General features: G+C 67.1%; 60 protein-coding genes, 3 pseudogenes and 1 other annotated feature (2 of these 64 only partly in view). Of the genes and pseudogenes, 39 read left to right on the forward strand and 24 right to left on the reverse strand.

The window, feature by feature from the left end; all coding sequences use genetic code 11:
• Window positions 1-69 carry the final stretch of a transglutaminase-like domain-containing protein gene (locus HUN07_RS15020; RefSeq protein WP_174910628.1) on the forward strand. Its footprint begins 669 nt before the window's first position, so 69 of the gene's 738 nt are visible here — the last part of the coding sequence; its start codon lies off the left edge, out of view; it ends in the stop codon at window positions 67-69.
• Window positions 70-77: 8 nt separating this feature from the next.
• Here HUN07_RS15020 and HUN07_RS15025 read toward each other — a convergent pair whose 3' ends face one another.
• A complete protein-coding gene (locus tag HUN07_RS15025) occupies window positions 78-257 on the reverse strand; it encodes a tautomerase family protein (RefSeq protein ID WP_114722808.1) in 180 nt (59 codons plus the stop codon).
• Between the two features lie 57 nt (window positions 258-314).
• Between HUN07_RS15025 and HUN07_RS15030 the strand changes: the two genes are divergently transcribed.
• From HUN07_RS15030 to HUN07_RS15035, 3 genes and pseudogenes are all read left to right on the forward strand, one after another.
• Window positions 315-464: a hypothetical protein gene (locus tag HUN07_RS15030; protein WP_174910631.1), complete on the forward strand. Its 150-nt coding sequence runs from the start codon at window positions 315-317 to the stop codon at window positions 462-464.
• Window positions 465-496: 32 nt separating this feature from the next.
• Window positions 497-748, forward strand: a pseudogene (locus tag HUN07_RS27630) (NAD-dependent epimerase/dehydratase family protein); the annotation flags it as partial.
• A 40-nt stretch (window positions 749-788) separates the two neighbouring features.
• On the forward strand, window positions 789-1469 hold the full coding sequence (locus HUN07_RS15035; protein WP_254623062.1) for a hypothetical protein: 681 nt from the start codon (window positions 789-791) through the stop codon (window positions 1467-1469).
• Between the two features lie 369 nt (window positions 1470-1838).
• Here the strand turns inward: HUN07_RS15035 and HUN07_RS15040 are convergent, their stop codons facing one another.
• From HUN07_RS15040 to HUN07_RS27635, 3 genes are all read right to left on the reverse strand, one after another.
• Window positions 1839-2318 carry a DUF6098 family protein gene (locus HUN07_RS15040; RefSeq protein WP_254622522.1) on the reverse strand — a complete coding sequence of 160 codons (480 nt, stop codon included), beginning with the start codon at window positions 2316-2318 and terminating at the stop codon, window positions 1839-1841.
• A gap of 513 nt (window positions 2319-2831) precedes the next feature.
• Window positions 2832-3308: a DUF4383 domain-containing protein gene (locus HUN07_RS15045; protein WP_174910632.1), complete on the reverse strand. Its 477-nt coding sequence runs from the start codon at window positions 3306-3308 to the stop codon at window positions 2832-2834.
• Between the two features lie 630 nt (window positions 3309-3938).
• Window positions 3939-4208: a hypothetical protein gene (locus HUN07_RS27635; protein WP_441346774.1), complete on the reverse strand. Its 270-nt coding sequence runs from the start codon at window positions 4206-4208 to the stop codon at window positions 3939-3941.
• 145 nt (window positions 4209-4353) lie between these two features.
• On the opposite strand from HUN07_RS27635, the pseudogene HUN07_RS15055 reads away from it, so the two are divergent.
• Window positions 4354-4963 (forward strand): annotated as a pseudogene (locus tag HUN07_RS15055) (flavodoxin family protein).
• 433 nt (window positions 4964-5396) lie between these two features.
• Here HUN07_RS15055 and HUN07_RS15060 read toward each other — a convergent pair.
• Entirely contained in the window at window positions 5397-5657 is a 261-nt protein-coding gene (locus HUN07_RS15060; RefSeq protein WP_147283540.1) for a DUF6480 family protein, read from the reverse strand.
• A gap of 162 nt (window positions 5658-5819) precedes the next feature.
• Here HUN07_RS15060 and HUN07_RS15065 point away from each other — a divergent pair, with 162 nt between their 5' ends.
• The 12 genes from HUN07_RS15065 (at window position 5820) to HUN07_RS15120 (ending at window position 12922) form a co-directional block, all read left to right on the forward strand.
• A complete protein-coding gene (locus HUN07_RS15065; protein ID WP_174910635.1) occupies window positions 5820-6578 on the forward strand; it encodes a hypothetical protein in 759 nt (252 codons plus the stop codon).
• Window positions 6579-6721: 143 nt separating this feature from the next.
• Window positions 6722-7546, forward strand: coding sequence for an SRPBCC family protein (locus tag HUN07_RS15070; RefSeq protein ID WP_368077015.1), 825 nt, complete (start codon window positions 6722-6724; stop codon window positions 7544-7546).
• A 7-nt stretch (window positions 7547-7553) separates the two neighbouring features.
• A complete protein-coding gene (gvpJ, locus tag HUN07_RS15075) occupies window positions 7554-7952 on the forward strand; it encodes a gas vesicle protein GvpJ (RefSeq protein WP_114722803.1) in 399 nt (132 codons plus the stop codon).
• Window positions 7949-8731, forward strand: coding sequence for a GvpL/GvpF family gas vesicle protein (locus HUN07_RS15080; RefSeq protein ID WP_114722802.1), 783 nt, complete (start codon window positions 7949-7951; stop codon window positions 8729-8731). The genes gvpJ (HUN07_RS15075) and HUN07_RS15080 overlap by 4 nt, the downstream gene beginning before the upstream one ends.
• Before the next feature lies 1 nt (window position 8732).
• A complete protein-coding gene (locus tag HUN07_RS15085; RefSeq protein ID WP_114722801.1) occupies window positions 8733-8993 on the forward strand; it encodes a gas vesicle protein GvpG in 261 nt (86 codons plus the stop codon).
• On the forward strand, window positions 8990-9289 hold the full coding sequence (gene gvpO / locus HUN07_RS15090; RefSeq protein ID WP_114722800.1) for a gas vesicle protein GvpO: 300 nt from the start codon (window positions 8990-8992) through the stop codon (window positions 9287-9289). The genes HUN07_RS15085 and gvpO overlap by 4 nt, the downstream gene beginning before the upstream one ends.
• The gene (locus tag HUN07_RS15095) at window positions 9286-9702 is read left to right on the forward strand and encodes a gas vesicle protein (RefSeq protein WP_174910639.1); all 417 of its coding nucleotides are present in this window, start codon (window positions 9286-9288) and stop codon (window positions 9700-9702) included. The genes gvpO and HUN07_RS15095 overlap by 4 nt, the downstream gene beginning before the upstream one ends.
• On the forward strand, window positions 9692-10471 hold the full coding sequence (locus HUN07_RS15100) for a GvpL/GvpF family gas vesicle protein (RefSeq protein ID WP_174910642.1): 780 nt from the start codon (window positions 9692-9694) through the stop codon (window positions 10469-10471). Before HUN07_RS15095 ends, HUN07_RS15100 begins: the two co-directional genes overlap by 11 nt.
• Window positions 10468-10665, forward strand: coding sequence for a gas vesicle protein GvpJ (gene gvpJ, locus HUN07_RS15105; protein WP_114722797.1), 198 nt, complete (start codon window positions 10468-10470; stop codon window positions 10663-10665). Before HUN07_RS15100 ends, gvpJ (HUN07_RS15105) begins: the two co-directional genes overlap by 4 nt.
• 62 nt (window positions 10666-10727) lie before the next feature.
• Complete coding sequence (locus HUN07_RS15110) at window positions 10728-11003, forward strand: gas vesicle protein K (protein ID WP_254623001.1); 276 nt, start codon at window positions 10728-10730, stop codon at window positions 11001-11003.
• Between the two features lie 702 nt (window positions 11004-11705).
• The gene (locus HUN07_RS15115; protein ID WP_174910644.1) at window positions 11706-12146 is read left to right on the forward strand and encodes an ATP-binding protein; all 441 of its coding nucleotides are present in this window, start codon (window positions 11706-11708) and stop codon (window positions 12144-12146) included.
• Window positions 12147-12193: 47 nt separating this feature from the next.
• Window positions 12194-12922 (forward strand): SigB/SigF/SigG family RNA polymerase sigma factor, encoded by a 729-nt coding sequence (locus tag HUN07_RS15120; protein WP_174914750.1) that lies wholly within the window; start codon window positions 12194-12196, stop codon window positions 12920-12922.
• 26 nt (window positions 12923-12948) lie between these two features.
• Here the strand turns inward: HUN07_RS15120 and HUN07_RS15125 are convergent, their stop codons facing one another.
• Window positions 12949-13215: a hypothetical protein gene (locus tag HUN07_RS15125; protein WP_397484731.1), complete on the reverse strand. Its 267-nt coding sequence runs from the start codon at window positions 13213-13215 to the stop codon at window positions 12949-12951.
• Between the two features lie 250 nt (window positions 13216-13465).
• On the opposite strand from HUN07_RS15125, the gene HUN07_RS15130 reads away from it, so the two are divergent.
• The 6 genes and pseudogenes from HUN07_RS15130 to HUN07_RS27480 all read left to right on the forward strand — a co-directional run bounded on the left by HUN07_RS15130 (window position 13466) and on the right by HUN07_RS27480 (window position 18080).
• Window positions 13466-13897: an STAS domain-containing protein gene (locus tag HUN07_RS15130; RefSeq protein WP_114722792.1), complete on the forward strand. Its 432-nt coding sequence runs from the start codon at window positions 13466-13468 to the stop codon at window positions 13895-13897.
• A 571-nt stretch (window positions 13898-14468) separates the two neighbouring features.
• Complete coding sequence (locus tag HUN07_RS15135; protein WP_174910647.1) at window positions 14469-14948, forward strand: CinA family protein; 480 nt, start codon at window positions 14469-14471, stop codon at window positions 14946-14948.
• 195 nt (window positions 14949-15143) lie between these two features.
• Window positions 15144-15365 (forward strand): annotated as a pseudogene (locus HUN07_RS27025) (hypothetical protein); the annotation flags it as partial.
• A gap of 12 nt (window positions 15366-15377) precedes the next feature.
• The gene (gene mbp1 / locus HUN07_RS15140; RefSeq protein ID WP_114722790.1) at window positions 15378-15623 is read left to right on the forward strand and encodes a microaggregate-binding protein 1; all 246 of its coding nucleotides are present in this window, start codon (window positions 15378-15380) and stop codon (window positions 15621-15623) included.
• 212 nt (window positions 15624-15835) lie between these two features.
• Entirely contained in the window at window positions 15836-16825 is a 990-nt protein-coding gene (locus HUN07_RS27475; RefSeq protein ID WP_368077016.1) for an FAD-binding oxidoreductase, read from the forward strand.
• Window positions 16722-18080: a (Fe-S)-binding protein gene (locus HUN07_RS27480; protein WP_368077017.1), complete on the forward strand. Its 1359-nt coding sequence runs from the start codon at window positions 16722-16724 to the stop codon at window positions 18078-18080. Before HUN07_RS27475 ends, HUN07_RS27480 begins: the two co-directional genes overlap by 104 nt.
• A 61-nt stretch (window positions 18081-18141) precedes the next feature.
• Here HUN07_RS27480 and hisI read toward each other — a convergent pair whose 3' ends face one another.
• From hisI to hisD, 11 genes are all read right to left on the reverse strand, one after another.
• Window positions 18142-18489, reverse strand: a complete 348-nt coding sequence (hisI, locus tag HUN07_RS15150; protein ID WP_114722789.1) for a phosphoribosyl-AMP cyclohydrolase — start codon at window positions 18487-18489, stop codon at window positions 18142-18144.
• Window positions 18486-19259, reverse strand: coding sequence for an imidazole glycerol phosphate synthase subunit HisF (hisF, locus tag HUN07_RS15155; RefSeq protein ID WP_114722788.1), 774 nt, complete (start codon window positions 19257-19259; stop codon window positions 18486-18488). The genes hisI and hisF overlap by 4 nt, the downstream gene beginning before the upstream one ends.
• Entirely contained in the window at window positions 19256-20089 is an 834-nt protein-coding gene (locus HUN07_RS15160) for an inositol monophosphatase family protein (RefSeq protein ID WP_174910650.1), read from the reverse strand. Before HUN07_RS15160 ends, hisF begins: the two co-directional genes overlap by 4 nt.
• A gap of 14 nt (window positions 20090-20103) precedes the next feature.
• A complete protein-coding gene (priA, locus tag HUN07_RS15165; RefSeq protein WP_114722786.1) occupies window positions 20104-20838 on the reverse strand; it encodes a bifunctional 1-(5-phosphoribosyl)-5-((5-phosphoribosylamino)methylideneamino)imidazole-4-carboxamide isomerase/phosphoribosylanthranilate isomerase PriA in 735 nt (244 codons plus the stop codon).
• A gap of 61 nt (window positions 20839-20899) precedes the next feature.
• A complete protein-coding gene (locus tag HUN07_RS15170; RefSeq protein WP_174910652.1) occupies window positions 20900-21157 on the reverse strand; it encodes a hypothetical protein in 258 nt (85 codons plus the stop codon).
• Window positions 21154-21789 (reverse strand): imidazole glycerol phosphate synthase subunit HisH, encoded by a 636-nt coding sequence (gene hisH, locus HUN07_RS15175; RefSeq protein WP_114722784.1) that lies wholly within the window; start codon window positions 21787-21789, stop codon window positions 21154-21156. Before hisH ends, HUN07_RS15170 begins: the two co-directional genes overlap by 4 nt.
• Complete coding sequence (locus tag HUN07_RS15180) at window positions 21786-22940, reverse strand: MFS transporter (protein WP_174910655.1); 1155 nt, start codon at window positions 22938-22940, stop codon at window positions 21786-21788. Before HUN07_RS15180 ends, hisH begins: the two co-directional genes overlap by 4 nt.
• A complete protein-coding gene (locus HUN07_RS15185; protein WP_174910659.1) occupies window positions 22940-23092 on the reverse strand; it encodes a hypothetical protein in 153 nt (50 codons plus the stop codon). The genes HUN07_RS15180 and HUN07_RS15185 overlap by 1 nt, the downstream gene beginning before the upstream one ends.
• Window positions 23093-23096: 4 nt before the next feature.
• A complete protein-coding gene (gene hisB, locus HUN07_RS15190) occupies window positions 23097-23711 on the reverse strand; it encodes an imidazoleglycerol-phosphate dehydratase HisB (protein ID WP_114722782.1) in 615 nt (204 codons plus the stop codon).
• On the reverse strand, window positions 23708-24856 hold the full coding sequence (locus HUN07_RS15195; protein WP_174910662.1) for a histidinol-phosphate transaminase: 1149 nt from the start codon (window positions 24854-24856) through the stop codon (window positions 23708-23710). The genes hisB and HUN07_RS15195 overlap by 4 nt, the downstream gene beginning before the upstream one ends.
• Window positions 24853-26175 carry a histidinol dehydrogenase gene (hisD, locus tag HUN07_RS15200; RefSeq protein ID WP_174910665.1) on the reverse strand — a complete coding sequence of 441 codons (1323 nt, stop codon included), beginning with the start codon at window positions 26173-26175 and terminating at the stop codon, window positions 24853-24855. Before hisD ends, HUN07_RS15195 begins: the two co-directional genes overlap by 4 nt.
• A 264-nt stretch (window positions 26176-26439) precedes the next feature.
• On the opposite strand from hisD, the gene HUN07_RS15205 reads away from it, so the two are divergent.
• From HUN07_RS15205 to HUN07_RS15220, 4 genes are all read left to right on the forward strand, one after another.
• The gene (locus HUN07_RS15205; protein WP_441346775.1) at window positions 26440-28017 is read left to right on the forward strand and encodes a GMC oxidoreductase; all 1578 of its coding nucleotides are present in this window, start codon (window positions 26440-26442) and stop codon (window positions 28015-28017) included.
• An 11-nt stretch (window positions 28018-28028) separates the two neighbouring features.
• Window positions 28029-29342 (forward strand): glycoside hydrolase family 1 protein, encoded by a 1314-nt coding sequence (locus tag HUN07_RS15210; RefSeq protein ID WP_114722778.1) that lies wholly within the window; start codon window positions 28029-28031, stop codon window positions 29340-29342.
• Between the two features lie 49 nt (window positions 29343-29391).
• The gene (locus HUN07_RS15215) at window positions 29392-30009 is read left to right on the forward strand and encodes a LysE family transporter (protein WP_174910671.1); all 618 of its coding nucleotides are present in this window, start codon (window positions 29392-29394) and stop codon (window positions 30007-30009) included.
• 111 nt (window positions 30010-30120) lie between these two features.
• On the forward strand, window positions 30121-30807 hold the full coding sequence (locus HUN07_RS15220) for a hypothetical protein (protein WP_174910674.1): 687 nt from the start codon (window positions 30121-30123) through the stop codon (window positions 30805-30807).
• 1 nt (window position 30808) lies between these two features.
• Here the strand turns inward: HUN07_RS15220 and HUN07_RS15225 are convergent, their stop codons facing one another.
• Complete coding sequence (locus tag HUN07_RS15225; RefSeq protein ID WP_174910677.1) at window positions 30809-31279, reverse strand: SRPBCC family protein; 471 nt, start codon at window positions 31277-31279, stop codon at window positions 30809-30811.
• A 257-nt stretch (window positions 31280-31536) separates the two neighbouring features.
• Here HUN07_RS15225 and HUN07_RS15230 point away from each other — a divergent pair, with 257 nt between their 5' ends.
• The 6 genes from HUN07_RS15230 to HUN07_RS15255 all read left to right on the forward strand — a co-directional run bounded on the left by HUN07_RS15230 (window position 31537) and on the right by HUN07_RS15255 (window position 40120).
• Window positions 31537-32184 carry a hypothetical protein gene (locus HUN07_RS15230; protein WP_114722774.1) on the forward strand — a complete coding sequence of 216 codons (648 nt, stop codon included), beginning with the start codon at window positions 31537-31539 and terminating at the stop codon, window positions 32182-32184.
• Window positions 32185-32412: 228 nt separating this feature from the next.
• Window positions 32413-33693, forward strand: a complete 1281-nt coding sequence (locus HUN07_RS15235; protein ID WP_114722773.1) for a metal-dependent hydrolase family protein — start codon at window positions 32413-32415, stop codon at window positions 33691-33693.
• A 167-nt stretch (window positions 33694-33860) separates the two neighbouring features.
• Complete coding sequence (locus HUN07_RS15240; protein ID WP_114722876.1) at window positions 33861-34541, forward strand: hypothetical protein; 681 nt, start codon at window positions 33861-33863, stop codon at window positions 34539-34541.
• Between the two features lie 3 nt (window positions 34542-34544).
• The gene (locus HUN07_RS15245; RefSeq protein ID WP_114722772.1) at window positions 34545-36530 is read left to right on the forward strand and encodes a YhgE/Pip domain-containing protein; all 1986 of its coding nucleotides are present in this window, start codon (window positions 34545-34547) and stop codon (window positions 36528-36530) included.
• An 84-nt stretch (window positions 36531-36614) separates the two neighbouring features.
• Window positions 36615-37991, forward strand: a complete 1377-nt coding sequence (locus tag HUN07_RS15250) for a glutamate decarboxylase (RefSeq protein WP_174910679.1) — start codon at window positions 36615-36617, stop codon at window positions 37989-37991.
• Window positions 37992-38056: 65 nt separating this feature from the next.
• Window positions 38057-40120: an FUSC family protein gene (locus HUN07_RS15255; RefSeq protein ID WP_174910682.1), complete on the forward strand. Its 2064-nt coding sequence runs from the start codon at window positions 38057-38059 to the stop codon at window positions 40118-40120.
• A 21-nt stretch (window positions 40121-40141) separates the two neighbouring features.
• Here HUN07_RS15255 and HUN07_RS15260 read toward each other — a convergent pair whose 3' ends face one another.
• From HUN07_RS15260 to nadA, 4 genes are all read right to left on the reverse strand, one after another.
• Complete coding sequence (locus HUN07_RS15260) at window positions 40142-42703, reverse strand: LuxR C-terminal-related transcriptional regulator (RefSeq protein WP_254622524.1); 2562 nt, start codon at window positions 42701-42703, stop codon at window positions 40142-40144.
• 352 nt (window positions 42704-43055) lie between these two features.
• Window positions 43056-43916: a carboxylating nicotinate-nucleotide diphosphorylase gene (nadC, locus tag HUN07_RS15265; protein WP_114722768.1), complete on the reverse strand. Its 861-nt coding sequence runs from the start codon at window positions 43914-43916 to the stop codon at window positions 43056-43058.
• On the reverse strand, window positions 43913-45490 hold the full coding sequence (locus HUN07_RS15270; protein ID WP_174910685.1) for an L-aspartate oxidase: 1578 nt from the start codon (window positions 45488-45490) through the stop codon (window positions 43913-43915). The genes nadC and HUN07_RS15270 overlap by 4 nt, the downstream gene beginning before the upstream one ends.
• On the reverse strand, window positions 45490-46533 hold the full coding sequence (gene nadA, locus HUN07_RS15275; protein WP_114722766.1) for a quinolinate synthase NadA: 1044 nt from the start codon (window positions 46531-46533) through the stop codon (window positions 45490-45492). Before nadA ends, HUN07_RS15270 begins: the two co-directional genes overlap by 1 nt.
• Window positions 46534-46636: 103 nt before the next feature.
• Here nadA and HUN07_RS15280 point away from each other — a divergent pair, with 103 nt between their 5' ends.
• Window positions 46637-47371: an NUDIX hydrolase gene (locus HUN07_RS15280; protein ID WP_114722765.1), complete on the forward strand. Its 735-nt coding sequence runs from the start codon at window positions 46637-46639 to the stop codon at window positions 47369-47371.
• A 189-nt stretch (window positions 47372-47560) separates the two neighbouring features.
• Here HUN07_RS15280 and HUN07_RS15285 read toward each other — a convergent pair whose 3' ends face one another.
• Entirely contained in the window at window positions 47561-48391 is an 831-nt protein-coding gene (locus tag HUN07_RS15285) for an alpha/beta fold hydrolase (RefSeq protein WP_254622525.1), read from the reverse strand.
• A 413-nt stretch (window positions 48392-48804) separates the two neighbouring features.
• Here HUN07_RS15285 and HUN07_RS15290 point away from each other — a divergent pair.
• The 3 genes from HUN07_RS15290 (at window position 48805) to HUN07_RS15300 (ending at window position 52489) form a co-directional block, all read left to right on the forward strand.
• Window positions 48805-50057 (forward strand): IS3 family transposase gene (locus tag HUN07_RS15290; protein ID WP_254622526.1). Its coding sequence is split into 2 segments (ribosomal slippage): window positions 48805-49087 and window positions 49087-50057, totalling 1254 coding nucleotides; the frame shifts between segments, so codons are not numbered across the junction.
• Window positions 49086-49214, forward strand: a sequence feature (AL1L pseudoknot). It overlaps the preceding gene by 129 nt.
• 370 nt (window positions 50058-50427) lie before the next feature.
• Window positions 50428-50859 (forward strand): AMIN-like domain-containing (lipo)protein, encoded by a 432-nt coding sequence (locus HUN07_RS27030; protein ID WP_441346823.1) that lies wholly within the window; start codon window positions 50428-50430, stop codon window positions 50857-50859.
• Between the two features lie 235 nt (window positions 50860-51094).
• Window positions 51095-52489, forward strand: a complete 1395-nt coding sequence (locus tag HUN07_RS15300; protein WP_174910688.1) for an IS1380 family transposase — start codon at window positions 51095-51097, stop codon at window positions 52487-52489.
• Window positions 52490-52784: 295 nt separating this feature from the next.
• Here the strand turns inward: HUN07_RS15300 and HUN07_RS15305 are convergent, their stop codons facing one another.
• Window positions 52785-53204: a hypothetical protein gene (locus HUN07_RS15305; RefSeq protein ID WP_174910691.1), complete on the reverse strand. Its 420-nt coding sequence runs from the start codon at window positions 53202-53204 to the stop codon at window positions 52785-52787.
• Between the two features lie 515 nt (window positions 53205-53719).
• On the opposite strand from HUN07_RS15305, the gene HUN07_RS15310 reads away from it, so the two are divergent.
• Window positions 53720-54337 (forward strand): cutinase family protein, encoded by a 618-nt coding sequence (locus HUN07_RS15310; RefSeq protein WP_254622528.1) that lies wholly within the window; start codon window positions 53720-53722, stop codon window positions 54335-54337.
• A 1435-nt stretch (window positions 54338-55772) separates the two neighbouring features.
• Window positions 55773-56380 carry the 5' portion of a hypothetical protein gene (locus HUN07_RS15315; RefSeq protein WP_174910696.1) on the forward strand. The gene runs 181 nt beyond the window's last position, so the window shows 608 of its 789 coding nt (coding positions 1-608); its start codon is at window positions 55773-55775; the stop codon falls past the right edge of the window.

Below are 56380 nucleotides of genomic sequence, written 5' to 3' on the forward strand. Positions count from 1 at the left end.
AGGGTCGCTTCGCTCCGCGGTTGCGCCTCTCTCCCGAGAAGCGAGGCGTCGGCGCCTGACGGGTCCTGAGCGCGAGATCAGCCCAGCGGTTCGCCTCCGACGCCCCAGTGCTCGCGCGGCACCTCAGTGATGGTGACCCACACCGAGGAGGCGTTCTTGCCGGTCGCCTCGGCATACGCCTCGGTGACGGCGGCGATGGTCTCGCGCTTCTGCTCGGCGGTGAGTCCCGGCGTCTGGCTGATCTGAATCAACGGCATGCCGGAGATTGTGTCAAACGCCGGGCACGCAGAAGCAGGCGCGACCGCGAATGTTTGGTGCTGCACGCCGTGCTGGCGGGCGACGAGGACAGCTGGGGATTCATCGTCCAGGGGATCAAGGCGAAAGCTCAGGAGTTCCTTCCCCATCGGGACCAGTACACCCTCTCCCGACCGATCCGCTCCGGGTGCAACGTCGTCGGCGCATGATTACCGACGACGGAAACGGGTAATTCCCGACCATGGATACCGATCGGGCTCTACGGGTGGTCGTCATCGGCGCGACGGGAAACGTCGGCACCAGCGTCGTCGAAGCGCTGAGCACTGCCGGGCACATCGGGGAGATCGTCGGCGCCGCCCGGCGTCCGACCGAGTTGGCCTACCCGAAAACGAGATTCGTGGTGGCCGATACCACCACCGACGACATCCGCGGCCTCGTTCGCGGCGCCGACGTCGTCATCCATCTCGCGTGGCTCTTTCAGCCCACTCACAGGCCCGAAGTCACCTGGAACAACAACGTCCTCGGCGCCATCCGTGTATGCAGAGGACTGGCCCACGCACGGCTGGCCGGGCGCCGCATACCCCATGGAGAAGGCCTACCTCGAGCGTTGGCTCGACGCGGAGGAACTCCGCCATCCGGAGACGCGAGTGGTCCGGATTCGCCCGTGCTTCTTGTTCAAGCGGCGGTCGGCCACCGAGCAGCGCCGATTGTTCGCCGGGCCTCTGGTACCGGGCAGTCTGGTTCGCCGCGGCCTGGTTCCCGCAGTCCCGCTGGTCGATGGGCTGAACGCCCAGGTCCTGCACACGAGCGACGCCGCGGCGGCGATCGTCCGGGCGGCACTTCGCCCGGTCCGGGGCGCCTTCAACCTGGCGTCGATGCCGGCTGTCGACGGTCGGTACCTCGCGGAACTTCTCGGCGCTCGCCCGGTTCCGATACCGCGCCGCGCGCTGCGACTCGCGACGTCACTGGCGTGGCACCTTCGGGTGCTCCCCGCCTCCCCCGGACTGCTCGACACCGTCCTCCAGCTGCCACTGTTGGACAGCACGCGGGCCGAAACCGGCCTCGACTGGCAGCCGCGGTTCACTCCGCGTGAGACTCTCGAGACCTTCCTCGGCGGACTCCGGTCGGGTGCGGGCCTTCCGACTCCCCCATTGGCCGGCGATTCCGTCTCACGCCGACTGCACGAACCTTCTCGGCCACCTGCTCTTCACTGATTCCGTTGGCGAGGTCGTTGCACGATGCGATGACGATGTTCTCGATGCTGTCGTCGTCGCGGTCCTCCGAGAGATCCGAGTAGCCGGTTCGGAACGCGACCACGAACGCATCGAGCTTCGCCTGATCGAAGGTCCCCAATTGTTCGGTCGATGTGACCGACGTGGGGGCGGATTCGTCGGTCTCGTTCTCCCGTGGTCACCGGCATCTCCATCGACGTCTGCATCGTCGTGTCGGTGCTGTCGTCGTTGTCGTCTCCGCACGCCCGTCAGCGTGAGTACGGCGCCCGCACCTACCAGTGCGGTGGCGATGATCTTCTTCATCGGAATTGCCTTCCAACTCGGGGACTGCGTATGGGATCCGGCCGAGTCCTACTGCTCGGATCGAGTGGACGGGAAGAACTGCTGCTCGTACAGGCGGGCCGCCTCCTCGAGTACCGCGGGGTGGATTCGCGCCAAGGGACGGAAATGCGTGACGAGTGGTTCCAGATCCAGACTGTGACCGATGACGGTGCCGGTCAGCAGCCAGGCAAAGCAGTCCGACTCCGGGCTCTGTCGACCGCGAGCCTGTTCGCCGAGACCACAACAGCGGTGGAGGCGTCGTGCCATCCACTCCTCGGCCGACCCGGGCCACCACGGTTCGGGCGCAAGGGGTGTCACGACCAGTCCCGGCATGTCGATTCCCGATTCCCGGTCCCGGCTCCGGCAGTCGGCGGCATCGCGGGCGGGACCGGTCGAGTAGCGCAGGAAGATGCCGTGGGTCGACGCCGTGAGGGCGACCAGTTCGGCCAATGTCGTGATGGCGACGAGCGGCGCCCCCGGCGGCTCCCGATTCGAAACCGCGCCGCTCACGACGGTGCCCTCCGAACCCGCACCTGCACGAAGACCTCCCGATACTCTTCCGTCGACGACGGCCACGGTCCGTATACCCGGACGGACGCGCGCCCAACCATCTATCCCGTCGGTCTCCCGGACCCGGCAGTCCCGCACGGCGCCCTGTCGGCGACTCGCGCACGTTTCACTTCCGAGCGCCTCGGGAATGCACCGTCAATTGCATTCGCTCGGCGATGCACCGAGCATCTCGCCTCGTGGGCGATGACACGACGCACACGGTGGGCGTCGCGGCACCCGAGCCGGCCGAGCAGCTCAGGCTTCCATTCACTAAGGCGTACTCGGTCGCCCACCTGGCGTGGGGCTTCCAGCCGACGCATCGGCGTCGAGCAGTCCACGTGTCCTCGACTTGGCCGAGGGGATGGTCGACCGCGCCGGCACCGGCAGCGCCGTTCTCGCGGACCGGTCGGTATTCGAGCGTTGACGTCAGCGCTCAGGCGGGTCCCCGTCGGGCTCAGGAAGCCGACCTGATGGTCAGTCCACGCGCCTCGACGCCGGTTCCGCGTTCCGGGTCTCCAACGGTGGGAGAAACCCGCCGATGAGGATCATCACCACAGCGAGGCCCAGGTGGAGCCAGTTGTCGGCGTCGTTGACCGGAAGGAAATTGGCGGCGTCGTCTCGGTTGATCGAAACGCCGTAAATCCACACAGCGAAGTAGACGACTCCGCCGCCGATCAGATAGACCCGGGCGAGCCCGATGCTGCGTGCCATCAGGATTCCGGCCACACCGAAAGCGAGATGTACGACGTTGTGCAGTACCGATACCTCGAAGATTCCTAGCAGTTTCGCATCCGAGTGATGACCCGCCCACGTCATCGTGTCGTAGTCGGTCGTGATTCCGGGAATGAAGCCCAGGATTCCGACGACGAGGAACACGACGCCGAACACCAGAGCCACCACCTCCGTCGCCGAGCGCTTCCGAGCAGATGTCCGCCGAGGATCGCTGGGCATGTCCCACACCTTCCGTTTCGAGTCGGTCACTTGCCGAATACCCGCGATCGCCGAAGGTCAACCGCGGCCACGCCCGAGACATCCGTGTGTCGCGAGTCCGGCGAATGGGTACTCGACATGCACGAGGAACTCCGCCGCCCGACGGATATCGAGGAGGCAGTCATGACGCAGCGACCGGGCGAACATCTGGGCGAGGAACCACAGTCCGAACGAGGAGCCCCGGGTTCACGCGACACCGGAGCCGACGACCCCAGCGCAGGCAAGCATCGACGCGAGGGCGCCTTCGAGGACGAATCCACGATCTCGTCGGGTGAACCGGGCTGGCAGGCGTCCCCGGATGCCGGGGGGCACGGATCGTCTTCCGACGAGGCCGCCGTGCCCCGTACGACGATCGCCAGAGGGAGGCGAAGTCCGCCGAGCACATGCGTGCACGCGCCGGAGATCCCGACGGCAGCGGTGAGGCACAGCGAAGCGGCGTGGAACACGAACAGCCGTCCACGTCCGACGAAGGGGTGGGACCGGCGCATCAGGCGGGTACCCGACGTGGAGAGGATCACCCGCCAGAAACAACTCACCCTGAGAAGTAGCCCTCCGGAGCGAAGGCACGACGACTCGTGAGCGACTCGGCCATTACCATCGTCCGATTCCCCGGTAGGAGAATCCGCACGCAGCCATTGCGGCGGCGTCGAGAGTTTCGCGCGTCGATGAGGCGGCCATCACGGCGGTCACCTCCGGCACGTCGGCGCCCATCGCGGTGCACAGGTCGGCGAGTTCGTTCGTGCGGGACGCCTTCACCGCCATGAAACCGTTGCACGCGTACTTCGACAGTTCGGCGCTCGCCCAGTCGGTACGGAAGACGGGAACGGAAACCGAGCTGTACAGGGATAGGCAGAGAACCACGACGTCACCATCGGCAAGGACGTCGAGTCCGGTGTCGAATTGAGCTGTCCCGTAACGTAATCCCGTACTGCGAAACGCCGTCAACACCGACCTTGCGGATTCCCTGCCGCATGCATGAGATCGCCGAACAGGGGTATTCGTGGTCATGACAGAACCGACCGCACTCGCCCTCGTCTGTACGCTCAAACCCTCCCCCGGACCGTCGAGCAGCGATCTGATCGCCCGTCAGGTCCTGGGGGAACTCGAGAAGAACGGCATCTCGGGCCGAACGATCCGGGTCGTGGACCACCACGTCGCTCCCGGGGTCGAGAAGGACAGTGGGAGGGGGCGACGAGTGGCCGGCCCTGCGGCGCGCGGTCCTCGAATCCGACATCGTGCTGATCTCGACGCCCACGTGGCTGGGGCAGATGTCGAGCGTCGCGAAGCGGGTTCTCGAGCGCCTCGACGCCGAACTCTCGGAAACGGACGACGACGGACGTCCCGTCCTGTTCGACAAGGTCGCAACCGCTGCCGTCGTCGGGAATGAGGACGGCGCGCACGCCATCGTCGCTAGCCTGTTCCCGGCACTGAACGACATCGGCTTCTCCGTGCCCGCCCAGGGGTGCACGTACTGGAACGGTGAGGCGATGACTCCCGGGGACTACAACGATCTGGACGAGGTGCCCGACGCAGTGGCCTCGACGAACTCGACTCTGGCCGCCAACGCGGCACACCTCGCGCGAGCGCTGCGGGAGAAACGGTATCCGGCGACGTGAGCGAGTCGGTCGAACTGCCCCGCAGCAGCGCCGACGAGCCGGGCACCTGCAGGCGTGCGGCAAGGCGCGGCGCCGCCAGGAGTGACCGCCCGGGCTGGTGCCGGTCGCTCGGTCGATAGGGCGGGGCCGACCCTGGGAGGATCGCTTCCTCGCGGACCGGGACACAGACAGATGGCACGACCTGCGAGCGAACGACGTCGGCGAGCGCTTCCACGAATCTCGGCGACCAGTTCACCCCCCAAAAAAGAAGACCTGCGCACGTCACGCCGAGGCACAGGCCATGCGGGCGGTCGCGACCGAACTCGGCAATACTCCGGCGGTGGCCCGCGCGTCGTACGTCGACCCGTGGAGCTACTCGGTTCGTGCGAGGAACAGGCTGCATCCTGACGCGCTCGTACTCTTCCGACCCCGGGTCACGCCGCGTCGTCACGCGTCACCAGACGCCGGTGGCCATCAGGATCAGTGCGATCGCCACCGCAACGAAGACCACCACGATGAGAGCGACCACGATGATCGTGGCCGTGCCGGTCACCGGGAATCCGTGGCGCGTGTCGGGTTCGTGCTCCCACACCCCCGAGGTTCCGCCCGACGCGGGCGGCGTCGACCCAGCGGGCACACCTCCTCCGCCCGACTCCAGGTCCGGTGTGTTGCGGGGGTCGGGGTCGGGTCCGTCGGCTGCACGTGGATCGGTCATCTCGCCCTCCTGGTCGCTTCTCATGCGAGTACCCGCTGGGGCCGCAAGTCATTCGCCGCGACCCGGTACAGGTACGCGATTTCGCGATCCGTGTTTGCGCGGGTGCCGAAGCGGCTATCCGATCACGTGGAGCGTGTCGATCCGGGCCGGTGGGGTCCGGGCATGTCCCTCCCCTGTACGAAGGAACCGGTCATGAAAGGTGGCATGCGAGTCGCCCTCGGTGTCGCGGTCGGCTATTTCCTCGGCCGAACCCGCAAGATGAAGGTCGCGCTGATGCTCGCCGGCGCGGGAGCGACGGGGCGTCTGCCCAGTAATTCTCGCGAATTGGTTCGCGAGGGAATCAAACGGCTCGGCGACTCGGCGGAGGTCGGGAAACTCACCGAGAGCGTCCGCGGCGAACTCACGGATGCGGCGAAACGCGCGGCGGTTGCCGCCGCGAGCAACCGGATCGAGGCCCTCACCAATCGCATCGAGGGCGTCGAATCAGGCGTGGGCGAGGGCGTCGGCAAGGTGGGCGGGGACGTCCGCGACACCGTCGGCAAGGTCGGCGAGGGACTCCTCGGCGGCGAGGAAGCGCGCGGCGACGAGGAAGAGGAGCACGGAGAGCCGGACGAGAAGGACGAGAAGGACGAGAAGGACACCGAAGCATCCCAATCCGCGGCGTCGAAGTCCCGGTCCGAGCGACCGCCCGCCCCTCGGCAGCGCAGGAAGCGCACAGAGCCCGAGGACGACACGGGCAGCGACGACCAGGGCGAGGGGCGGGAGGACGCAGAGTCTCGTCGCCGATCCGCCGCCTCACGGACCTCGCCTTCGCGGCGCAGCACGCCGCGCACGCGTAAGGACTCCGAGCCCAAGTCGCGTACACGTGCACGGTCCACGACGTCCGCCGACGACGCACCCGTGCGACGTACCGGGAGGTGAGAGCTATGACTGCAACCAAAGAGGGGACTGACGAGCAGGGGCCCGCGGTCGGCGCGGAGCAACTCAAGTCGTCCCTGCAGCATCTCGTCGGCGCCGTCGCCCAGAAGGGGGTCAAGTCGCTGACCGATACCGTCTCTTCGACGGTGGGGAACCTCGACCAGTTCAGCGAGAGCGGTGGCAGTGGAGGTCTCGCGTCCGCCGTGACGGGGCTCGCCCAGGGAGAATCCCCCGCAAAAGTGGCGCTCAAGGCGGGCATGTCGTCCGTGACGGGGAAGATCAAGGATAAGGGACGCGACCTCAAGGAAGCCCTCACGGGAGGCGGCAAAGGAAAAGGCAAGGGCAAGAAGGACAAGATCACCAACATCGTCGAACAGATCGACATCGGAGCACCCGTCGACCTGGTGTACGACCAGTGGACGCAGTTCGCCGACTTCCCCCGGTTCATGAAGAAGCTCGAACAGGTGGAACAGATCTCCGACGAGAAGCTGAGATGGAAGGCTCAGGTCTTCTGGTCCCACCGGTCGTGGGAGTCCACCATCCTCGAACAGGTCCAGGACGAACGAATCGTCTGGCGCTCGAAAGGCGACAAGGGGTACCTGGACGGCGCGGTCACCTTCCACGAACTCACCCCCGACCTCACCAGGGTGCTGGTCGTGATCGAGTACCACCCGCAAGGCTTCTTCGAGAAGACCGGAAACATCTGGCGCGCCCAGGGACGCCGAATCCGATTGGAACTCAAACACTTCCGACGCCAGGTCATGATACAGACACTCCTTCATCCGGAGGAGATCGAGGGCTGGCACGGGGAGATCCACGACGGCGAGGTGGTACCGGAAGAGGACCTCGAGGAGGGCCCCGAAGACGACGTAGAGGAACCCGACGAGAGCGAGGACGAGGAGCCGGACGACGGCGAGGACGAGGAGCCGGACGACGGCGAGGAAGCGGAATCCGGGTCCCGGGAGGAGTGATCGGAAGATGACCATGGTTCAAGGAGGCGGTGGCGCGGGCGGCCCGAGTTCCCAGAGCCTCGCGGACGTCGTGGACACGATCCTCGACAAGGGCCTCGTAATCGACGCCTACGTTCGACTATCCCTCGTGGGCATCGAACTCGTCACCATCGATGCACGCGTCGTGGTCGCCAGTGTCGACACGTACCTACGGTTCGCGGAGGCAGTCAATCGTCTGGAGATCTCGGAGACCCAGCCGAAGGGCCTGCCAGACATGGTGCAGGACATGACCACGGGCGTGGCGGAAGGGAAGACGAAGGGTGCCATCGAGGCGGCCGGCGAGAAGGTACTCGACTTTCTCGGCGGTTCCCAGGACGAGCGCGAGCAGCAGCATCGCGGACACTCCGGCGGAGGCAAGGAGCGATGAACGAAGAACAATCCGCGCCGGAAGAACGGCGCCCGGTGGTGTACGTGTACGGCTTGGTGCCCGCGGACGTGGAAGTGAAAGAGGACGCCACCGGCATCGGCTCGCCACCCCGGCCACTGAAGATCGTGACGCACGACGACGTCGCCGCACTGGTCAGCGAGATCGATCCGAATTCACCGTTGGGCAGCTCCGACGATCTTCGAGCCCACGCGGCTGTACTCGACGCCACGGTCACGGCGGCACCGGTGCTGCCGTTGCGCTTCGGTGCGGTGCTCACCGATACCGATGCAGTGGTTTCCGAGCTTCTCGAACAGTATCGAGACGAGTTCCACGACGCGCTCGAGCAACTCGAGGGAATGGTTCAGTTCGTCGTCAAGGGCAGGTACGTCGAGGACGCGATCCTGCGGGAGATCTTGTCGGATGACCCCGAGGCCGGACGCCTGCGCGAGGCCATACGCGACCAGACGGAGGACGTGACCCGCGACGAGCGCCTCGCGCTCGGTGAGCTGATCAGCCGGGCGCTCACCGGCAAACGTGAGCAGGACACCCAACGCATCGTCGAGGCGGTCGAACCGGTCGCCGCGGCCGTGTCGGCGCGCGAGCCGACCGACGACGAGGAGGCCGGTTCCGTAGCCGTGCTGATCCCCGCGGACCGGACGGACGAGTTGGAAGAAGCGGTGGCTCCGCTGATCGACGAATGGCAGGGAAGGATCGACGTTACGGTGACCGGTCCGTTGGCCGCATACGACTTCGTGAAGACACGGGCACCGGGAACCTGACATGGGCCTCTTCTCAGCCATCTTCGGGCTCCCACTGGCCCCGGTCCGGGGCGTGGTGTGGATCGGGGAAGTCGTACGCCGTCAGGTCGAGGAGGAGACGACGAGCCCCGCCGCGATGCGCCGCGACCTCGAGGTGATCGAGGAGGGCCGGCGTTCGGGGCAGATGTCGGAGGACGAAGCCGCCCGTGCCGAGGACGAGATCCTTCACCGGGTCACGCGCCCCAGGGACGTCGACGCCCGTGGCGGGGGGAGTGAACGATGACCGGGCCGCGAGATCCGGACGACCACACCGACTTGACCGCACCGGAGGCGGCCGCCGAGGCCGCTCGGCAGATCGCCGCACTCACCGGTCGGACCCCGATCGGAGCGGTGTCCGTCGCGCCGAGCGACGAAGGGTGGTCCGTCGAGGTGGAGGTCGTCGAGGATCGCCGTATCCCGTCGTCCTCCGACGTCCTGGCCATCTACGTCGTCGTCCTCGACATGGACGGAATGCTGCTGTCCTACCGGAGGAGCCGGCAGTACACGCGCGGTCGCTCCGAGAAGGGTGCTCAACAGTGACGAGGTCGAGCGGCGGATCGAACTACCCGCAGCAGTACAGCCAGGGTCTCGGCGGCGCGGGCCACGAGCCGGCCAACCTCGGCGACATCCTCGAACGGGTCCTGGACAAGGGCATCGTGATCGCCGGCGATATTCGGGTCAATCTCCTCGACATCGAACTGCTGACCATCAAGCTGCGCCTGGTGATCGCGTCGCTCGAAACTGCGCGCGAGGTCGGAATCGACTGGTGGGAACACGATCCGTGGCTGTCGGGAGGCAATCGCGACCTGGAACTCGAGAACGAGCGTCTGCGCTCGCGCATCGCGGCTCTCGAGTCCGGCGAGGGGCGGATCGCGGATGTGACGACCGGCCCGCAACAGGCGGTGGAACCGGCCGAATCCCCCGCCGAGGAGGAGCACGACGATGACCCCTGACGACGGCGTGTGGGTATACGCGGTGACCACGGAGGGGCCGTTTCCCGGCGGAATCTCCGGCATCCGCGGCGTGGCCGGCGAGGAACTGCGCACGGTCACCGAGTCGGGCTTCGCGGCTGTCGTCGGCACAGTGCGACTCGACACGTTCGGCGAGGAGGCGCTGCGCCGCAATCTGGAAGACCTCGACTGGCTTGCCGAGACGGCACGTCGTCACGATGCGGTCGTCGCCGCGATCTGCGCCGGTGGCGCCACCGTGCCGCTGCGCCTGGCGACGGTGTACTTCGACGACGACCGGGTGCGAACGATGTTGCGCGACAACGCCCAGCAGCTCGGTGAGGCATTGGAGCAGATCACCGATCGCTCCGAATGGGGCGTGCGGTCCTATCTCGATCGCGCCCGCACCGAACCGCGGGACGCACGTGAGAAGACCGGCAGACCTTCCGGGACGGCGTATCTGATGCAGCGGCGCGCGCAGGCGGCCGCCCGGGAGGAAGCCGAATCCGCCGCCGGCCGGCGCGCGGACGAGATCTTCGCCGAGCTGTCGCGGTGGGCGGTGGCCGGCGCCCGACAGCCACCCTCTCCCCCGGATCTGTCCTCGCGCCGCTCCCAGGAAATCCTCAATGCATCGTTCCTGGTCGACAACGAGCACCACCGCGAGTTCGTCACTGCCGTCGAGCAACTCGACACTCGGTTCGACGACGTGGAACTGGTGCTCACCGGTCCCTGGCCGCCGTACTCCTTCACCTCCGTGGAGGCGAGCGCCCGATGAGCACCGCCCCGGACCGTCGGATAGCGCTGGTCGATCTCCTGGACCGCGTCCTCGGCGGAGGCGTCGTGGTCGCGGGCGAGATCACCCTCTCGATCGCCGACGTCGACATGGTGCACATCTCGCTCCGCACGCTCGTGTCGTCGGTCAGTGCGCTGACGCCGCCGCCCGCCGGGACGCCGGAGAGCCGACGGTGAACGCATCGCCCGATGGTCCGGATTCGAGCGAGGCCGCCACGTCGCGTCCTCGCCAGCCGTCGATCCGCCAGCGGATCGACGCCGACCCCGAGTCGGTCGAGCGCGGGCTCGTCGCTCTGGTCCTCACGCTCGTCGAACTGCTGCGGCAACTCATGGAACGGCAGGCGCTGCGCCGGGTGGACGCCGGCGATCTCTCCGACGACCAGATCGAACGCATCGGCACCACTCTGATGATGCTCGAGGAGAAGATGGAGGAGCTGCGTGAGCATTTCGGCCTCGAACCGGAGGATCTCAACATCGATCTGGGCCCTCTTGGTCCGCTACTGGCAGACGACTGATCTGCCGCAGAGTTTCCCGACGTCACCGTCCTGCGGTTGCCGCGGAAGTGGCGTTCTGCGACGGCGACACGGTGTGGCAGCCCGGGGCTCTCGCCATCCGCCGCGGACGTCCTCGATCGGTACCCAGGACTGGACACGGTCACCGGCCGGCGCCTCGTGGAGCCGACACTCGCGGAGGACCCACTGACACCGGAACTGCGCAGTTCTCCTGTTGTCGGCCCCGAGTCGATGCCCGGCCCGCCGCTCCTGGGCATCATGCCGGGCCTGACGATGATGGCCGCCGTGCCATTCCTGGAGGTCGGTCGGTTGCTGGCGCGAGGACGTCACCCTCCACCACCGGCCCCTCGACGGCGCGGATAAGTCCCGTGGGGTGGGAATCGGTGAGATGTCCCGCATTTGCCTATCCGTAGAGTTTGAGATCCCGGTCGAACGATGGAGGCCGTACGGTGGTCCGGCCGTCGTACTGGGTGATCAGCACGCGCCCTGCCGGGATTCGCGCGCGCGTCGGTGCGGCCTCGCCGCGCATCCGTGTCTGGACACGGTCGAGCCGCATGACGTGTGCAGTGCCGTGGATTCCCTGTGTGACTCCTCCCTGGATTTCTTCCAGTGCCCCGGAGTTTGGAATCGACGCACCGCGGGAATCCTCCGATCGAAGCCGCCTACCGGATCCACCTGTCACGCCCAGTTTCGAAGCGAGGCGTCATGAGCGAAGCGTGTCTCTCCACGAGACGAAGCGAGGACTCCGCGCCTGTCATCGAGTTACGCACCGCGGCCGACGCCTACCAACTGGCCGCGATTCGGCGCGTATCCACGTCGTTGGCAGCGCAATGCGACATGACACTCGACCAACTCGCCGATCTGCGGCTTGCTGTCGACGAGGCCTGCAGCATCCTGCTGCGAATCGCACTTCCCGACAGCGTCATCGTCTGCACGTTTCGCGTGAGTGCCGATTCGTTCGACTTCGCCGGTTGCGTCCCCACCACCGGCGCTGAACTGGAAGGGCAGTACGAGCAGACGTTCGGTTGGCATGTCCTTCGTACGCTCACCAACGAACTGGCTCTCGATCGGCATCCCGGCACTGGAGACGGCCGGTCCCCCACCATCACCATCTCGTTCGCGATGCGGTGCGGGGAGAGCGTGTGACACCCCGAACAACCGATCGGCCGGACGAGTACGACGACGTGAAGCCGATGTTCATGTTGTTGGAATCGCTGGGCGAATCGGACCCAGCACGCGCAGAACTGCGGCAGAGGATCATTACGCGCTGCCTTCCGCTTGCCGAGCACATCGCCCGGCGTTTCGACCGACGGGGTGAGCCCCTCGAGGACCTGGTGCAGGTCGCCAGCATCGGCCTCGTCAACGCCGTGGACCGCTACGACGTCACTCGTGGCTCGGACTTCCTCGCCTTTGCAGTGCCCACGATCATGGGGGAGGTCCGACGTCACTTCCGTGACACCGGCTGGGCCGTGCGGGTGCCCCGGCGACTGAAGGAGCTTCATCTCGACCTGATCAAGGTGTCGTCGAGTCTGTCCCAGCGGCTAGGGCGCTCGCCGACGACCCGCGAGATGGCCGAAGAACTCGGGATCGGGATCGACGATGTCGCTCAGGGCCTGCAGGCCGCCAACGGTTATCAAGCCCTTTCTGTCGACGGGACCGCTGGTGGCAGTCTCAAATCAGGATCGACGCTGGCTGATCTGTTGGGCGACACCGATTCGTACCTCGCCGCGGTCGAGGATCACGAAACGCTGCGGGTCATCCTCGAAGGGTTACCGGACCGGGAACGCACGGTGCTGTTGCTCCGGTTCTTCGGCGATCAGACGCAGTCGCAGATCGCGGCCCGCGTGGGTGTCTCCCAGATGCACGTCTCCAGGATCCTCTCCGATACGCTGGCCAGACTACGTGCACAGGTGGAGCTATAGTGCCGTCAGTCAGATAGTGCCGTCAGTCAGCCACCGGACAGTCTGCTGGCCAGCAACTCCTTGCTCTGCTCGGCACCTTTCCTGCTCTCACTCTGGGCGCGGCGGAAGAACTCCGCCAGTTCTCCGTCACCGTCGCGTTCGGCATCGGCGATGTAGTTCTCGAGCCGGAGGGCGTTGTTCATGCAGGTCTCGGCGAACCAGATCAGATCGTAGGTCTTGTCGACGGTCCCGGTGACGCCTCCGGTCTCCGATGAATGCGACATCTGCTCGTCTCCTCGTTCGATGTTCCTCATGGCACGGCGTACCCACTTCACGACGCCGGAAACCTGATGCCGGCAGTCCCGACGCGATGCGCCAGGCTGTACACGAGGACGAGTCGGTGTTAGAAACAAGAGAGGTTGAACACCCAGCCTGTCCAGCAACGGTGACGGACATTTCTGGCCGTCATGGAACGGACGTCTCGACCGAGTTCCACACGAGGCGCCATCCAACACGTTTGCACCGGATGGAGGCAACGACGTGTCTGATCTTCCAACTTCGGCAATGGTCATCCTTCGCGCATCGGCAAGGAGATACGAGACCGCTTCGGATAGCGTCACGGCATCGGATCCGACGGCCCTGCTGGTCGAACTCTTGGTCGACTTGGACCTCAGCACGGTAGACCGCTTCCGGCGGTCGTTCAAATCTTTGCTTCACGAAGCGTCAGGAGCCAGACCGGCGATCGGCGATCTGATCGTGCTCGACCTCTCCCGGGTCGACTTCATCGGAGTCGACGGCGCTTCGGCTCTGGTCGACGCGAAGGAGTTGGCCGCCGGATACGGTCTCGAGCTCGCGCTCGTCACTGCGACGCGGGGCGTCGAGCATGCTCTCGCTGCAACCGGGGTGAGCCAGATCTTCACGTGTCACGGGACTGTCGCGTCGGCCCTGGCGTTCGGGTCGAGCCATCTCGGCGCGCTGACCGACTTGGCGTACTGATCGCGCGGGTGGATGGAGACATCCAGATGCAAGACGACACCGTTCGCCCCACTGCGTGAGCGTTTCGCGGACATCCCGGATCGTGCCCAGAGCAGCGGACACCGCCTGCCGGTATGACGCTGATGGCACTGGCGCTTTCCGGCCGGACCCACCAAGAGGCGAGCGTCGAACTCAAAGTCGTTAGTCGGCAGCTTCTGGACAAGACCGTGCCCGTCAGGGTGGTTGAGTGCGACGGCCACAAGTACAACCAATACTGTTACACGACAAGCACTTCCAGATACCCCGGCAGAAGCGGTGGTACGACGGGAACACTCCGGGACCACCCGAGAAGCCGCGGAGTGACTGGGGCTCGTCGTCGAGTCGTGCACCTGCGCCCGACCGGGGACGCCGTCGGTGGCGCAGACCAGGGAGATCAGCGCGGACGACGGGACCTTCCGTATTGGCTGCTTGTTAGCCCGCCAAGGAGGCTCCGTCGAATCTCGAGAGTCGGCGTCGGCGTCGGCGAGAACATCATGGGACCTTGTTCGCAGGGACGCCCACTACCGTCCCAGCAAGGAGGTATAACCGAGCAATGGCGATCCCTCATAACGACGGCGGCGCGCTGGCAGATGAAGTCTCCGACCTCGCACAGAAGGCCGGGCGAACGGTCGGCACTGGCGAATCTCTGACCGGGGGACACATTTCGTGCCTCCTCGCCGCCGCTCCAAGCTCGTCCGCCTGGTTCCGCGGCACCATCGTCGCCTACTCGAGTGCCGTCAAGCACGATCTGCTCGAGGTGCCGACTGGACCGGTCGTCTCGGAACGCGCGGCACGCAGCATGGCGGTGGCTACCGCAAAGCTCCTGAACGCCGACACCGTGGTCGCGGTGACGGGCGCCGCCGGCCCCGACGGGCAGGACGGCCAGGAACCCGGGACTGTGTGGTTCGGGCTCTTCGACCGCGGATCCGTCAGCGCACTGCAGAAATCCTTCACGGGCAATCCGACCGACGTCGTCGAGTTGACCGCTCACCACGCACTCGAATTGCTCGTGAACTGCCTTCGTGCCGGATGAGGATTATTGGAGCGCCCGCCTCCATCAGTGCCGACCCCCGCGGGTCGCCGTCGGTGAGGAGCGGGAGGATGTCCTCGCCCCAGCGATTCACGCTGGATTGACCCATCCTGAACTGGATCGGCTCGACACTGTGCCGCCACGTCGCGCCTGCTGCACCAGCTTCGCACCCGGTGCCCCGTGGGCCTCCAGGTCGCGCTGGGCCTCACCCTGGTCGCTGCCGGCTACGGCTTCGCAGGCTGGGCATGGATCGCCGGAATCATTTGTGGTGGCGCTCTGCTGGTGGGGACGGCACTCGTGCTCGCTGAGCATCGACGCGTCAAGCGACTGGACAACGCCTCACTCACCAATCAAGGGCCACTGATCGATGTTTGCCCGCGGACCCGACCGGGTAAATGCTGGGCGAATCGTATCCGTTGAAAGGAGATCGTCATGTCGGACAAGGAAAAGTCGGGTCCTGCAGAGGCAGTCAAAGGCACTGTCGAGGGCGTGAAAGGCAAGGCCAAGGAAGCCGCCGGCGCCGTGACGGGTCAGGACGACCTTGTGCGGGAAGGAAAAGCGCAGCAGGACAAGGCCGCCGCCCAACGGGAAGCGGCCGAAAAGGAAGCTGAGGCGGAGAAGGCGCGCGGAAAGGCTGCGGCTCAGGAGGCACACCAGCGCACCGAACAGGATAAGTAGCGCGATGACGTCGGACGTGACATCGCGCGGAACGGGTGAGCCGATCCGTCCGCGCAAGCCGACCCCCGCAGGTTCTGGCGTCTGTCCGGCGTCTATCCGTCACAGTCCGATACCCACCTTCTCGCACGCACGTTGCTCGCAGAAGCGATCGAACCCGGTACCCGCGTTCTCGATATCGGCGCGGGCTCCGGGTATCTCTCGGTTGCGACGACGTGCGGGCCCGCTACCCCGACATTCCGCGCCGGGTGTCGGGGTACAACCTCGATTCACTGTTGCCGGAGAACAGATTCCACGTGGCGAAGGCACTCGTGGGCAGCGAGAGCACGCTGGTGACAGTGGTCCGCGTCGAGCTGCAACTGGTCCGGCGGCCACCGGCGAACGCGCTCGTCGTGCTCGGCTTCGACGACATCACGGTGGCAGCGGATGCGGTCCCCGCCGTCCTCCGCCACCAGCCGTCCGCGCTCGAGGGCATCGACCACCGTCTCGTCCAACTCGAGCACGGCCGGCACCTGGCCGAGAAGGCGTTGCGCGAGTTACCGGACGGGAACTCGTGGCTGCTGATCCAGGTGGACGGCGACACCCAGGACGAGGCGGACGGGAAGGCGCGCGACCTCGTCGAGGACGCCGTGCGGAACCTGACCGACCGCACCAGGATCCTCGACGACCCCGCCCACAAGAAGCAGGTGTGGGAGGCGCGGGAGGCCGGGTTGGGCGCCACCGCGTACCCGCCGCACGAACCCGAGACCCACGAGGGCTGGGAGGACGCCGCGGTCCCGCCCGACCGACTCGGCGACTACCTCCGCGACTTCCGCGACCTCCTGGATCGGTACGACTACGGAACCGCTTCGCTGTATGGGCATTTCGGCCAGGGGTGCGTGCACACCCGGATCCCGTTCGACCTCCGCACCGCCGACGGGGTGGACCGCTACCGCCGGTTCGCCGAGGAAAGCGCCCGCCTGGTGGTCCGCTACGGCGGCTCGCTCTCCGGCGAACACGGTGACGGCCAGTCCCGCGGCGAACTCCTGCCGATCATGTTCGGCGAGCGACTCGTTCGCGCCTTCGGCGAGATGAAGGCCCCTGTTCGATCCGGGCAATCGGATGAACCCGGGCAAGGTCGTTCATCCCGATGCGCTCGACGCACACCTGCGGCAGGGCTCGGCCTACCGACCGTGGGAACCGGCGACGCGGTTCACCTACGGTGAGGACGACCACCGCTTCAGCCGGGCCGCGGCGCGGTGCGTCGGTGTCGGTAAGTGCCGGGGCCACGAATCCGGCGTGATGTGCCCCAGCTACCGGGCCACCGGCGAGGAGGAGCACTCCACCCGCGGCCGGGCACGGCTTCTGTTCGAGATGGTCGAGGGGGACGTCATCACCGACGGCTGGCGCTCGGCCACGGTCCGCGACGCCCTGGATCTGTGCCTGGCCTGCAAGGGATGCAAACGGGACTGCCCCGTCAGCGTCGACATGGCCACCTACAAGGCCGAGTTCCTCTACCACCACTACCGGAACCGGCCGCGTCCGCTGTCCCACTACTCGATGGGATGGCTGCCGCTGTGGTCCCGTGCGGCCGCCGCGGCGCCGCGCGCGGTGAATGCGCTCGCCCACGCGCCGGGCCTCTCCCGGGTCGCCGCCCGCGCCGCCGGTGTCGACCCCCGGCGCCCCCTCCCCTCGTTCGCGCCGTCCCGCTTCACCGAGGCATATCGTCCCGAACCCACCGGTGGCTGCCGCGGGCGAGTCGTGCTGTGGCCCGACACCTTCGACAACAACTTCGACCCGCACATCGCGCATGCCGCCGCCGCGGTGCTGCACGCCGCGGGATTCGATGTCGAGGTCCCCGACCGGACGGTGTGCTGCGGCTTGACCTGGATATCGACCGGTCAGCTCGGCGTCGCCGTTCGGGTCCTGCACCGCACCCTCGACGTGCTCGGCCCGCATTTACGGGTCGGTACCCCGGTCGTCGTGCTCGAACCGAGCTGCGCGGCCGTGTTCCGCTCGGACCTCACCGACCTGCTGCCGGGCGACGAGGACGCCCGCCGGCTCGCGCAGCAGACGCACACGCTCGGCGAAGTGCTGGCCCGGCATGCGCCCGACTGGCGGCCACCGCAGCTGCCCCGCGCAGCGCTCGTCCAACAGCACTGCCACCAGCACGCCGTGCTCGGCTACACCCATGACCGCGACGCGCTGGTCACCGCCGGCGTGGACGTCGAGGTCCTCGACGCGGGCTGCTGCGGGCTGGCCGGCAACTTCGGGTTCGAGGCCGGGCACTACGACGTCTCCGTCGCGTGCGCGGAGGACAAACTGATGCCCGCGGTCCGGCAGGCCGACCCGGGCACGCTGGTCGTCGCCGACGGTTTCAGCTGTCGCACCCAGATCCGGGATCTCGAACCCGGAGCGCGCCCCCTGCACAGTGCGGAAGTGCTCGCGGCCGCGCTGCGCGGCGGTAACGGGCTACCGTGACGCCGCAGACGGATCGATGCGCCGGCCGGAACGTCCCGACGGTGAGAGCCCCGTCGGGCGGTCAGGCCTCGGCAGCGAGAAGCACGTCGGTGTCGAAGCAGGTGTGCGTGCCGGTGTGGCACGCCGCGCCCTCCTGATCGACGATCAGCAGCACGGAGTCGCCGTCGCAGTCCAGGCGTACCTCGTGCACGTACTGCGTGTGGCCGGACGTCTCGCCCTTGACCCAGTACTGCTGGCGCGACCGCGAGTAGTAGGTGCCCTTGCGGGTCTCCAGGGTGCGCGCGAGGGCCTCGTCGTCCATCCACGCGACCATCAGGACGTCGCCGGTCGACTTCTCCTGGGCGACAGCACTGAACAGGCCGGCCTCGTTGCGCTTGAGGCGGGCGGCGATCGACGGATCGAGACTCATCGGACGGTGATCCCTTCTGCACGCATGGACGCCTTGACGTCCCCGATCGTCATGTCTCCGAAGTGGAACACGCTGGCCGCGAGGACCGCGTCGGCGCCGGCCTCGACGGCGGGCGCGAAGTGTTCGACGGCGCCCGCGCCACCGCTGGCGATCACCGGCACGTGTACCGCCGCGCGGACGGCGCGGATCATCTTCAGGTCGAAGCCGGCCTTGGTGCCGTCGGCGTCCATCGAGTTGAGCAGGATCTCCCCCACGCCCAGCTCGGCGCCGCGGATCGCCCACTCGACGGCGTCGATGCCGGTGCCGCGCTTGCCGCCGTGAGTGGTGACCTCCCAGCCCGACGGCGTCGGCTCCTGCCCCACCGGGACCGTACGGGCGTCGACCGACAGCACGATGCACTGCGAGCCGAACCGCTCCGACATCTCCCGCAGCACCTCCGGGCGGGCGATCGCGGCGGTGTTGACGCTGACCTTGTCGGCGCCGGCGCGCAGCAGGCGGTCGACGTCCTCGACGGTGCGCACGCCGCCACCGACGGTGAGCGGGATGAACACCTGCTCGGCAGTGCGAGTGACGACGTCGAGCATGGTGCCCCGGTCGCCGCTGGACGCGGTGACGTCGAGGAACGTCAACTCGTCGGCGCCCTGCGCGTCGTAGGTCGCCGCGAGCTCGACGGGATCGCCTGCGTCACGCAGGTTCTCGAAGTTCACGCCCTTCACGACACGGCCCGCGTCGACATCGAGGCAGGGAATCACTCGAACAGCCAAAGTCATTGTTGTGGGCCTCCTTCAGGCCGATTCTCCGGGTCGCCCAGAGAGTGGAGAATATCGAGCAGTTCGCCGTGCACACCGGGCGCGGCGGCAAGCACCGATCGCGATCCGACGTGCCAGTCGTCGCCGCGCAGATCCGTCACGACGCCACCGGCCGCCCGCACCAGCGCGACGCCGGCCGCGTTGTCCCACACGTGGTGCCCGAACACGACCGCGCCGCCGAGAATTCCGGCAGCGGTGTAGGCGAGGTCGGCGCCCGTCGATCCGTGCATCCGGAGCCGCGACGACGCGCGGCTGAGCTGACCGAGCAGTTCGAACCGATACGTCCCCGGGATCCGGCCGCGGCTGTCGATGTTGAACGCACCGAATCCGATCATCGCGTCGGACAGGGCACTGCGTTCGAGCGGCGGCAGCGCGAGCCCGTTGTGGGTGACCGGGCCGCCCACGGCGGCAGCGAACCGTTCCCCGGTCAGCGGCAGCCACGTCAGCCCCAGAACGGGTACGCCGTCGCGCAGCAGCGCGAGCAGCATGCCCGCCGTCGGGAGGCCGGCCGAGTAGTTGAACGTGCCGTCGATCGGATCGAGAATCCAGACGTCGCCGTCGGTGAGTTCCGGCCCGCCGAACTCCTCACCGTGGACCTCGATGCCGGTGCGGCGCTCGAGCTCCGCGGACACCGACTTCTCCAGCTCGAGATCGACTGCAGTCGCAAAGTCCTTGGGGCCCTTACGCACCGCGCTCGGGGCACCCAGACCCGCGACGAACCGGTCCCGGGCCCCGTCGAGGACATCGCTCGCGATGGCGAGCAGCTCGAGCGGATCCCGGGACAGGCTCATAGCGTCAAAAGCTCCTACCGCGAAACCGCGGCGAGGGCCTCGGGAAGCGTGAATCGTCCTGCGTAGAGCGCCTTTCCGACGATCGAGCCCTCGACACCCTCGCCGACCAGACCGGCGATGGCCTCGAGATCGGCGATCGTGGAGACACCACCCGACGCGACGACCGGCGCGTCGGTGGCCGCGCAGACCTGGCTCAGCAGCTCGAGGTTCGGGCCCGTGAGGGTTCCGTCCTTGCTCACGTCGGTGACGACGTAGCGCGAGCAACCGTCGCGGTTGAGGCGCTCGAGGACCTCCCACAGGTCGCCGCCGTCGGACACCCAGCCACGGCCGCGGAGGCGGTAGTCGCCGTCGATCAGCTTGACGTCGAGGCCGACGGCGATGCGCTCACCGTGCTTGGCGATGGCACGGGCGCACCAGTCCGGGTTCTCCACGGCAGCGGTGCCGAGGTTGACGCGGGCGCAGCCGGTCGCGAGAGCGGCCTCGAGGGTGTCGTCGTCACGGATACCACCGGACAGCTCGACCTTGACGTCGAGCTCGCCGACCACGGCGGCGAGCAGCTCACGGTTGGAGCCGCGACCGAAAGCGGCATCGAGATCGACCAGATGCACCCACTCGGCACCGTCGTTCTGCCACGCGAGGGCGGCGTCGCGGGGCGCACCATAACTGGTCTCGCTCCCCGCCTCTCCCTGAACGAGGCGAACAGCTTCACCGTTGGCGACATCTACAGCAGGCAAAAGGACCAGGCTCACCGCGCCCACTCTAGTGCCTGGCTCCGCTGCGACCGAAAGCACGGTCGGCACTGTCGCGGCGTCACGATCGACGGTCGGTGCCGTCGGCCTCCGGCCCGACCGATCGACGGACCAATCGTTTGGAAACCACGCCCATCGCCGTGATCGCGGCGGCGACCCCGACGAGTGCGATGACGAGCCCTCCGACCGGCCCCGGCCGCAGCGCCACGATCACTACCGTGACGACGACCAGCACGGTCGTCGCCGCGCCCATCGCTGCGAGCGCGAGCCGCGCGATGGACAGCTCCGCGCCCGAGTCCTCACCCGGGGAGCGGGTCACAGGGCGCGGACCCAGTTCTCCAGCAGCTGTGCGCCGGCGTCGCCGGACTTCTCGGGGTGGAACTGGGTGGCCGACAGCGCGCCGTTCTCGACAGCCGCGAGGAACCGGTCGCCGTGCTCGGCCCACGTCAGCTTGGGCGGGGCGATGATGTCCGACGGCGGCAGCTCCCACGTGCGCACGCCGTACGAGTGGACGAAGTAGAAGCGGGTGTCCGGGTCCATGCCGGCGAACAGAGTGCTGTCCTCGGGGGCGTCGACGGTGTTCCAGCCCATGTGCGGCAGGACGTCGGCCTCGAGCCGCTCGACGGTGCCCGGCCATTCGCCGCAGCCCTCCGCCTCGACGCCGAACTCGACGCCGCGTTCGAACAGGATCTGCATGCCGACGCAGATACCCAGAACCGGCCGGCCGCCCGCGAGCCGCTGACCGATGATTCGGTCGCCGCGGACACCGAGAAGGCCCTCCATGCACGCCGCGAAGGCGCCGACACCGGGCACCACCAGACCGTCCGCCGCGAGGGCGATCTTGGGGTCCGATGTCACCTCGATCTCCGCGCCGGTCCGCGCGAGGGCGCGCTGGGCCGAATGCAGATTTCCGGAGCCGTAATCGAGAAGAGCAACCTTGCGTGCGGTCATGTGCCAACTCTATCGGCCCGCAGGGCGGCGATCGTAGCCACGGGGACGACGGCGGCGACCGCCACCGCGGCGACCACGAACACCGGCGGATAGCCCGCTGCCGTCGCCACCGCACCCAGCGCCAGCGCACCGACACCGGTACCGCCGTCGTAGGCGATGTTCCAGGAGGCACTGGCCGCCGCGACCCGGTCCCGGCCCGCCGACGCGAGCAGCACCAGCAGCGACTCGTTCTGCACCGCACCGAAGCCCAGCCCGAAGATCATCGCCCCGACCACCAATCCGATGTCGCCGACGTGCCCGGCGACCGCGAACGCCAACAGGGAGGTGCCCACCGCCGCGGTCAGCAGCGCCGGCACGGTGGTCCGACCCGCACCGATCCGGTCCGCGATCACACCGGCGCCGTAGCGGCCGAGCAGCATCGCACCGGCCGAGGCCGACAGCGCGAAACCGGCCACGGCAGCGCGATTCTCGGTGGCTATCGGAAGCAGCGAGGACACCCCGCCATACGTGGCCGCCACCACCAGCATCGACAGGCAGGGCACCAGCAGCACCTTCAGCGGCGGTCCCTTGCGCCCGGCCGGCATCCCGGGATTCGGGACGACCGGGAGCCGTGAGATCGACACCAGGGACAGCAACGGGATGATCGTGCCGAGCAGGTACACCGCGGCATGATGCCCCGCCTGGTAGAGGCCGAGTCCCAGTGGCAGCACCAGCATCTGGGATGCCGCCACCGCCACTCCGTTGGCGCCGGTCACCCGCCCCAACAGGTTGGGCGGCGCCAACTCGGCCAGCAACCCGATGCCCGCGACCGTCACCAGTCCGAAACCGATGCCCCGGATCGCCGAGATCGCCAGCGCCGGCGCGGTCGCGGTGCTGAGGAGGAAGCCCAGCGACGGCAGTCCCAGCAGTACGCAGCCCACGGCTAGCACGGCACGGTATCCCCGGTTGCGCAGCAGAGCCGGCACACGCAGTTGCGTCACGACTGTGGTGGCCATGAACACCGCCGTCGACGCTCCGGCCGCGGTGCTCGAACCACCCGCGTCGGCGATCGCCAACGGGACCACCGGCAACAGCAATGTCCAACCACCGAAGGTGGTGGCGCCCATGAGGAGAGCTACGAGGACCCCGCGAGTGCGCAGGAGTTCGCGCATCAGATCAGCCGCAGGATCCCCGACGCCGCCGCGAGCACCGCTAGGGCAACCAGGACACCCGACGCCAACTTGTTCACCTTCCACATCGCGTATGCGCCGCCGATGGCGAAGCCCGCTGCGAGGAACAGAATGTAGATGAAGACAGTGCTCATGGTTCTACAGCGCACCCTTGGTCGACGGGACGCCGGTGACCCGCGGATCCGGCTCGACGGCCTCGCGCAGTGCGCGGGCGACGGCCTTGAACTCCGCCTCGGTGATGTGGTGCTGGTCGCGGCCGTAGAGCACCCGCACGTGCAGCGCGATGCGCGCGTTGAGGGCGATCGACTCGAACACGTGCCGGTTGATCACCGTCGAGTACGGCACACCCGGGTAGCCGCCGATCACGCTGTGCAGCATGTGCTCCGGCTCGCCGGTGTGCACGCAGTACGGACGCCCGGAGACGTCGACGGAGGCATGCGCGAGGGTCTCGTCCATCGGGATGAAGGCGTCACCGAAACGGCGGATGCCACGCTTGTCGCCCAGCGCCTGACCGAGGGCCTGGCCGAGCACGATCGAGGTGTCCTCGACGGTGTGGTGGGCGTCGATCTCGACGTCTCCCTTGGCCTGCACGTTCAGGTCGAAGCTGGCGTGCGCGCCGAGGGCGGTGAGCATGTGGTCGAAGAACGGGATTCCTGTCGATACCGCGACGTTCCCGGTGCCGTCGAGGTTGAGTTCGACGACGATGCTCGATTCCTTGGTGGTCCGCTCGACGCGTGCGATCCGGTCGCTCATCGGGATCCCTTCGTTTCCGTTGAAACAAGCTCGGTTGAAGCAAGCTTCCTGCTGACCCGCAGCAGTTCGTCGTTCTCGGCAACCAGGCCGATGGTCGCACGCAGATGTCCCGGGATACCGACGTCGCGGATCAGCACGCCCTCGTCGAGGTAGTGCTGCCACCTCCGGGCGGCGTCCTCGAAGAGCCCGAACAGGATGAAGTTCGCGTCGCTCGGGACCACGGTGTAGCCCATCGCCGACAGCTCCGCGCTCACCCGGTCGCGCTCGGACGCGAGCTCGGCGACGCTGCCGAGGGTCTCGTCGGCGTGCCGCAGCGCGGCGCGGGCGGCGGCCTGCGTGACCACCGACAGGTGATACGGCAAGCGCACCAACAGCATTGCGTCGATGAACGCCGGAGCCGCGACGAGGTATCCGAGCCGGCCACCGGCGAACGCGAACGCCTTGCTCATCGTCCGGCTCACCACGAGCTTGGTGGGGAACTCGTCGATCAGGCTCACCGCGCTCGGGATCGACGAGAACTCGGCGTACGCCTCGTCCACGATCACGATGCCGGGTGCGGCGGCCAGGATCTGCTTCAGGTCCTCGAGGCCGATGCTGTGCCCGGTCGGGTTGTTGGGGCTGGTGACGAACACGACGTCGGGGCGGCGCTCGCCGATCACCCGCACCGCGGTCTCCGCGTCGAGCGAGAAGTCCTCGCGCCGCGGCGCGGGAATCCACTCGGTCTGCGTGCCGGTGACCAGCAGCGGGTGCATCGAGTAGGACGGCACGAAACCGACCGCCGTGCGCCCCGGGCCGCCGAACGCCTGCAGCAGCTGCTGCAGCACCTCGTTGGAACCGTTGGCGGCCCACAGGTTCGACACGTCGAGCGCGACGCCGGTCTGGCGGGTCATGTACGCGGCCAGGTCCGTGCGCAGCGCGACCGCGTCACGGTCCGGGTAGCGGTGCAGATCCGCAGCCGCGGCACGGACCGCCTCCGCGACGTCGTCGACGAGCGCCTTCGACGGCGGGTGCGGGTTCTCGTTGGTGTTGAGCTGCACCGGAACCGTCAACTGCGGTGCGCCGTAAGGAGACTGACCGCGAAGGTTCTCCCGGATGGGCAGATCGTCGATGCCGACGGCCGATCCGGGGACGACCCCGGCGCTCACTTGAGAGCCTCGAAGCGCAGCCGCACGGCCTCGCCGTGTGCCGGCAGATCCTCGGCGTTCGCGAGCGTGATGACGTGCCCGGAGACCTCCTTGAGGGCGGCCTCCGAGTAGTCGACGACGTGGATGCCACGCAGGAAGGTCTGCACGCTCAGTCCGGACGAGTGCCGCGCGCAACCCGCGGTGGGCAGCACGTGGTTGGACCCGGCGCAGTAGTCACCCAGGCTGACCGGCGCCCACGGCCCGACGAAGATCGCACCCGCGGACCGGACCTGCGCGGCCACCGCGGAGGCATTCTCGGTCTGGATCTCGAGGTGCTCGGCGGCGTACGCGTTGACCACCTTCAGCCCGGCCGCGATGTCGTCGACGAGCACCGTGCCGGACTGGCTTCCGCGCAGCGCGGTCTCGACCCGCTCACGGTGCTTGGTGAGCTCGAGCTGCGCGGCCAGCGCCTTGTCGACGGCGTCGGCCAGGTCGGTGCTGGTGGTCACCAGGACGCTCGCGGCCATGACGTCGTGCTCGGCCTGGCTGATCATGTCGGCCGCGACGTGGATCGGGTCGGCGGTGCCGTCGGCGAGGATCGCGATCTCGGTGGGGCCGGCCTCTGCGTCGATGCCGACCAGTCCGCGGCACAGGCGCTTGGCGGCGGTGACGAAGATGTTGCCGGGACCGGTGATGAGGTCGACCGGCGCCAGCTCACCGCCGTCGGTGTCGGTGCCGCCGTAGGTGAGCAGGGCGACGGCCTGGGCGCCGCCGACGGCCCACACCTCGTCGACGCCGAGCAGTGCGGCCGCGGCGAGGATCGTCGGGTGCGGCAGACCGCCGAAGGCGGCCTGCGGCGGGGAGGCGACGACGAGCGACTCGACACCGGCGGCCTGCGCCGGGACGACGTTCATCACGACGCTGGACGGGTACACGGCGTTGCCACCGGGCACGTACAGGCCGACCCGCTCGACCGGGACCCACCGCTCGGTGACGGTGCCGCCGGGCACGACCTCGGTGACGGTGTCGGTGCGGCGCTGATCGGCGTGCACCTTGCGGGTCCGCTCGATCGCGACCTCGAGGGCGGCGCGGACATCGGCGTCGAGTTCGGCGAGCGCGCGATCCAGCTCGGCCTGCGGCACACGGACGGTGCCCGGCCGGATGCCGTCGAACTTCTCGCTGTATTCGAGCGCCGCTTCGGCGCCACGGTCACGGATCGCCTCGACGACGGGACGGACCTGATGCAGCACCGCGTCCACGTCCACTCCGCCGCGGGGCAGGGCGCCTCGAAGCTCAGCGGTGGAAGGGGTACGACCGCGAAGGTCGGTGCGGGCAAGCATGAGAGGTCCTCTCTGGAGAACAGGGGTTTACACCGATTATCCGCGATGGGTGCAAGTTGCTTACGTTCCGGCCCCACACGCGCGCCGAACGGCCCGCTGCTCGCGGTGAGCGCCTCCCCTGAGCAGCGCTTTGTCCGAAAGACACCCCACTGGACACGTGTCCACCCTAGAGTTCCCACCTGCGAGAGCTCGTCGACCCCAGCATCCGACAACGCAACGCAGGGAGCTGCCGTGATCCCCGATCCGAGCCCGACCGTTCCGCGAGTGACGAGACGCACGTTCCTCGGCGGCGCGGCAGGAGCAGCGTTCGCCGTGACGGCCGCTGCCCCGTCGGCCGCGGCGGCCCCGGCGCGACGCACACCGGTGACCGAGGAGCGCCGCCGCGCAGTGGTGATCGGGAGCGGCTTCGGCGGAGCGATCGCCGCGATGCACCTCGGGCAGGCCGGCGTGGACACCCTCGTCCTCGAGCGCGGCATCCGGTGGCCCACCGGGCCGAACGCCGAGACGTTCCCGCGGATGCTCTCCCCCGACCAGCGCTCGGCGTGGCTGCAGCCGCACCCGGTGATGACGGGCGCCCCGCCCGCCGTGTTCCCGCCGTTCACCGGACTGATGGAGCGCATTCCCGGCAACGGCATGGACATCCTGTGCGGAGCCGGCGTCGGCGGCGGGTCGCTGGTCTACCACGGCATGACCATGCAACCGAACGGCGAGAACTTCGCCCGGTGCGTCTCGCCCCGTATCGATTTCGCGCAGATGGATTCGGAGTACTACCCGCGGGTGGCCCGCAGGCTGGGGATCGCGACGATCCCCGACGACCTGCTGAACAGTCCGCAGTACAGCTCGTCGCGCCGGTTCGTGGAGATGGCGGACGCACAGGGCCTGCACACGTTCCGGGTCCCGATGCCGATCGACTGGGAGTTCGCGCGGCGGGAACTGCGCGGCGAGATGCGCCCGTCGTACACCACCGGCGACCTGATCTACGGCGTCAACAACGGGGGCAAGTTCTCCGTGGACGTCACGTATCTCGCGGCCGCGGAGGCGACCGGCCGGGTCGAGGTGGCGCCGCTGCATCGGGTCGCCGACATCGAACGCGGCCCGGACGGCTCCTGGATCGTGCACTGCGACCGCATCGGACGGGACGGCACGGTGCTCGAGCGGAAACGGATCACCTCCGACGCCCTGTTCCTCGGGGCCGGATCGCCGGGCACCACACGCCTGCTCGTGAAGGCGAAGGCCAAGAACCTGGTCCCCGATCTCCCCGACGGTGTCGGCACCGGATGGGGCAACAACGGCGACCGCGTCTTCATGGTCACCCGCGCGACGGACAGTCCCGGTGCATGGCAGGGCGGACCCGCGTGCGTCGGGGTCAAGGACTGGGACAACCCGGCCGGCGCGCTGACGATCGTGCTCGGGCCGGTGCCGTTCCCGCTGGATCTGTACACCACGTCGGTGATCGGGTACGGCGTCGTGGACGGTCTCGGTACGTGGCACTACGACGCCGGCCGCGACGACGCGGTGCTGACCTGGAATCAAGCGTTCGACCGGGGTCTGACCGACGCGATCCGCGCACGGATCGAGCAGATCGTCGGCGCCGGGTTCGGAGTGTCGGCGATCGACGTGAACGCCGTCGACACCAACACCTTCCACCCGTTGGGCGGCGCCCCATTCGGCTCGGTGTGCGACGACGCCGGACGGGTGCACGGGCAGCGTGGGCTCTACGTCCTCGACGGCGCCCGCATCCCCGGGTCCACCGGGGCGTGCAATCCGTCGATGACGATCGCCGCGCTCGCCGAGCACAGCATGGACGCCCTGGTCGCCACCGACGTCGACACTGTCTTCTGAGAAGGACCCCCATGAAAGCAACGTTGCGCACCGCGATCGTCGCGCTCACGCTCACGCTCCTCGCCGTGCCGACTGCGCAGGCGCAACCGCTCGGCGACGACTTCCTGTGGGGCGTGGCCACCTCCGGGTTCCAGTCGGAGGGGTCGTCGCCCGACAGCAACTGGTCGCGGTACTCGGCCTCCGGGAGGACGCACGACGAGATCGGCGATGCGGTCGACTTCCGACACCGCTACGCCGAGGACATCGACAACGCGGCCGCGCTCGGTGTCGACGTGTTCCGCTTCGGCATCGAATGGGCCCGGGTGCAACCACATCCGGGCCAGTGGGACAAGACCGAGTTCGCCTACTACGACGACGTGATCCGGCGGATCCGCGACCACGGGATGACGCCGATGATCACCCTCGACCACTGGGTGTACCCGGGTTGGATCGCCGACCGGGGCGGCTGGGCGGATCCTCGCACCGTGGACGACTGGCTGGTCAACGCCGAGGAGGTGGTGAACCGCTACCGCGACGTCGGCGCCATCTGGATCACGTTCAACGAGCCCACCACCTACGCACAGCGTGAACTGACGTTCGGGGGGATTTCACTTCTCGACGTGCACAAGATGTTCGACGGCATGACACGCGCCCATCGCACGATCTACGACCGCATCCACCAACTCGATCCCACGGCGCGGGTCGGCAGCAATCTCGCGTTCATCCCCGCCGCGTTCGGGCTGCTCGACAACCTGTTCGTCGACCGGGTCACCGACAAGCTCGACTTCCTCGGCATCGACTACTACTACGGGCTCTCGCTGGACAACATCTCCGCGATCGCCGCCGCCACCGACCAGTTCTACGACGTCGTCCCACAGCCGGACGGGATCTACCACGCGCTCATGGCGTATCACCGCAAACTGCCGGACATGCCGCTGTACGTCGTGGAGAACGGGATGCCCACCGACGACGGCAAGCCACGACCGGACGGCTACACCCGCTCGGATCACCTGCGTGACCACATCTACTGGATCGAGCAGGCCCGCAGCGACGGCGCCGACGTGATCGGCTACAACTACTGGTCGATCACCGACAACTACGAGTGGGGTTCGTACCGTCCGCGGTTCGGGCTGTACACCGTCGACGCGCTCACCGACCCGGCGCTCACCCGCCGCCCCACCGACGCCGTCGACACGTACCGCGGCATCGTCGCCGCCGGGGGCGTGCCCGCGGACTACACACCGGTGATGCCGAAGGCGTTCTGTTCGCTCGTCGATCCTCCGGGCAGCTGCCTGACCGGTGGCTCGTCGGGCAGCGGATCGGGCACCGGGTCGGGCGGCTCGTAGCCACACCCGCCACCGATCCACGGCGTGGGCGCGCCTAAGCTCCTCCCGCGTGTCGTGGCAGATGTGGTTGGCATTTTTCGGCGCCAGCTGGGTGATCAGCCTGTCACCAGGAGCCGGCGCGATCGCGTCGATGTCGGCTGGCCTCCGGCACGGCTTCCTGCGCGGCTACTGGAACATCCTCGGCCTGCAGCTGGCGCTGCTGCTACAGATCGCGATCGTCGCGGCAGGCGTCGGCGCCCTGCTCGCCGGCTCGACGACGGCGTTCCTGATCGTGAAGTGGTTCGGCGTCGCCTACCTCGCGTATCTCGGCATGCGGCAGTGGCGCTCGGCGCCGACACCGATCGAGGCCGAACCGGACAGCAAGCGAGCCACCGCCGCGGGGCTGGTGCTACGGGCGTTCCTGATCAACTCCAGCAACCCGAAGGCGATCGTCTTCATGCTCGCGGTGCTACCGCAGTTCCTGAACCCCGCCGCACCGCTGTTCCCGCAGTACGCGCTCATGGCGGCCACGATGGTCGCCGTGGACACCGTCGTCATGACCGGATACACCGGTCTCGCGGCGCGGGTCCTCCGCGTGCAGCGTTCGCCGCGTCAACAACAGGTCACGAGCCGCGTCTTCGCGACCCTGTTCTTCACCGCCGCGGCGGCCCTCGCCACCGCGGTGTGACAGGCGCGGTTCACGGCCTACCGCCGGGGATCGTTCTGTGCCTACGCTGACGGGAGCAGCATGTGCGGGCGCAGACGTCGGTCGGCGGCCCGCCGACCATCGGGAGCGACCATGAGCACCAGCCCGCGAACCCTCGCCGAACAACTGCCCGATCTCCCACCGGGCGACGAGTTCGAGCGGTTCGCCGGATACGCGGTGATGGGCCTGCCGTTCACGACCGGCCACTACCTCGCACTCCGACACTTCCCTACGAGCTCGATCGGCCCTGGCTACGACTCGGTGTGGCACCGGAACCCGGCCGGCCAGTGGGTCATGTACATCAACGGAGCGCCGGAGTCCTCCTGCCCGCGCTACTTCGGCCGGGCATTGGCGGAATCTCGAACCGCGGACATCACCATCACCTGGAGCGGACCGGACGAGTTCGGCGTGACCGTCGGCGACACGATCGACTGGTCGATGATGTTGACCCGTTCCCTCGCCACCCGGGCGATGACCGCCGCCGGATCACTGATGCCCGCCGCACTGTGGCGCAACGACCGCGTGCTGACACTGATGTCCCGGGTCGCCGGGCCGCTGCTCGGCGTGGGCCGGGTCGGACTGACCGGGGAAACTCCGAGTGGGTATTCCTTCCGTGCCAATCCGCGCCGGTTGTGGGCGGTGCAGCGCAGCCGGGCGACGGTCGACGGCGTCGACGTCGGACCGCCGGGCCCCCTCCCGGAGCAGGCCCGGCTCGGCGGGTTCTGGCTGCCGCAGCGGGGCATGTTCGCGATCGGGGAGACGTACTTCACGCCGGCGTGAGTCACCCGTCGGCGTACCGCGCGCGCAACTGCTCGAGGGTCGCCGTGATGCCCTGCTCGTCCTTCGAGCGGAACCCCATCCATTCCACCCACTGCGGGAACCTCACCATCGAATAGTCGAACACCTCGGTCACCTCCGTGTGACCGGCCGTGGTCTCCGTGAACTCCCAGCGCCAGTGGTGGCCGAGGGGGTGTTTCCACTCGACAACACGCCCCTCCTCGAAGTCGATGACCCGGCTCGTGATCTGGTACGGCGCGCCGTACATCTTCATCGAGACCGTGAAGGTGGAGCCTTCGTCGAGGCGGTCCGGCCCGGACACCGCGTGCTGCACGGTCCCGGACCCGTCGAGTTCGTGGTGGCGCCGCGGGTCGGCGATCAGGTCGAAGACCGTCGCGGCGGGTGCGTCGACGGTGACCCGGCGGGCGATTCTGCGCGGTCCGCGATCGACCACCGTGACGTTCGAGCCGCTCATGCGTCCACGGTACGTCGCCACGAGCCGGTCGGCACCCGCGAACGGAGCCGCGCCCACTCGTTCCGCGGCCGGCGGGGCACGCGGATGCGCCGCCAACCTTGATGAACTGAGAATGAACGTAATCCCAACGAACGTAGTCACGGTCGTCGCATCTCCATCGTCTTACCCTGCACAGCAAGCTGATTCGATCGACGTTTCGGCGGTTCGATCGTCCGATTTCACGGCATGGTCACGATTTGCGACCTATACTGCCGCACATGCTGATTCACCCGACTCTGCGGATGCAATCGTGGGGATTCACGATCGGGTCGCTGCTCTTCGCGCTCGGCTCCGCACCGGTACTCGCGCCGGCCCTCGGAACGGCCACCGCCAACACGGCCTTCTTCGTCGGCTCCTGGTTCTTCACCTACGCCGCGTTCATCCAGTTGGTGCTCAGCGGCGCCGCCACGACAACGGACACGGATACCGGCAAGCCCGCGATACGCGCCGAATGGCTAGCCGCGGCGACCCAGTTCCTAGGCACGGTGCTCTTCAACATCAGCACCGGGGCCGCGCTGCACGCCCACACCATCGCCGGCGAGAAGCACCTGGTGTGGACACCGAACGCGGAGGGCTCGATTGCGTTCCTGATCAGCAGCTATCTGGCGATCCTGATGCTCGTCCGCGCAAAGAACTACTGGGCTCCGCGCTCCCTCGACTGGCAGAGTGCCTGGTTCAACGCCCTCGGCTCACTCGCGTTCGGCCTCTCGGCCGCGGGGGCGTTCATCACCCAGTCGGGAAGCGTCGAGGACGCATCCCTCGCCAACGCCGGCACGTTCGTCGGCGCCCTGTTCTTCTTTGCCGCGTCCGTCATCTTCCTCGGTAAGCCACGTCGTCCCGCGCCGGAGCCTGTCGAGTCACTCTGACGCAGGTCCACCGCCGATCTCGCTGCCGCGACGCATTGTCGAAGGCAGCGGGATCGGCGGTTCCGGTCCTGGAATCCTTTGCGTCGCACCGTCACTTGTCGAGCCTCTTTCGGCCGTCACCGGGACCACCACCGACAACTCGAGAACGGGTGAAGTAGGGGGTTAATTCCGACCCGACGGTGATCGTCGCGGCGCGACCCGGCGCACCCGCTGTTAGCTTTGCGAGGTATGACGACTCTTCCGGAAAGCAAGAAGCGGTTACTGTTTCGTAACGTCCGGGTGTTCGACGGCGTATCAGCGGAGCTGAGCAACGGGGACGTTCTGATCGACGGCAACAAGGTCGCCGCCGTGTCGACCTCCCCCGTCGGGGATGATCCCGGCAGGGAGACCGTCGTCATCGACGGCGGCGGCCGGGTGTTGATGCCCGGTATGAGCGATGCACACGTCCACCTGGTCGGTAACGCCAACTCGTACGTCGACCTCCTGATGGGCACGGAGGGACACATCACTCTCAACGGCGTCGCCGAAGCGAAGAACATGCTGATGCGAGGGTTCACGGCGGTCCGCGATATGGCCGGTGACACCTCGAGCATCAAGTCCGCGATCGACCGCGGCCAATTCCCCGGGCCGCGCATCTACCCGTGCCAGGCCGCGATCTCGCAGACCAGCGGTCACGGCGACTTCGGCAACGTCTACGACACCCCCTCGGCTCTCGGCGGTGCCGAGAATCGCTCGGAAACAATCGGTTTCATGCGAATCGCCGACGGCGAGGAGCGAGTCCTGGCCGCAGTGCGCGAGCAGCTCAAGAAGGGCGCCTCCCAGATCAAGATGATGGTCGGCGGCGGAGCCGCCTCGACGTACGACCCGCTGTACACCGTGCAGTTCACCGATGCCGAACTACGGGCGGGGGTCAACGCCGCAACCGACTACGGCACCTACGTCGCCACCCATGTCTACAACGTCACCGGCATCCGGCGTGCGATCGAAGCCGGAGTCAAGTCGATCGAGCACGGCCATCTGTCCGACGAGACCACGGTCAAGTTGATGGCGGAGCGCGACGTTTGGCTGTCGATGCAGCCCTTCGCGGAGGACGATCACCACTACCCCGACGCCGACCGAGCCGAGAAGAACCGCCAGATCTGCAGTGGCGTGGACCGGATCTACGGCTGGGCCAAGAAGTACGGGGTGAAGGTGGCCTTCGGCACCGATCTGCTGCTCGAGCCGCAGTTCGCGAAGCGACAGAGCGAGATGGCAGCCAGACTGGGCGATTTCTACAGCAATGTCGAGGCGCTGCGAATGCTGACCTCCGGCAACGCCCAGTTGTTCCGGCTCGCAGGTGAACGCGATCCGTACCGTGACGCCCCTTTCGGCGTCGTCGCGGAGGGGGCCTGGGCCGACGTACTGCTCGTGGACGGCAACCCACTCGAGGACCTGAGCGTGCTGGCCGACCCGGAGAAGTACCTGTCGGTGATCGTCAAGGACGGTCAGGTCGTCAAGAACAGCCTGTGACGGCCTGATCGGCCGTCTCCGACGTCAGCTTCGAAAGCAGCAAGGGTCAAGGACAGCAACCGAACACGTCGCCGTTCGTCGAACGACGAGGGAATGTGGAGTGCGAATTGGTCGAAACACAGATCGAGGGGTACCAACCCTCGTGGGAACCGGTCTCAGGAACTTTGTTGTCCGCCAGAGCAATCGAACTCCACGGCCCGTGGGGTCACGTATTCGGTCCGCTCGATCTCGACATCGACATCGGCGGGGTGACTGTGCTCGCGGCACCGGCCGGCGCCGCGCGTACGGCCCTGTTGATGGCGCTGTGCGGGCGGATGCGCCTGACCGGCGGGTCCCTCACCGTCCTCGGGTTCGAGGACAAACCCATGGCGGTGTTCCGCAACTCGACCATCGCGTGCCTCAACGAACTCGACGAGGTCCGCCCGTCGGTCACCGTGCGCGATCTCGTCACCGAACAACTGCGTTGGGACTCACCGTGGTACCGGTTCGTCCCGCGCGTCGGGACGAGCGGTGTCGAGGATATGTGCGCCGAGGTGTTCGGCGACGTACCACTGCCGGCGCTCAACGCGTTCGTCGACGACCTGCCCGAGATCCAGCAGTTGTTGCTGCGGATCGCCGTGGCCAACACGCGGCGGCCTCCCCTGCTGGTCGTCGGCAGGATCGACAAGATCGCCGACGACGAAGAGCGCCTCATGGTTCTGGAAAGACTTGTGGCACTGGGCCAGAACCAGTCCGTGATCACCGCCGACGTGAACCCACTCCCACCGGGTAGTTCGGTGCGCGCCGTCGTGGACCTGCACCAGCTTCTGAACGCCGGAGACATCGGCGTCATGACCGAGGCGAGGTAGCCGATGCTTGCAGGCATTTCCCTGGGCAGCGATTCGAAGCGCTACTTCCGTGGCACGATGCCGCGAATCGCCATCATCACGATCATCCTCATGCCGCTGCTGTATGGCGCGATGTACCTCTGGGCCTTCTGGAATCCGTTCGGAGCAGTGGACAAGATCCCGGCCGCGATCGTCAACATCGACACCGGCAAGACCGCCGACGGACAGGAACTCGACGCCGGCGATCAGGTCGTGAAGTCCCTGATCGCCTCCGGCCAACTCGACCTCGCGGAAGTGTCCCAGGAGGACGCGGCGAAGGGCCTCTCGGACGGTAAGTACTACTACACGATCACCCTGCCGGAGAACTTCAGCGCGGCGGTCTCGTCACCGAACGGCGACCACCCCGAGAAGGCGAATCTCATCTTCACCTTCAACGACGCGAACAATTATCTCGCGACGATCATCGGTCAGGACGCGTCGGAACAGGTGATCAACCAGGTCAATTCGACGATCGGAGCGCAGGGCGTGGGGCAGGTCCTCACCGGTCTGCAGAGCGCCGGGTCCGGACTGGGGAAGGCGGCGGGCGGGGCCGAACAACTCGCCACGGGTATCGACCAGGCGAACAGTGGCGCGGACCAACTCGCGTCGGGCGCCCATACCCTCGCCGACAACATGGTCACAGCGCGCAGCGGCTCGGACGCCCTGGCCGCCGGTGCCTCCCAGCTGGCAACCGCTATCGACGGCGTCGCCGACCCCCTACTCAACGCGCTCGAGGGGGGCGCGTTGCCGGACGTCGGCGGTCAAGTCGCACAGCTCCGCCAGTCGCTGGCCGATCTCGCGAGCCGAGCCCCGAGCGAACAACCACGGGCACCGACCGCCCAGGCGGTCGAACAGGTGATCAGCGTTCTGAACCGCAGTTCCGATCCGATCGTGCAGCAGGCCGTCGCCGCACTCACACCGCTCACCCGCGCCGTGGCCGCACCCGCGGCGGACATCCGCGGGGAGCTCGAGGCGCTCCATTCCGACGCGCAGGCGCTCGAGTACCAGCTGACCGATCCGAACAGCCCCCTGCAGAGCGGCCTGGCAATGCTGCAGAACGGCGGACTCGCGTCCGACGTGCAGCAACTACGCAACGGTGCCGACCAACTCAGCTCCGGGGCCTCGACGCTCAGTCAGGGCATGGGGCAGCTTACGGACGGCAGCTTCCAGCTCGCCAGCGGCGCCGACCAACTCGCCGCCGGAACCGAGCAGCTGCAGTCCGGGTCGAAGGAACTTGCCTCGGCACTGCAGCAGGGCGCCGGCCAGGTGCCGAGCTGGAGCGACGAGCAGCGCACGGCGACGGCCGAGACACTGTCCACTCCGGTCGCGCTCCAGCAGGAGTACACGAACGTGGCTCCGACCTTCGGAACCGGCTTCGCACCGTTCTTCCTGTCGCTGGCGCTCTTCGTCGGCGGCATCATCACCTGGATGCTGTTGACCCCGTTGCAGTCCCGCCCCACCGTCGGTGGCGTCGGGCTGTACCGGACCGTGCTCGCCTCGTACTGGCCGGCGCTCCTGGTCGGCATCCTGCAGGTGGTCGTGATGTACACGGTCGTGCACTTCGGCGTCGGGCTCGACGTCAAACACGTCGCCGGCACGATCCTGTTCCTGATGCTGATCTCGGCGACGTACCTCGCGATGATCCAGGCGTTCAACGCGCTGTTCGGAGTCGCTGTCGGCCGCGTGGTCACCCTGGCTTTCCTCATGCTCCAGCTCGTGTCGGCGGGTGGCATCTACCCTGTCCCGACGACCGCGACGCCCTTCCAGGTCATTCATCCGTTCGACCCGATGACCTACACGGTGAACGGTCTTCGCCAGCTCACCGTCGGTGAGCACGTCGACTCGCGACTGTGGATCGCCATCGCGGTGCTCACCGGCATCCTGCTCGTGAGCCTCACCATCAGCGCCCTCTCGGTCCGCCGCAACCGGCGGTACACGATGGAACGCCTGTACCCACCCATCGAGGTCTGATCCTCGACCGACACCGGAAGTTCCTGACACACAACGCGCGACCAGTTCCACCCACAGATCGCTCGAAGTATCGGAGGAGAGAAGATGTCGAACAACTTTGCCGCTCCCACTGAGACACTCGCACCCGCTTACACGGGACGACTCGGAACCGATCCGATTCCCGCCTTGCGAATGCCCAAGGCCGAGACCGAGCCCGAGGCGGCCTACCGGTTCATCCACGACGAGTTGATGTTGGACGGTAGCTCGCGACTGAATCTCGCGACCTTCGTGACCACATGGATGGATCCGCAGGCCGACCGCCTGATGGCGGAGACGTTCGACAAGAACATGATCGACAAGGACGAGTACCCGGCGACCGCCGAGATCGAAACCCGCTGCGTCAATATGGTCGCCGCCCTGTTCAACGCTGAGGGACTCTCGGACTCCGATCCGTCCTCGGCAACCGGAGTCTCGACCGTCGGCTCGTCCGAGGCAGTGATGCTCGCGGGCCTGGCGCTCAAGTGGAGGTGGCGGGAGGCGCGCCGGGCGGCCGGCAAGGACACGGACCGCCCGAACCTCGTCCTCGGGAGCAACGTCCAGGTGGTGTGGGAGAAGTTCTGCCGCTACTTCGACGTCGAGCCGAAGTACCTCCCGATGGAGAAGGGACGCTACGTCATCACGCCGGAGCAGGTGCGCGAGGCGGTCGACGAGAACACCATCGGTGTGGTGGCCATCCTCGGGACGACGTTCACCGGCGAGCTCGAGCCGGTCGCCGAGATCGCCGCAACACTCGACGAGCTGGCGGCCGCGGGCGGGCCGGACGTACCGATGCACGTCGACGCCGCGAGCGGCGGATTCGTGGTTCCGTTCCTGCATCCCGAACTGGAGTGGGACTTCCGGATTCCGCGCGTCGTCTCCATCAACGTCAGCGGCCACAAGTACGGAATGACCTACCCCGGAATCGGATTCGTCGTGTGGCGGTCGAAGGAGCACCTGCCGGAGGACCTCGTGTTCCGGGTCAACTACCTCGGCGGCGACATGCCCACGTTCACGCTGAACTTCTCGAGGCCCGGTAACCAGGTAGTCGGACAGTACTACAACTTCGTCCGACTCGGGGTGGCCGGCTACACGCAGATCATGGAGTCGCTGCGCGACACCGCGCTGATGCTGTCCAGCGAGATCTCGAAGATCGACAACATGGAGATCATCACCGACGGAAGCGCCATTCCGGTCCTCTCCTTCGAAGTCGTGGGCGATCCCGGATTCACCGTCTTCGACATCTCGCACGAACTGAGGGCCCGCGGGTTCCAGGTTCCCGCCTACACGATGCCGGCGAACGCCGAGGACATCGCAGTACTTCGCATCGTGCTACGGGAAGGCTTCAGCCGAGACCTGGCCTGGAAGCTCGTCATCGCGATCAAGGACGTCATCGGACGTCTTAGTGCCGGTACGGGACACGCCGCCCAGGCCTTCTCGCACTGAGATACCCAGTGGGGCGGGGCGGGGCGAGCGAGGTCGCCCCGCCCCTGTCTGTGAGAGGACGTCCGGTGACCCGACTGACCGACGCCATTCGGAGCGCGCTGCGATATCTGACGGTCACCGACCCGGGCTTCCTCCGCCTGCGCAACGCCGTGACCACCGTCGCGGCATTGGGCCTCGTGATGCTGATCCTCACCGGGTTCGGACATCCCGTGAGCCACGCGGTCCCGGCGGTACTCCTCGGCTCGTACGTCGCAATTCAAGCCGCATCGGGAGTCAGCGATCACACACAGCGCGAACGCGTCGTCACGACCGTGTTCCTGTCGGTTCCGGCGTTGGCAGCGGTCACTCTGGGCGCCGTTCTCCTCCGGTACGGCCGGGTCGCCGGCATCGCGTTCGTCGGCGTGCTGTTCCTCGCGGTGTGGTTGCGCCGATGGGGACCCCGCGGGCACGCCTCGGGAATGATCATGTACATCGCATACTTCTACGCCCTGGTTCTGCACGCGGGTATCTCCGAACTCCCCTCTCTCTATCTCGGTATCTGCACGGGAGTGGCCGTGACCATCGTCGTGCGAGTATTCCTCCTTCCCGAACGCCCTCGACGCGAGATCCGCAGCCTGGTGCGAGCACTGCGGGCGCAAACCCGTGCGGGGCTCGACGTCGTCTACCGCGCAGAAACGCCCGATCCGACTGCGCTGCAGCGAATCCTCGATCGGATCGGAGACACGGCGATGATGATCGAGGACTGGCTCGACCGCAACGACGCCGACGAGTGCGTCGGCATCTCGAATTCGGAACTCGCGAAGTTGGTCTTCGAGGCCCAGGTGTCGACCGAGGAGGCACTCGAAGTCCTGGATCAGGCCCCCACCGAAGTCCGTCATCTCGCCGCAACCGAACGGGCCACAGCGGAATTCGAGGCCGCACTGCGACCGGGCTCGTCGAGATTCGAGGCGACCACCATCGAACGGAGCGCGAGCACAGCCGCGAAGACCTTCGACTCGTCCACCGAGGAAGGGCTGGCGGCGCTGCTCGTGGACCGGGCCGCAAGGGCACACGCGGCGCTCTCGTGCGTCGGGCGCGAGCAACCGTCGCCAGGAAGGGCAACCAGGGAACACGCGGTGGCCGGCACCTCGCGTGCCATCGGCAATGCCGGCGGAGTATCCGCGAGCACACGCACGGCGATTCAGGTGGCCGTCGCGGCGAGTATCGCGACCGTGCTCGGCGAACTCGTCAGTCCGGAACGCTGGTACTGGGCTGTGCTGACGGCATTCCTGGTCTACAACGGCGCGAGCACCCGCGGCGAAGTCCTCCTGCGTGCCGGCGACCGGGTCATCGGAACGATCGGCGGGGTCGTCATCGGAATGCTCCTCGTAGCAGCGGTCGGTAACCACCCGGCAGCCCTGATCGCGCTCGTGCTGACGACCGTGTTCTTCGCCTTCTACCTGGTGTCCGTCAACTACGTGGCGATGACGTTCTTCATGACGGTGATGCTGGCCGGCCTCTACGGTCTGCTCGGCGAGTTCAGTCTCGATGTCCTGGTGGTACGGATCGAGGAGACCACCGTCGGCGCGATCGTCGGAATCGCAGCCGCCTACCTGGTACTCGCGATCGACTCACGAGACGTGCTGACGCGGGCGATCGACTCCTACCTCACCCGGTTGTCGGATCTGATCGGCGACTGCATGTCTGCCACGGCCGCACCGGACCTGATCGCGAAGGCCCGCGCCCTGGATTCGGATCTGGCGGCTGTCACCGCTGCGGCGACACCGCTGGTGCGGGATCCGATGGCACGGGGACGCAGGACGGTGGAATGGCTGGATTGCCGACTGCGCGAGATCGACAGGGCCGCTCACGCACTGGTGAAATCAGCTGTCATGACGACGCAACCCGCCTCCGAAGTCGCCACCGACACGCGAACGCGAGAGGTGCTCGCAACCACGGTATGTCGTGTCCACGACAACATCGATCTGCTCCGGCGACGGAACGCCGGCGAGCGAGTCACCGTGCCCGAGACACCCCCGGAATCGCTCGCCGATGTGCTGCAGTCGCCGCCCGGGGACGGGGCGGCGGCACTCTCGGTACTACCCCCGCTCCTCCGCATCGATCGAACGGTCGTCGATCTGCTCGCCTGAGTCCGCCGGGGCGAGTCGCCGTCAGAGCAACCGCCGGCGCGCCGCGACCTCCAGCGCCTCTGCACGGCTCGACGCGTCGAGCTTGCGGTACACGTTTCGGGTGTGCGTACGAACGGTGTTGAGCGACAGGTGCAACTGCTGGGCGATCGCACGTAGCGGCTTGCCGGTCCGCAACTCGGCGAGAATGACCTTCTCGGATCGGGTCAGCCCGGGATTGCGCCCCTCGTTCGATTCCACGAGTTTCGCCTGCACGTGGTCGAGGAAGGCGCGCGTGTGGTCGGCGCCCGGGGGGAGCCCGGCGAGCAGTTCTGCGGCATCGCCGGCGCTGTCGACGAAGGGGCTGACGATCCCGTTGGGTTCGGCGAGTTCGAGTGCCCGACGCACCGCCAGCGAGGCCTCGGCAGACCGGTTCTCGCGATGTGCCACGACGGCACTCAACATCGAGGCGCGCACGCCGAGCGGGGGATGCAGGAACTCCGACGCCTCGAGGACCGAGTCCAGCAGGTCGCGTGCGGATGCCGAGTCCCCCTGCGCGACGGAGATCATCGCCCGAGCCACCCGGACGTCGGGGTTCTCACCGAACACCCGATGCGCCGTGTCGACGACCTCGCCGGCAAAGGCCGGCCGTCCCGCATCCAGCAGAACCGCGACAGCCGGGGTAACGAAGGTGTTGCTCAGCCCTGCCTGCGCGCCCCGGGTGAGCATGCCGATCAGGGACCGACCGACCGCGTCTGCGTCGTCGACGGTCGGGATCGGACTGCGCCGAGCCTCGAGAATCGCGAACGCGACCTCCGCGTGACCGCCCGAGACTGGCGCGGTGGTCCCGTCGGGACGCTGATGCAGGCCAGGGCCGAACACCAGCGCGTACACAGGACTGTCATCGGGCAACCCTTCACACCGGAGATACCTGTCCATGCAGACCGCAGCCACACACTGGAAGGCGTCGATGCGGTCGAGCTGAGCATGATCGACCGCGTACTGCAGAGCGTGCTCCGCGCGTGTCGTCATCGTCACGAGATCGCCACGAATACCCGCAACAATGGAAAGCCTTGCCAGGCAGCGCAGCACGAGCCGGGGATGGGCGCCGATGTCGGCGAACGCGAGTGCCTGCCGGAGTAGCCGTTCACTGCCGATGAGATCGCGCGTGAACATACAGACGGCGGCACGTTGAATGGTCACGTAGCAGTCGAGATCGGCGATGCCCGTTGCAATCTGCAAATCGGAAAGGACATCCCCATCGGTCGGCATGGGCTGCCCTGAGAGCACTGCGATCTCGACGCCCAGTGCCGCCGCGAACGCCTTGGCGATCTCGGGGCGAAGCGCCACCACATCCGCGGCGAACGCGGTGCTGTGATGCGCCCGGGCAGCGTCGGCGTAGTTCCGCTCGAGCGCCTCGAGCGACCGGACGAGACGGACACCCCGCTTGTCGCTGTGTCGCTCGCCGAGCAGCTCGAGGATTGCAGCACCCTGCCCGTCGAAAACCGCCGTGACTCCGTGGCTGTACACGAAGTCCACGATCGCCAGATCGTCTCCGGCAGCGAGGAGATGTTCGACCGCGGCAATCGGCTGCCGCGATCCCGCGAACCAACTCCCTGCCGCCGCGTGCAGTCGGGCCAGGCGGTCCGGATCGGTGACGCGCAGCTTCGACCGGACATGCGCGCGCAGGAGCGGGTGCCACGCGTAGGTCAGGCCGTCGGCGGAGGTGAAGCGCTGGATGGGCACGCAGAATCGTTCTCGCTCGGCGAGCGCCAGATCCACGTTCGCGTCGTCCAGGCAGGCCGCGAGCTCGGGGCTGAACCGGTCGACGATGCTGGTCGACTCCACGAACCGCAGGAGGTGGTCTGGCAACGCCGAGACCGTTTCCCCCACCACGTAGTCGGAGAGCGGCTGCGGGTATCGGAGAACGTCGCCAACCCCGCTCGGGACATCACCCACGGCACTGATCCGGATCGCCGCGACACGCAGCGGGACCGCCCAACCTGCGGTCAGGTCGAGAACCGCATCGAGTTCCTGTGTCGAGAGTTCGCACCGGTTCTCGGCGAAGATTGCCGCCGCTGCATCGCGATCGAGCGCAAGATCCTCCCAACCGATCACGGTCAGAGAACCATCCGCGATGTATTTCACCCACGGCAACTCGGGCGGGTTCCGTGCTGCCAGGATCACCGTCATGTTCGGCGGCGCCGCGTCCAGTAGGCACGCCAACTTCCGGAGAGACTCCGGGGCCGTGAGTACGTGGGCATCGTCGAGAACCAGGACAGCGGATCGGCCCGACTCTCGCACCGAACGCAGGCAGTCGAGAACCGAAACGTCCTGCAAGTTGGTATCGGGCAGGACGAGCGAGACGAGGCAACGCAGTGCCGCACCCAGTCCGGCTTCCAACACCTCCGGATCGTCATCCGCGGCGTCGAGCGTCACCCACGCGACGGCGGGTCTCTCATTGCCACCGGGGCCGGCGAGCCAGTCGCCCAGTAAGGCCGTCTTTCCGGTACCGGCGGGCGCACAGAGCAGAACCCTTCCCGGCACCGCTCCGGCAACCACTCCGTCGAGCAAGACGTACAGGTCGCGATGGGGCTGAACCGTCACCGATAATCGCCGCGGGAGCGGGTTCGGTCCTTCCTCGGTCGTTCCCTCGGTCGAGCGCGAGGCCACGTCATCGGACGCCGTGCGATTCGAAACTTGCTGCGCCACAGCACTCCTCCGCTCGACCCGACTGCACACCCCGACAGATGAGTCTTACCAGACATTTCGGTCATCCAAGCAACGATCAAGATCAACTGTGAGCGAGGCCGCACCCGGAGGAAAAGACCGACATCCGTCGCCTCCTGCCCGAACCTTGCCGGGACCATACCGCGCAAACCCGGGCGTCAGCGGATAGACAACCGTGCCGCCGAGGCCGTGTCGTCACAGCCCCGACGGCACCCTGTGCAGCGGCGAACTACATGTCGAGACCGAGATCGAGGACCGTCACCGAGTGCGTGAGAGCACCGACGGCGAGGAAGTCGACGCCGGTCGCGGCGTACTCGGCTGCGACATCGAGGGTGAGCCCACCCGACGACTCGAGCTTGGTCTGCGGCGCGAGGGTGTCGCGGCGCTGTACCGCGATCTGCGTCTGCCAGAGCGGGAAGTTGTCCAGCAGAACGAGGTCGACCCCCTCGGCGAGGACCTCGTCGAGTTGGGCGAGGTTGTCGACCTCGACCTCGCACTCGATGTCGGGCGCCGCCGCACGAACGGCATGCAAGGCAGCGATGACCGAACCCGCGGCGGCAACATGGTTGTCCTTGATGAGCGCGGCATCGCCGAGACCCATCCGGTGGTTGACGCCGCCGCCGACCCGCACCGCGTACTTCTGCAGTCCCCGCAGCCCGGGCAGGGTCTTACGACTGTCGCGAATCTTGCACTCGGTACCGGCCACCGCGTCGACCCATTCGGACGTGGCGGTGGCAATGCCGGACAGGTGACACACCAGGTTGAGCATGGTCCGCTCGGCGGTGAGCAGCCCCCGGGTGGGAGCGCTGACCGTGAGCACCGCGTCACCGGGCTGGATGCGGGTGCCGTCGGCGACCCGCCCCTGAACCTCGTAGTTTCCGGCGCCGATCACCTCGTCGAGCACCGTCAAACCCACGTCGACGCCCGCCACCGTGCCGGCCGCCCTGGCCACCACGGACGCAGTTGCGACAGCCCCTTCGGGAACGGTCGCCGCGGAGGTGACATCCGGGCCGTACCGCAGATCCTCGTCGAGTGCGGTGCGCACCAACGTCAAGGTTTCCTGCGGATCGAGTCGCTCCAGCGTGGTCATCGTGCTCCTGTCGATTGCAGTTCGGATAGTTCCAGTTCGCCGTCGCGCCCGATACGGACCGGGATGCTGCGGCGGTAGTCGTCGGATGTCTCGGAGTAGTCGGTCCGAGTGTGGCAACCCCGGGTCTCACGTCGCGCGGACGCGGCCAGCACGAGCGCCGACGCCGCGACCGTGAGCGCGGTGTCTTCGAGCGCAACGCCGTTGCCGGCCACCGCGACTCCACTTCCTGCCAATTCGGCTGCTGCGGAAGACAGTCCGTCGCCGTCACGCACCACCGACGCGTGCGCCGTCATGAGCGCCTGCACCCGTTCGCGCGGGGCATGCCGCCGGAACGGCAGCAGCAGGTCGTCCGCCTCCACGGACAGGTCGGCACGCTCGGCCGCCGCCAGGCCCACCCGCTCGCCGACGACCAGCCCTTCGAGCAGGCTGTTCGACGCGAGACGGTTCGCACCGTGCAGTCCCGTACGAGCCACCTCACCGGCCGCGTACAACCCCGGCACCTCGGTGCGTCCGTGGACGTCGGTGACGACACCACCGCACGAGTAGTGCGCGGCCGGGGCCACCGGGATCAACTGCTCGGTCGGATCGATTCCCGCGGCCAGACACGACGCGGTCACTGTCGGGAACCGGCTCACGAACCCGGTCAGGTGCCGTGCGTCGAGGTAGACATGATCGGTGCCGGACTCACGGAGCCGTCGGGCTATGGCTCGTGAGACGACGTCCCGCGGCGCCAGGTCGCCCTGTGGGTGCACGCCGTCGGTGACCGAACGCCCATCGGCGTCCACCAGTCGCGCGCCCTCACCACGGACCGCCTCGCTGATGAGCGGGCGCCGGCCGACGCCGCCCGGCGCGAACAGGACGGTGGGGTGGAACTGCACGAACTCGAGATCGGCCACGGAGGCGCCCACCTCGAGCGCCAACGCGATACCGTCACCGGTGGAGCCGGACGGATTGGTGCTGCACGAGTACAACTGCCCCAGCCCGCCGGTCGCGAGGGCCACGGCCGGTGCATGGATGACGCCCAGTCCCCTGTCCGACAGCACGATCAGGCCGGTGACGCCCCGGCGGTCGGTGGAGACGCGCGCCGCGGCTGCCCCGAAGAGCACCGGTATTCCGGCCGCGTTCAGCGCCCGCTGGACTTCGGCACCGGTCGCGTCGCCGCCCGCGTGGACGATGCGACGGGTGCTGTGCCCGCCCTCGCGGGTACGCGACACGGCGCCGTCCGAGCCCATGTCGAACACCGCACCCAACGCCGTGAGCGCGGTGAACGCCTCCCGTCCCGCGGACACGATCGATCGGACCGCGACCTCGTCGCACAGCCCCACACCGGCAACGCAGGTGTCGCCGGCGTGCGAGTCCACCGAGTCGGTGCGGGGATCGCCCACGATGGCGATCCCGCCCTGCGCGTACTGCGTGGCGGTGTCGGTCGGGCCGCCCTTGCTCAGCACGAGAACCCGGAGTCCCTGTTCGGCCGCGACCCGCGCGGCCGTCAGCCCGGCGACGCCACCACCGACGACGACCAGATCTGCGCGCGCCTCCCACACGACGCCGTCACCCCCGGGTCCGGCGACCACTACTCCCCGCCGCCGGGGTTCCCGATCTCGATCATGCGCTGCACGGACTTTCGTGCGCGCTCGGCGACGTCGGGAGCGACGTGGACCTCGTCCTTGCCCTCGACGAGGCAGCGCAGCAGTGCGGCCGGGGTGATCATCTTCATGTACGGGCACGACGCGCGATCGTTGACAGCCTGGAAGTCGACGCCGGGCGCCGCCTTGCGCAGCTGGTGCAGCATGCCGACCTCGGTCGCCACGAGGACCTGCTTGGCACCGGTCTCGCGGGCAGCGTCGAGCATGCCGCCGGTCGAGAGGATCTTGACCTTGTCCTCGGGCACGAAGCCCTCACCCGCGAGGTAGAGCGCCGATGTGGCGCAGCCGCACTCCGGGTGGACGAACAGCTCGGCGTCCGGGTGGCTCTTCGACTTAGCGGTGAGCTCGTCACCGTTGATGCCGGCGTGCACGTGGCACTCGCCCGCCCAGATCAGCATGTTCTCGCGGCCCGTCACTCGCTTGACGTGCGCGCCGAGGAACTGGTCGGGAAGGAACAGCACCTCCCGGTCGGGGTCGATCGAGGCGACGACGTCGACGGCATTGGACGACGTGCAGCAGATGTCGGTCAGGCCCTTCACCTCGGCGGTGGTGTTGACGTACGACACCACCAACGCATCGGGGTGCTCGGCCTTCCACTCGCGGAGCTGATCCGCGGTGATCGAGTCGGCGAGCGAGCAGCCGGCCCGCTCGTCCGGGATCAGCACCGTCTTCTCGGGGCTGAGGATCTTGGCGGTCTCGGCCATGAAGTGGACGCCGCAGAAGACGATCGTGTCCTCGGGCGCCTCGGCCGCGATCCGCGACAGTGCCAGCGAGTCGCCGACGTGATCGGCGACGTCCTGGATCTCGGGCAGCTGGTAGTTGTGCGCCAGCAGGGTCGCGCCGCGCTCCTTGGCGAGGCGGCGCACCTCGGCGGCCCACTCGGGTCCGGCCTCGACGCCGGTGTACCCACCGGGGCCGTCCACGATCCGTCCCGTGCCATCGGCCCGCAACGGCGGAATCGTCGAAGTCATGGCCACTCCTTCTTCGCGAAGCTCGTTCGTAGCTCCGTCACTAAAACCCGGGCGGGCTGGCCCGAATTTCCGAAATCGAGGTTTTCGACTTAGGATCGAAAACATGTCACATGGTAGCACCGTCCACGAAGTGCTCACCGCGGTGTTCCAGGTTCGACCGGCCCCGGAAACCATCGCCGCAGGTGACGGCCATCACGGAACGAATTGTTGCCGAACGGACGAACTGATGGTTCTGCTGTGGCAGCGCGCTCTCGATCCACAGAAGGGCACCTGGTCGTTGCCGGGCGGCACCCTGAGGGACGACGAGGACCTCAAGACGTCGGCCCGGCGTCAGCTCGCCGAGAAGGTCGACGTCCGCGAGGTGGCCCATCTGGAACAGCTGTCAGTGTTCAGCGACCCCCACCGGGTTCCCGGGAATCGCCGGATCGCCTCGACCTACCTGGGCCTGGTCCCCCTCCCCGCCGATCCGCAGCTGCCACCCGACACCGCGTGGCACCCGGTGTCCGCGCTCCCGGCAATGTCGTTCGACCACGGAACGGTCGTCGAGCACGCCCGGATGCGACTGGCCGCGAAGCTGTCGTATACCAACATCGCGTTCGCCCTCGCGCCGGACGAGTTCTCGATGTCCACGTTGCGTGAAATCTATTGTGCAGCACTCGGTTACCAGGTCGACACGACGAACCTCCAGCGGGTCCTGACCCGACGCGGCGTCATCACCGCGACCGGCAACACCGCGCCGTCCGGACGCACCGGCGGCAGGCCGGCCGCCCTCTACCGCTTCACCGACACCCGACTGCGGGTGACCGACGAGTTCGCGGCCCTGCGGCCGCCGGTCTGAGCCCGACCGGTGAGCGACCGGCCGGCGACGATCACCGGCCCGGGCCTCACGACACTTCCAGGTATTCGACGCCAACGTCGTCGCCGCCGGCCTCAGTCGACGTCTCGAATCTCGAGGTCTCCGAGGTCCGAATGCCGGTCCCGCAGCAGCGCCCGCATCAGGTCATGCTCGACTTGATCTCGCCCATCGTCATTGAGTCTGGACATGCTCGTCGAGGAAACGTTGCGTCATCTCGGCAATCGCCGCCGCGTGGGCATGGAACAGGTAGTGATGGCCGTCCATAACCGTGACCTGCTGGATCGCCGGGTTGCTGATCGAGGCGCGATGCGCGGACTCCCATTCCGGCTCCACCTCGAGCGAGGACGCGGCGAGGATCGACAGCGCCGGTAGCGTCGACGGGAACACGGCACCCTCGGCCGTTTGCACGTTCTCCGCCCCACGGGCCATCTCATCCAGCACGGTCGGGTTCAACACCCACGAGTACGCACGCAGGTACAGGTCCTGCTGGTCCGGGGTGTACTCGTCCGCGTCGCCGAGACTCTCCCGGTAGTCGGCCACCAGCCCCAGGTAGTCGGTGCTCCTGTCCAGGGCGATCAGGTCTCGGGTGCCGCCGACAGCGTTGACGCCGGCCATCCAACGCGGCCACTCCGGGGCGCCCTGGGCAGCGTCAGACGTGTAGCGCTCGTCGTCCAGGCCCACCACTGCGGCGACCTCGTCCGGGTGGTGGGTGGCCCACCACATCGCGTACAGACCCGAAACCGAATGGGGCATCAGAACATAGGGTCCGTCCAGCCCCAACTCCCGGAGAGCGCCCCGGGTCTCGTCGACGATCGCCTCGCTGGTGCGTGGGGCGTCGGTTCCGTCGCTCAACCCCAGCCCGAAGGGCTCGACCGTGACGACCGTGTTCTGCTCCGCCAAGCGCCGGGCCAGCGGGGCGAAGCCGAGGATCGGTTCCGGCGTGGCCAGGCCGGGCATCAGGACGACAGTCCGCGGTCCCGAGCCCTGAACCGCGACGCTCATCCGATGCCCGTCCACCTCGACATACCGGTGGCCGGAGCCGACCGCCTCCTCGATGGCCGCCTTGTCGCGGGGGGTCTGCCACCAATGGACAGATGTCGAAATCGCAATGGCAACAACAACTACCGATACCAAACCGACGAATATCCATAGCACCACTCGAAATAGCCTGCGCCGTGGCTTCGGAAGCGCCGAATCCACTGCGCCACTCGGCCGATCGCCATCAGTTTGCATTCCCGAATCCACGTCGACGCTAGACGGATCCGGCCTCCCCAGTGTCCCCATGCGACCAACCTAACCGACGCAGCCAACGCAACCGAGCGTTTTACTACAATGCGTAGTAAAACGGCCCTTGGAGTTGCAACATGAATCGCCCGGTGAGTCCGGAGACTTCATCTCTTGTGAAGGATGGAGTCATGTCAGGTTCGAGGAAGTACCCGGCCGAGCTGCGTGAGCGGGCGGTGCGGATGGTCGCCGAGGTGCGCGGCGAGTACTTGTCGGAGTGGGCGGCGATCGAGTCGGTTGCCGGCAAGTTGGGCATCGGGTCGGCGCAGACCTTGTTGAACTGGGTTCGTCGCGATCAGGTTGACGCCGGGAAGCGTCCCGGGGTGACCAGCGAGATGGCCGAGGAACTCCGCCGGCTTCGGGCTGAGAATCGAGAACTCAAGCGTGCCAACGATATTCTGAAGTCGGCGTCGACTTTCTTCGCGGCGGAGCTCGACCGCCGCAATCGGTGATCGTCGACTATATCGACGAACACAAGCAGGAGTACAGCGTCGAGCCGATCTGCCGTGTGCTGACCGCACACGGCTGCAAGATCGCGCCGTCCACCTACTACGATGCCTGCGCCCGCCGGCGACAACCCTCGAAGCGGCAGATCCGCGACGAGGAACTCAAGGTCGAGATCGTCCGCGTTCACCGGGAGAACTACTCGGTCTACGGCGCCCGGAAAGTGTGGCTGCAATGCCACCGGGAGGGCATCGAAGTGGCCCGCTGCACGGTCGAACGACTGATGGGCGACCTCGCACTCGAGGGCGCCCGCCGCGGCAAGGCCAAACGCACCACCATCGCTGATCCACAAGCGAGGCGCCCGGACGATCTGGTGCAACGTCAGTTCTGCCCCGAAGCACCGAATGTGTTGTGGGTAGCGGACTTCACGTACGTGTCGACGTGGTCCGGGTGGGTATATGTGGCGTTCGTGATCGATGCCTACGCCCGCCGGATCGTGGGCTGGCGGACCGCGACCACGATGACCGCGCAGCTGGTCCTCGACGCAATCGAGCACGCGATCTGGACCCGGCAGCGCGAGGGCATCGACGATCTGTCCGGGCTGATTCATCACCACGATCGCGGGTCGCAATACACGTCGGTGGCCTTCACCAAGCGACTCGTCGACGCCGGTATCGATGCCTCGATCGGCGCCACCGGCAACAGCTACGACAACGCGCTCGCCGAATCGATCAACGGCCTCTACAAGACCGAACTGATCAAGGCCCAGGGGCCGTGGCGGACCGTTGACCAGGTCGAGGTCGCCACTCTCGAATGGGTCGACTGGTTCAATCACCGCAGGTTGTACGAGCACTGCGGCGACCTGCCGCCGGCCGAGTATGAAGCCCTCTACTACCGTGATCACCGAACTCAGCCAGTCGCTGAGTTCTCAAACTCGTAAGTCTCCAGACATGCCGGGGCGATTCAAGTTCTACTTGAGGCCAATCCACATGCCACGACGTTCTGTCTCAGCTCCCAACGCCCCTCCTGGCAACGATTCGGCCGACGGAGACGATGAACCTTATGAACGGTACAACCCGCTAACGACAAAGGAGCACAGCGTGCTCGTAGGTAAACGAAAGTTGGCGAGTAGGGGCGTCCTCGCCCTTCCAGCTTTGCTCTTGACGACGGCGTGTGGAGCGCAGGTTGAGGACAGCGTCAGTGTTGATACGACTTCCCCGGCTACACCTATGTCGTGCCAGCAGTTCGAATCCTTCTCTGGGCACATCCTCGTCGGCAACCCGCCCGCCGCTGCGACCCTTGCGCCCGCGATGCCATTGCAGCCCGGAGAGGAGCCGACGCCCCCACCCGCCCGGCCCAGCGTCGTATCGATAAAGATCGAGCAGGCGGCTGGGGTGGACGCCATCGTTTTCAGCCTGAGTGGCGACGGATATATCGGGTGGACAGCGCGCTTCGTTCAGATGCCACTGTTGCAGGGCACGGACGATCCAGTGTCGATTTCGGGTTCGTGCATCCTGCAGATTGACATGATTGGAGTCGACTCGAACATCGTGTCGCTGCGCCGCGAGATGCCGAAACGGCTACTGCCCGAGAGTGATGAATCTTCTGTGGTCGAGGTTCTGAGCTACCCGAGTGCCAACGGATTGGCGCAGGCCTTCGTGGGCACCCGAAGCGGTACGCCCGCGGTGACGGTCGACGCACTGGCCGACCGCCCCGCGATCACCGTAGGAATCGCGTCCTGATGAAGGGGCCGGCTTCTAGTTCTCCGATCGACAGAGCTCGCAGGCGAAGACGGATCTGACGACGAAACCATAGTTGGGAGAAGTCATGTAGGACTTAGCTCCGGTGCAGTTAGCCTGCCGCTTTCACGGTAATTCGGCTGAACACCTGTGTCACTGACGAAGAAAGGTGCTCCGACCTGCGATAATTCGACTTGTCTAAGGTTGAACAATCGCGTGATCAAGGAGCACCTTTCAGGTGGCCAAGTCTACGTCCCCGTACCCACACCTGTCCGCATCGGCCACCGGAACCGGCGTCGTGTCGCATGCCGGGACGGTCTTGTTGCTGCGTACCGCCGAGAAAACAGGCCTGACCACCGCCCTGTCGGCCGCGCTCGAGCCGTGGTGCAAGCCCCTCGCGACGCACGACCCGGGCAAGATCGTGTTGGATCTCGCGGTCACGCTCGCGCTCGGCGGTGACTGCCTGGCCGACATCGCGCAGTTGCGGGCGCACCCGCAGGTGTTCGGTCCGGTCGCCTCCGACCCGACCGTATCGAGGCTGGTCACCGCGCTGGCCGCGGACCCCGGCGCCGCACTCGCGGCGATCGGGAGTGCTCGCGCTGCGGCCCGACGCCGTGCATGGGCCGCGGCCGGAGACCGGACACCCGATCATCGGATCGACGAGAAGGATCCGCTGGTCGTCGACATCGATGCCACCCTGGTGACCGCGCACTCGGAGAAGGAATCCGCAGCCCCGACATTCAAGCGTGGCTTCGGGTTTCATCCGTTGTGCGCGTTCGTCGACCACGGTGATGGCGGGACCGGTGAGCCGGTGGCGATGCTCCTGCGGCCCGGAAATGCCGGCTCGAACACCGCTGCAGACCATGTGACCGTGGTCAAGGATGCGTTGGCGCAGTTGCCGTTCGATCCGGGCTACCGGGTCGGGAAGAAAGTGTTGATCCGCACCGATGGCGCCGGCGGCACGCACGACTTTCTCGACTACCTGACCAAGCGGCGGTTGGCGTACTCGATCGGGTTCGGGCTCACCGACACCATGACCGCGGCGATCGACCTGATCCCGAAGACCGTGTGGACGCCCGCCTACGACGCCGACGGGAAGGTCCGTGACGGCGCCTGGGTCGCCGAGCTCACCGGGCTGATCGACCTGTCTACCTGGCCCGCTGGGATGCGGGTCATCGTCCGCAAGGAGCGGCCGCACCCCGGCGCGCAACTGCGGTTCACCGACCACGAGGGTCTGCGGTTGACCGCGTTCGCCACCAACACCACCCGCGGCCAACTCCCGGATCTCGAGCTGCGGCACCGCCGCCGGGCCCGTTGCGAGGACCGGATCCGGGGCGCGAAAGACACTGGCCTGCAGAACCTTCCGCTACACGGGTTCGACCAGAACCGGATCTGGCTGCAGATCGTGCAACTCGCCGGCGAACTGATCGCCTGGACACAACTCCTCGCGTTCGACACCGAAACCGCCCGACGCTGGGAACCGAAACGACTCCGACTCCGGCTGTTCCACATCGCCGGCCGCATCGTCCGTCACGCCCGACGCATCCACCTCAAACTCGCCGCCCACGCACCCCACGTCGACCTGCTCGTCGCCGCGATCACACGCGTGACGACACCAAAAACAGTGACCTGACCAGCGGAAATCTTCCCCGCCGGGACGAAAGGAGCACCATCATTCGGGGCCGTGGACCCCGACGCAACCCGACCGCGTCGGCCACCCCGCCACGTCCGGAAACCGGAACCATCACCGGGACAAGAAAACCGAACTCGATCAGGCCGGCACGCCGCGCTCACGAAAGATCGAGGCTAGGCGTCGAAGTAACTGCACGGCATCAGAAATCGGCGAAGCCTGCGATCACGAGGTCCGTACCATTGTCCGAATCTGGTGAGTGGGAGACCCGCGTGCCCGGCCGGCACCGGGGAGTTGACTACGGAACGTAGACGACGGCAACGCCCGGTGTGTATGGGCCGGCGGGGGAAGTGGCGGCGATGACGACCTGCCCGGTTCCGGTCGGCAGGGTTGCTTCCGGGTATCCGTCCGTTCCGGCCGACATCCGGGCGGTGCCGGAGGCTCCGCTCGACAGGTTCAGCCAGTGCATGTCGCCCGGGAGTAGGCACGCCCTTATGCCGTCCTTCGGGCCGGTGATCGTCACCGTCCCGGGCTGTTCGCCGACCACGGCCCAGCAGCGGATCGAGGGAACGTCGAGGCTGCCGTTCGGGTTTCCGAACGGCGCCGGGTTGATCTGGAACGGGACGGTGACCGCGGCGGAGGCGACAGCCACCGGCACCAGTACCGAACCGGCGACGATCGCTGCGCAGGCGACCGATCGGCGAACGAAATCGAGCATGGCGACCTCCAAGCACGGTCGGGGCCAGGTTTCGTCACTCTACTGCTCACCGCTCGTGTTGCTCGCCCTATTCGCACAGCTGGAACACGCCTACGCCCGGCAGCCCGACCCCAGTCGGCCCAAGATCTAGCTGAACTTACGTCCCAGACCAAGCCTGGGGACCAGGCGGCACCTCGACGAAGCGAGCGATCCGATTCCGGATTCTTGAATCGAGTGCACTCTCAATATATTTGAAAGTGCGCAGCAGAACGCCGTGGGGAAATAATCGAACTACCAATCGCGGTCGCCCTCACTGAAACCCAGTTAGGGGCGGAGCGGGAATAAAACCGGCCCCGGATCGGGGCAGCTCCCCATCGCTACCGGAAACTCTGCCGCCAATCCGAATCCAACTCAAGGCAACGGAGGCATATCCGCCTGGCCAGATGGCCAGAAAACAATCGGTATCTCGAGACATGCATCGAGTCGATCCCGGAAATAGCGACCGAAGCATGACGAAATCTAAGGGGCGGGGAGTCATGAAACGACTCATCTTCGCATTGGCAGCGATGCTGGGGCTACTGGGCGTGTTCACACCCACGGCATCCGCGGAAACTCCGATCAATCAGTGTGTCGGCACCTGGTCCGTCGTCGTCGGCGGACTGAACAACAACAATTCGGACGGCTTCTTCAACCAGAACCAGCGCGTCGGTTACAACAGCTACGACACCCGAGCCGGGGTCAACGAGCTGAACCGGCTCACGCGGGATCATCGCCGGTTCTGTCCCGGCGACCACATCAAGATGGTCGGCCATTCCGGTGGCGCCGCGGTCGTTCATGTCTGGCTCACGGAGAACGGAACCGGGTTCGGCAACATCAACGCTGTCCTGCTCGCAGACCCGAAACGCCCTGCGGGACCGGGCGGTCCGGGGTTCGCGCAGACCGACTTCCCGTTCAACCTCTACCCGCCGCTGGCGGGTGCGGACAACTTCTACAGCGGAGTGCCGGTGTGGACGGTGTGCAACAACAGCGACCACATCTGCAACTCGCAGGCGACTTGGGACGGCTACTTCGTCGGCGGCACACACGACGCCTACGACAAGGACGTCAACCACTACTCTGACTGGGGTAACGGCCAGGACTACCGCTGGTTCTGAGACGAGGCTACGGCCGACGACATCTCGCAGAACGTCGTCGGCCGTAGCTTCCTCGATGGTCACCCAGCGGCGGCGCTCCACCGATACCTGGCCGAGCCAGTCACGTGGATACACACGGCAACCCCTTCGCGTCTGCGTCCAGACCGTGTCCCCGCGCTGAACCGTGGTGCTGGGGTTTTGCCTGTTTGGCGGGAAACGAGTGCACCGTCAATACCGTTTGAACATGGGGGCACTACTGCAGGGGTGGAGTCGCGTTTGGACGCGACGACGGCTACGTCGATTGCGTCGACTGTGCCGAGCGCTCAGCGGTGCCGGGGCGAATGTGGCACACCAACTCCGCCGCCTGCGTTGCTCTTTGAGGTTCTCGCGACGTTCGGTGCCCGATCGGCCCGCGAGAGTCGCGGTCCCACGGACATGGTCGCCGGCACGTGCCCACAGGAAGGGCTGGAATCGGCGACAGCGCATCCCCAGCGTCACCGACACCAGCCAGAAATCCAAGTCTCTCGAGCGGTGAGCTCGCAGTAGCCGAGCTACTGCGAACTTGCCGCTCTCCGTGTCTCTAACCACCGATCTTCACGGATATGGAGCAAGGACATGGCCACCATCTACATCGATGCCACACGATTCTCCACAGTCGTCGTCTGCACCTGCGGCTGGCGGGGTATCACCGGAAACCTCGTGACCGCATGGGGCGCCGGCGCAGCCCACTTGAGAATCTGCCACGAAGACCTCCCCTCTGCACGCCGCGCCTTGCAGGCCGCACGCGACGCCCGATACCGACGACAAGCGAAAGCCTCTGGACAGCAAAAAGACTCTGCCGGCAACGGACCTTCCCCCCGCGTAGACCGCACCACCCGGCCACCGCGGCGCCCCGACATGGCCACCACCGAGACCGAGTCGACCAGACCCGCACCGGACTCTCTCGGCTCGACCCGAGGAAGCGCGGATCTCCCGGACCGCTCGAATATTCGGGAAACGAGTGCACCCTCAATAAATTAGATATTGCGCACCAACGGCCTCCCCCCAATAACAGAAAGGTCCCCCGAGGCCCCTTTCATCAGCTCTCGTTTCAGCCGATGACATCGCGCAAAATTAAGCATCTGGGCCGAACGGCTCTATTTGACGTGCCTACGAATCAAAGATTCGAGGCCCGGATCCTTCACTGCGATGAGGCGTTCATCAGCAACCCCTCACTGCCACCAAGAAGAGGGACAGAAAAATGAGAAGAACACTCGATGTCTCGCACTCGCCGTCAGCGCATTCCACGCGTAATGGCGCGCTCCGACATGTCCGCACAGGGCCCCGTAGACGGCCGGGGAGTCACCCCCGCCGCCAACTGAATATGGCTTCCCAGGCCGTTCGTCCTCCCGATGGAGCAAGCCCCTTTGTCCACCAGCTCCCCCAAGTCGCCGGAATCACCAACAGAAGGAGAATCATGAAGCGCATTTTGATCGTCCTCGCGTCGATCGCGGCACTCATCCTGCCGACGCTCGCATTCGCTCCGGCGGCTTCGGCTGCAACCGGCGTCGTCTCGAACGGCATCGCTTGGACGCCACACGCATCGCAGCCACCGAACGCAGCACCGGACAAGCCGAACGGCGACTACTGCACCCTCGCAGTCGTGGGCACCGACAACTCCGGCAACAAGGTCGCGATCTCGGCAGCGCACTGCGCGAGCATCCTGCCGGACACCGTCAACAACCTTCCGGGGAGTTGGGTCCCTGACGGGTCGCCGGTCTATCGGTGGACCCCGAACAACGGCCCCCGTCAGCAGATCGGGCACATCTCGTATCGCAGCTGGAATGGCACCGGATACCCCGTTCAGCCCGAAGATCGGAACGTCCCCACGGCGTTCGGCACCGACTACCTGGTGATCAAGTTGAACGACGACGCGATCCTGCAGTCGAACGGTCCGGGTGTCCGCATCGACGGTGTCGGGGTCGCGAATCCGCCGAACTTCAGCGTCCTGTGCAAGGACGGCCAGTCGACCGGCATCACCTGCGGGGCCATCTGGGGTCAGAACGCGACCCGAATGAGCAACCT

This window comes from Rhodococcus sp. W8901, from assembly GCF_013348805.1.
In the GTDB taxonomy this organism is placed as follows: Bacteria; Actinomycetota; Actinomycetes; order Mycobacteriales; family Mycobacteriaceae; genus Prescottella.

Bases quoted from the DNA above. Each gene is read 5' to 3' on its own strand.
- HUN07_RS15125 (WP_397484731.1), bottom strand. From the start codon at position 13,215: ATGAGGAACATCGAACGAGGAGACGAGCAGATGTCGCATTCATCGGAG.
- HUN07_RS15120 (WP_174914750.1), top strand. From the start codon at position 12,194: ATGTTCATGTTGTTGGAATCGCTGGGCGAATCGGACCCAGCACGCGCA.
- HUN07_RS15230 (WP_114722774.1), top strand. From the start codon at position 31,537: ATGCTGATTCACCCGACTCTGCGGATGCAATCGTGGGGATTCACGATC.
- HUN07_RS15225 (WP_174910677.1), bottom strand. From the start codon at position 31,279: ATGAGCGGCTCGAACGTCACGGTGGTCGATCGCGGACCGCGCAGAATC.
- HUN07_RS15285 (WP_254622525.1), bottom strand. From the start codon at position 48,391: ATGAGCGTCGCGGTTCAGGGCTCGGGACCGCGGACTGTCGTCCTGATG.
- HUN07_RS15235 (WP_114722773.1), top strand. From the start codon at position 32,413: ATGACGACTCTTCCGGAAAGCAAGAAGCGGTTACTGTTTCGTAACGTC.
- hisB (WP_114722782.1), bottom strand. From the start codon at position 23,711: ATGAGCGACCGGATCGCACGCGTCGAGCGGACCACCAAGGAATCGAGC.
- mbp1 (WP_114722790.1), top strand. From the start codon at position 15,378: ATGTCGGACAAGGAAAAGTCGGGTCCTGCAGAGGCAGTCAAAGGCACT.
- HUN07_RS27480 (WP_368077017.1), top strand. From the start codon at position 16,722: ATGAACCCGGGCAAGGTCGTTCATCCCGATGCGCTCGACGCACACCTG.
- HUN07_RS15060 (WP_147283540.1), bottom strand. From the start codon at position 5,657: ATGACCGATCCACGTGCAGCCGACGGACCCGACCCCGACCCCCGCAAC.
- HUN07_RS15310 (WP_254622528.1), top strand. From the start codon at position 53,720: ATGAAACGACTCATCTTCGCATTGGCAGCGATGCTGGGGCTACTGGGC.
- HUN07_RS15130 (WP_114722792.1), top strand. From the start codon at position 13,466: ATGGTCATCCTTCGCGCATCGGCAAGGAGATACGAGACCGCTTCGGAT.
- HUN07_RS15080 (WP_114722802.1), top strand. From the start codon at position 7,949: ATGAACGAAGAACAATCCGCGCCGGAAGAACGGCGCCCGGTGGTGTAC.
- hisF (WP_114722788.1), bottom strand. From the start codon at position 19,259: ATGACTTTGGCTGTTCGAGTGATTCCCTGCCTCGATGTCGACGCGGGC.
- nadA (WP_114722766.1), bottom strand. From the start codon at position 46,533: ATGACTTCGACGATTCCGCCGTTGCGGGCCGATGGCACGGGACGGATC.
- HUN07_RS15245 (WP_114722772.1), top strand. From the start codon at position 34,545: ATGCTTGCAGGCATTTCCCTGGGCAGCGATTCGAAGCGCTACTTCCGT.
- hisI (WP_114722789.1), bottom strand. From the start codon at position 18,489: ATGAGTCTCGATCCGTCGATCGCCGCCCGCCTCAAGCGCAACGAGGCC.
- gvpJ (WP_114722797.1), top strand. From the start codon at position 10,468: ATGAGCACCGCCCCGGACCGTCGGATAGCGCTGGTCGATCTCCTGGAC.
- HUN07_RS15065 (WP_174910635.1), top strand. From the start codon at position 5,820: ATGTCCCTCCCCTGTACGAAGGAACCGGTCATGAAAGGTGGCATGCGA.
- HUN07_RS15025 (WP_114722808.1), bottom strand. From the start codon at position 257: ATGCCGTTGATTCAGATCAGCCAGACGCCGGGACTCACCGCCGAGCAG.
- gvpJ (WP_114722803.1), top strand. From the start codon at position 7,554: ATGACCATGGTTCAAGGAGGCGGTGGCGCGGGCGGCCCGAGTTCCCAG.
- gvpO (WP_114722800.1), top strand. From the start codon at position 8,990: ATGACCGGGCCGCGAGATCCGGACGACCACACCGACTTGACCGCACCG.
- HUN07_RS27030 (WP_441346823.1), top strand. From the start codon at position 50,428: ATGCCATTGCAGCCCGGAGAGGAGCCGACGCCCCCACCCGCCCGGCCC.
- hisH (WP_114722784.1), bottom strand. From the start codon at position 21,789: ATGACCGCACGCAAGGTTGCTCTTCTCGATTACGGCTCCGGAAATCTG.
- HUN07_RS15045 (WP_174910632.1), bottom strand. From the start codon at position 3,308: ATGCCCAGCGATCCTCGGCGGACATCTGCTCGGAAGCGCTCGGCGACG.
- HUN07_RS15100 (WP_174910642.1), top strand. From the start codon at position 9,692: ATGACCCCTGACGACGGCGTGTGGGTATACGCGGTGACCACGGAGGGG.
- HUN07_RS15160 (WP_174910650.1), bottom strand. From the start codon at position 20,089: ATGAGCCTGTCCCGGGATCCGCTCGAGCTGCTCGCCATCGCGAGCGAT.
- HUN07_RS15250 (WP_174910679.1), top strand. From the start codon at position 36,615: ATGTCGAACAACTTTGCCGCTCCCACTGAGACACTCGCACCCGCTTAC.
- nadC (WP_114722768.1), bottom strand. From the start codon at position 43,916: ATGACCACGCTGGAGCGACTCGATCCGCAGGAAACCTTGACGTTGGTG.
- HUN07_RS15185 (WP_174910659.1), bottom strand. From the start codon at position 23,092: ATGAGCACTGTCTTCATCTACATTCTGTTCCTCGCAGCGGGCTTCGCC.
- HUN07_RS15220 (WP_174910674.1), top strand. From the start codon at position 30,121: ATGAGCACCAGCCCGCGAACCCTCGCCGAACAACTGCCCGATCTCCCA.
- HUN07_RS15180 (WP_174910655.1), bottom strand. From the start codon at position 22,940: ATGCGCGAACTCCTGCGCACTCGCGGGGTCCTCGTAGCTCTCCTCATG.
- HUN07_RS15085 (WP_114722801.1), top strand. From the start codon at position 8,733: ATGGGCCTCTTCTCAGCCATCTTCGGGCTCCCACTGGCCCCGGTCCGG.
- HUN07_RS15135 (WP_174910647.1), top strand. From the start codon at position 14,469: ATGGCGATCCCTCATAACGACGGCGGCGCGCTGGCAGATGAAGTCTCC.
- hisD (WP_174910665.1), bottom strand. From the start codon at position 26,175: ATGCTTGCCCGCACCGACCTTCGCGGTCGTACCCCTTCCACCGCTGAG.
- HUN07_RS15210 (WP_114722778.1), top strand. From the start codon at position 28,029: ATGAAAGCAACGTTGCGCACCGCGATCGTCGCGCTCACGCTCACGCTC.
- HUN07_RS15280 (WP_114722765.1), top strand. From the start codon at position 46,637: ATGTCACATGGTAGCACCGTCCACGAAGTGCTCACCGCGGTGTTCCAG.
- HUN07_RS15305 (WP_174910691.1), bottom strand. From the start codon at position 53,204: ATGCTCGATTTCGTTCGCCGATCGGTCGCCTGCGCAGCGATCGTCGCC.
- HUN07_RS15115 (WP_174910644.1), top strand. From the start codon at position 11,706: ATGAGCGAAGCGTGTCTCTCCACGAGACGAAGCGAGGACTCCGCGCCT.